This window comes from Stenotrophomonas sp. YJH_SMC_135, from assembly GCF_059372355.1.
Genome location: NZ_JCAFVN010000003.1, coordinates 336,382 through 394,052 on the forward strand (window position 1 = coordinate 336,382; position 57,671 = coordinate 394,052).

General features: G+C 66.9%; 50 protein-coding genes (2 of these 50 only partly in view). 27 read left to right on the plus strand and 23 right to left on the minus strand.

From position 1 onward, the window contains the following. From AC5P98_RS12580 to ligA, 4 genes are all read right to left on the minus strand, one after another. Positions 1-41: the 5' end (the start) of a DUF3011 domain-containing protein gene (locus AC5P98_RS12580; protein WP_032962032.1), read on the minus strand. 691 nt of this gene lie to the left of the window's left edge; only the first 41 of its 732 coding nucleotides appear in the window; it begins with the start codon at positions 39-41; its stop codon lies beyond the left edge, outside the window. Positions 42-179: 138 nt separating this feature from the next. Then, positions 180-1,136: an EF-P lysine aminoacylase EpmA gene (gene epmA, locus AC5P98_RS12585; RefSeq protein WP_014647654.1), complete on the minus strand. Its 957-nt coding sequence runs from the start codon at positions 1,134-1,136 to the stop codon at positions 180-182. After that, positions 1,133-1,618 (minus strand): GNAT family N-acetyltransferase, encoded by a 486-nt coding sequence (locus tag AC5P98_RS12590; protein WP_495230049.1) that lies wholly within the window; start codon positions 1,616-1,618, stop codon positions 1,133-1,135. The genes epmA and AC5P98_RS12590 overlap by 4 nt, the downstream gene beginning before the upstream one ends. 48 nt (positions 1,619-1,666) lie before the next feature. Next, entirely contained in the window at positions 1,667-4,138 is a 2,472-nt protein-coding gene (gene ligA, locus AC5P98_RS12595; RefSeq protein WP_172412079.1) for an NAD-dependent DNA ligase LigA, read from the minus strand. 217 nt (positions 4,139-4,355) lie between these two features. Between ligA and AC5P98_RS12600 the strand changes: the two genes are divergently transcribed. Further along, positions 4,356-5,480, plus strand: coding sequence for a pyridoxal phosphate-dependent aminotransferase (locus AC5P98_RS12600; RefSeq protein ID WP_032962036.1), 1,125 nt, complete (start codon positions 4,356-4,358; stop codon positions 5,478-5,480). A 118-nt stretch (positions 5,481-5,598) separates the two neighbouring features. Here AC5P98_RS12600 and zipA read toward each other — a convergent pair whose 3' ends face one another. From zipA to AC5P98_RS12635, 7 genes are all read right to left on the minus strand, one after another. Then, positions 5,599-6,336 (minus strand): cell division protein ZipA, encoded by a 738-nt coding sequence (gene zipA / locus AC5P98_RS12605; RefSeq protein ID WP_014647658.1) that lies wholly within the window; start codon positions 6,334-6,336, stop codon positions 5,599-5,601. A 46-nt stretch (positions 6,337-6,382) separates the two neighbouring features. Beyond that, positions 6,383-9,886 (minus strand): chromosome segregation protein SMC, encoded by a 3,504-nt coding sequence (gene smc / locus AC5P98_RS12610; RefSeq protein WP_049408591.1) that lies wholly within the window; start codon positions 9,884-9,886, stop codon positions 6,383-6,385. A 259-nt stretch (positions 9,887-10,145) separates the two neighbouring features. Further along, positions 10,146-10,595 (minus strand): 50S ribosomal protein L9, encoded by a 450-nt coding sequence (gene rplI / locus AC5P98_RS12615; protein WP_049408589.1) that lies wholly within the window; start codon positions 10,593-10,595, stop codon positions 10,146-10,148. 105 nt (positions 10,596-10,700) lie between these two features. After that, on the minus strand, positions 10,701-10,931 hold the full coding sequence (gene rpsR, locus AC5P98_RS12620) for a 30S ribosomal protein S18 (protein ID WP_002804494.1): 231 nt from the start codon (positions 10,929-10,931) through the stop codon (positions 10,701-10,703). A gap of 11 nt (positions 10,932-10,942) precedes the next feature. Continuing rightward, on the minus strand, positions 10,943-11,380 hold the full coding sequence (gene rpsF, locus AC5P98_RS12625) for a 30S ribosomal protein S6 (RefSeq protein ID WP_006452997.1): 438 nt from the start codon (positions 11,378-11,380) through the stop codon (positions 10,943-10,945). A gap of 185 nt (positions 11,381-11,565) precedes the next feature. Further along, a complete protein-coding gene (locus AC5P98_RS12630; RefSeq protein ID WP_049408585.1) occupies positions 11,566-12,108 on the minus strand; it encodes a CbrC family protein in 543 nt (180 codons plus the stop codon). Between the two features lie 94 nt (positions 12,109-12,202). Then, on the minus strand, positions 12,203-12,541 hold the full coding sequence (locus tag AC5P98_RS12635) for a HesB/IscA family protein (protein ID WP_046431542.1): 339 nt from the start codon (positions 12,539-12,541) through the stop codon (positions 12,203-12,205). Positions 12,542-12,669: 128 nt separating this feature from the next. Between AC5P98_RS12635 and asnS the strand changes: the two genes are divergently transcribed. From asnS to AC5P98_RS12695, 12 genes are all read left to right on the plus strand, one after another. Then, positions 12,670-14,064, plus strand: a complete 1,395-nt coding sequence (asnS, locus tag AC5P98_RS12640) for an asparagine--tRNA ligase (protein WP_014647663.1) — start codon at positions 12,670-12,672, stop codon at positions 14,062-14,064. Positions 14,065-14,094: 30 nt separating this feature from the next. After that, positions 14,095-14,394 (plus strand): hypothetical protein, encoded by a 300-nt coding sequence (locus AC5P98_RS12645; protein ID WP_049408582.1) that lies wholly within the window; start codon positions 14,095-14,097, stop codon positions 14,392-14,394. Between the two features lie 7 nt (positions 14,395-14,401). Next, a complete protein-coding gene (locus tag AC5P98_RS12650; protein ID WP_006453002.1) occupies positions 14,402-14,716 on the plus strand; it encodes a hypothetical protein in 315 nt (104 codons plus the stop codon). A 7-nt stretch (positions 14,717-14,723) separates the two neighbouring features. Next, positions 14,724-15,362 carry an FMN-binding negative transcriptional regulator gene (locus AC5P98_RS12655; RefSeq protein ID WP_049419404.1) on the plus strand — a complete coding sequence of 213 codons (639 nt, stop codon included), beginning with the start codon at positions 14,724-14,726 and terminating at the stop codon, positions 15,360-15,362. 72 nt (positions 15,363-15,434) lie between these two features. Continuing rightward, entirely contained in the window at positions 15,435-16,097 is a 663-nt protein-coding gene (gene can, locus AC5P98_RS12660) for a carbonate dehydratase (RefSeq protein ID WP_010480460.1), read from the plus strand. A gap of 19 nt (positions 16,098-16,116) precedes the next feature. Further along, a complete protein-coding gene (locus tag AC5P98_RS12665) occupies positions 16,117-16,638 on the plus strand; it encodes a 3-hydroxyanthranilate 3,4-dioxygenase (RefSeq protein WP_049408626.1) in 522 nt (173 codons plus the stop codon). Between the two features lie 203 nt (positions 16,639-16,841). Continuing rightward, positions 16,842-18,116, plus strand: a complete 1,275-nt coding sequence (kynU, locus tag AC5P98_RS12670; protein WP_014647667.1) for a kynureninase — start codon at positions 16,842-16,844, stop codon at positions 18,114-18,116. Between the two features lie 31 nt (positions 18,117-18,147). Further along, positions 18,148-19,515, plus strand: a complete 1,368-nt coding sequence (locus AC5P98_RS12675; protein WP_014647668.1) for an FAD-dependent oxidoreductase — start codon at positions 18,148-18,150, stop codon at positions 19,513-19,515. Continuing rightward, positions 19,515-20,954, plus strand: coding sequence for an exodeoxyribonuclease I (gene sbcB, locus AC5P98_RS12680; protein ID WP_049408577.1), 1,440 nt, complete (start codon positions 19,515-19,517; stop codon positions 20,952-20,954). Before AC5P98_RS12675 ends, sbcB begins: the two co-directional genes overlap by 1 nt. Further along, a complete protein-coding gene (locus tag AC5P98_RS12685; RefSeq protein ID WP_049408575.1) occupies positions 20,951-21,637 on the plus strand; it encodes a DUF2461 domain-containing protein in 687 nt (228 codons plus the stop codon). The genes sbcB and AC5P98_RS12685 overlap by 4 nt, the downstream gene beginning before the upstream one ends. After that, positions 21,637-22,617: an aldo/keto reductase gene (locus AC5P98_RS12690; protein WP_049408572.1), complete on the plus strand. Its 981-nt coding sequence runs from the start codon at positions 21,637-21,639 to the stop codon at positions 22,615-22,617. Before AC5P98_RS12685 ends, AC5P98_RS12690 begins: the two co-directional genes overlap by 1 nt. Positions 22,618-22,659: 42 nt before the next feature. Further along, a complete protein-coding gene (locus AC5P98_RS12695; RefSeq protein WP_014647672.1) occupies positions 22,660-23,211 on the plus strand; it encodes a DUF2939 domain-containing protein in 552 nt (183 codons plus the stop codon). Positions 23,212-23,382: 171 nt separating this feature from the next. Here the strand turns inward: AC5P98_RS12695 and AC5P98_RS12700 are convergent, their stop codons facing one another. The 3 genes from AC5P98_RS12700 to AC5P98_RS12710 all read right to left on the minus strand — a co-directional run bounded on the left by AC5P98_RS12700 (position 23,383) and on the right by AC5P98_RS12710 (position 30,407). Next, positions 23,383-24,327, minus strand: coding sequence for a 5'-nucleotidase (locus AC5P98_RS12700; RefSeq protein WP_005410242.1), 945 nt, complete (start codon positions 24,325-24,327; stop codon positions 23,383-23,385). A 47-nt stretch (positions 24,328-24,374) separates the two neighbouring features. Beyond that, positions 24,375-25,148 (minus strand): NAD kinase, encoded by a 774-nt coding sequence (locus AC5P98_RS12705; protein WP_032962058.1) that lies wholly within the window; start codon positions 25,146-25,148, stop codon positions 24,375-24,377. Between the two features lie 282 nt (positions 25,149-25,430). Next, the gene (locus AC5P98_RS12710) at positions 25,431-30,407 is read right to left on the minus strand and encodes an NAD-glutamate dehydrogenase (RefSeq protein WP_046431556.1); all 4,977 of its coding nucleotides are present in this window, start codon (positions 30,405-30,407) and stop codon (positions 25,431-25,433) included. A gap of 250 nt (positions 30,408-30,657) precedes the next feature. Here AC5P98_RS12710 and AC5P98_RS12715 point away from each other — a divergent pair, with 250 nt between their 5' ends. From AC5P98_RS12715 to AC5P98_RS12725, 3 genes are read left to right on the plus strand one after another with little or no spacing between them, the layout of a single operon-like run. Further along, the gene (locus tag AC5P98_RS12715) at positions 30,658-31,314 is read left to right on the plus strand and encodes a TetR/AcrR family transcriptional regulator (RefSeq protein WP_046431559.1); all 657 of its coding nucleotides are present in this window, start codon (positions 30,658-30,660) and stop codon (positions 31,312-31,314) included. Next, complete coding sequence (locus AC5P98_RS12720; protein ID WP_032962064.1) at positions 31,314-32,582, plus strand: efflux RND transporter periplasmic adaptor subunit; 1,269 nt, start codon at positions 31,314-31,316, stop codon at positions 32,580-32,582. The genes AC5P98_RS12715 and AC5P98_RS12720 overlap by 1 nt, the downstream gene beginning before the upstream one ends. Before the next feature lie 15 nt (positions 32,583-32,597). After that, entirely contained in the window at positions 32,598-35,771 is a 3,174-nt protein-coding gene (locus AC5P98_RS12725; RefSeq protein WP_046431562.1) for a multidrug efflux RND transporter permease subunit, read from the plus strand. A gap of 151 nt (positions 35,772-35,922) precedes the next feature. Here the strand turns inward: AC5P98_RS12725 and AC5P98_RS12730 are convergent, their stop codons facing one another. Beyond that, positions 35,923-36,108: a hypothetical protein gene (locus AC5P98_RS12730; protein ID WP_141098870.1), complete on the minus strand. Its 186-nt coding sequence runs from the start codon at positions 36,106-36,108 to the stop codon at positions 35,923-35,925. A 100-nt stretch (positions 36,109-36,208) separates the two neighbouring features. Continuing rightward, the gene (locus AC5P98_RS12735; protein ID WP_049408570.1) at positions 36,209-37,357 is read right to left on the minus strand and encodes an acyl-CoA dehydrogenase family protein; all 1,149 of its coding nucleotides are present in this window, start codon (positions 37,355-37,357) and stop codon (positions 36,209-36,211) included. Positions 37,358-37,510: 153 nt separating this feature from the next. On the opposite strand from AC5P98_RS12735, the gene AC5P98_RS12740 reads away from it, so the two are divergent. From AC5P98_RS12740 to AC5P98_RS12755, 4 genes are all read left to right on the plus strand, one after another. After that, the gene (locus tag AC5P98_RS12740; protein WP_014037755.1) at positions 37,511-38,440 is read left to right on the plus strand and encodes an ArsR/SmtB family transcription factor; all 930 of its coding nucleotides are present in this window, start codon (positions 37,511-37,513) and stop codon (positions 38,438-38,440) included. Between the two features lie 13 nt (positions 38,441-38,453). Beyond that, positions 38,454-39,545 carry a homocysteine S-methyltransferase family protein gene (locus AC5P98_RS12745; protein WP_049408567.1) on the plus strand — a complete coding sequence of 364 codons (1,092 nt, stop codon included), beginning with the start codon at positions 38,454-38,456 and terminating at the stop codon, positions 39,543-39,545. 57 nt (positions 39,546-39,602) lie between these two features. Further along, entirely contained in the window at positions 39,603-42,287 is a 2,685-nt protein-coding gene (gene metH, locus AC5P98_RS12750) for a methionine synthase (protein ID WP_032962075.1), read from the plus strand. 86 nt (positions 42,288-42,373) lie between these two features. Further along, positions 42,374-43,558 (plus strand): MFS transporter, encoded by a 1,185-nt coding sequence (locus AC5P98_RS12755; protein WP_049408565.1) that lies wholly within the window; start codon positions 42,374-42,376, stop codon positions 43,556-43,558. Positions 43,559-43,570: 12 nt separating this feature from the next. Here the strand turns inward: AC5P98_RS12755 and AC5P98_RS12760 are convergent, their stop codons facing one another. The 6 genes from AC5P98_RS12760 to AC5P98_RS12785 all read right to left on the minus strand — a co-directional run bounded on the left by AC5P98_RS12760 (position 43,571) and on the right by AC5P98_RS12785 (position 49,652). Further along, complete coding sequence (locus tag AC5P98_RS12760) at positions 43,571-45,643, minus strand: acyltransferase family protein (RefSeq protein WP_049408563.1); 2,073 nt, start codon at positions 45,641-45,643, stop codon at positions 43,571-43,573. Positions 45,644-45,691: 48 nt separating this feature from the next. After that, positions 45,692-46,372, minus strand: coding sequence for a DUF2058 domain-containing protein (locus tag AC5P98_RS12765; protein WP_049408561.1), 681 nt, complete (start codon positions 46,370-46,372; stop codon positions 45,692-45,694). A 10-nt stretch (positions 46,373-46,382) separates the two neighbouring features. Then, positions 46,383-46,625, minus strand: coding sequence for a SlyX family protein (locus AC5P98_RS12770; RefSeq protein WP_005410256.1), 243 nt, complete (start codon positions 46,623-46,625; stop codon positions 46,383-46,385). Continuing rightward, on the minus strand, positions 46,618-47,967 hold the full coding sequence (locus tag AC5P98_RS12775; RefSeq protein WP_032962083.1) for a UDP-glucose dehydrogenase family protein: 1,350 nt from the start codon (positions 47,965-47,967) through the stop codon (positions 46,618-46,620). Before AC5P98_RS12775 ends, AC5P98_RS12770 begins: the two co-directional genes overlap by 8 nt. Before the next feature lie 23 nt (positions 47,968-47,990). Next, a complete protein-coding gene (locus AC5P98_RS12780) occupies positions 47,991-48,968 on the minus strand; it encodes an FKBP-type peptidyl-prolyl cis-trans isomerase (protein ID WP_032962085.1) in 978 nt (325 codons plus the stop codon). A 96-nt stretch (positions 48,969-49,064) separates the two neighbouring features. Continuing rightward, complete coding sequence (locus tag AC5P98_RS12785; RefSeq protein ID WP_014647689.1) at positions 49,065-49,652, minus strand: glutathione peroxidase; 588 nt, start codon at positions 49,650-49,652, stop codon at positions 49,065-49,067. Between the two features lie 604 nt (positions 49,653-50,256). Between AC5P98_RS12785 and AC5P98_RS12790 the strand changes: the two genes are divergently transcribed. The 6 genes from AC5P98_RS12790 (at position 50,257) to AC5P98_RS12815 (ending at position 54,597) form a co-directional block, all read left to right on the plus strand. Continuing rightward, positions 50,257-50,616: a GntR family transcriptional regulator gene (locus AC5P98_RS12790; protein WP_005410261.1), complete on the plus strand. Its 360-nt coding sequence runs from the start codon at positions 50,257-50,259 to the stop codon at positions 50,614-50,616. Then, the gene (locus tag AC5P98_RS12795) at positions 50,616-51,491 is read left to right on the plus strand and encodes an ABC transporter ATP-binding protein (RefSeq protein ID WP_014647691.1); all 876 of its coding nucleotides are present in this window, start codon (positions 50,616-50,618) and stop codon (positions 51,489-51,491) included. The genes AC5P98_RS12790 and AC5P98_RS12795 overlap by 1 nt, the downstream gene beginning before the upstream one ends. Beyond that, positions 51,488-52,516: an ABC-2 transporter permease gene (locus AC5P98_RS12800; RefSeq protein ID WP_046431579.1), complete on the plus strand. Its 1,029-nt coding sequence runs from the start codon at positions 51,488-51,490 to the stop codon at positions 52,514-52,516. The genes AC5P98_RS12795 and AC5P98_RS12800 overlap by 4 nt, the downstream gene beginning before the upstream one ends. A gap of 25 nt (positions 52,517-52,541) precedes the next feature. Continuing rightward, entirely contained in the window at positions 52,542-53,429 is an 888-nt protein-coding gene (locus AC5P98_RS12805) for a DUF4097 family beta strand repeat-containing protein (protein ID WP_049408555.1), read from the plus strand. A gap of 30 nt (positions 53,430-53,459) precedes the next feature. Further along, positions 53,460-54,065 (plus strand): YggN family protein, encoded by a 606-nt coding sequence (locus tag AC5P98_RS12810; protein ID WP_049408554.1) that lies wholly within the window; start codon positions 53,460-53,462, stop codon positions 54,063-54,065. A gap of 106 nt (positions 54,066-54,171) precedes the next feature. Then, positions 54,172-54,597 carry a hypothetical protein gene (locus AC5P98_RS12815; RefSeq protein WP_014647695.1) on the plus strand — a complete coding sequence of 142 codons (426 nt, stop codon included), beginning with the start codon at positions 54,172-54,174 and terminating at the stop codon, positions 54,595-54,597. 104 nt (positions 54,598-54,701) lie between these two features. On the opposite strand, the gene AC5P98_RS12820 is transcribed toward AC5P98_RS12815, so the two are convergent. Continuing rightward, positions 54,702-56,129, minus strand: a complete 1,428-nt coding sequence (locus tag AC5P98_RS12820; RefSeq protein WP_049408551.1) for a class II fumarate hydratase — start codon at positions 56,127-56,129, stop codon at positions 54,702-54,704. 293 nt (positions 56,130-56,422) lie between these two features. Between AC5P98_RS12820 and purB the strand changes: the two genes are divergently transcribed. Beyond that, on the plus strand, positions 56,423-57,671 hold the 5' portion of the coding sequence (gene purB, locus AC5P98_RS12825) for an adenylosuccinate lyase (protein WP_014647697.1). Its footprint extends 119 nt past the window's final position; only the first 1,249 of its 1,368 coding nucleotides appear in the window; it begins with the start codon at positions 56,423-56,425; its stop codon lies beyond the right edge, outside the window.

Sequence of the window (57,671 nt, forward strand, 5' to 3'; positions counted from 1 at the left end):
GAGTACACCGGTGCAGCGACAACCGCGAACCACTTGACCAAAGCCTTCCCCAGCAGGAATGGATGAACTGGATGCCAGTGTCCGGCATTGGCCGTGATAAGAGCATCATCGTGCTTACCGACGCAAGCGCACCGAACCCGCGTTTCGTTCAGCCTGCGATGTTCAGCAACACGCGGGGATCACGCGTGGGCGAAGTCGTAGGCCAGCACATCGGCGATGCGTGGCGTGCGGTTCATCGCCATCAACAGGCGATCGACACCCACCGCCACGCCAGCACAGGCAGGCATCGACGGCAACGCCGACAGCAGTGCCTCGTCCACGGCTGGCTGCACCTGTCCACGTTCGTGGCGGCGCTGCTGGTCACGCTGGAACCGGGCGCGCTGCTCGTGGGCGTCGTTCAGTTCGTGATAGCCGTTGGCCAGTTCCACTGCACCCAGGTACAGCTCGAAACGCTCGGCCAGCGGCGGCGTGCCCGGACGGATGCGGGCCAGCGCGGCCTGGCTGGCCGGCCAGTCATGCACCACGGTCATCACCGCGTCATCGAACTGCGGCTGGATGTGGTGGGTCATCAACAGGTCCAGCCAGTCATCACGGGTCAACCCGACCGGGTCGATGTGCACGTCGCCAAGCGCAACACGCAGCGCGGCTTCATCGGCCTCGAACGGATCCAGGCCCACGTGCTGCTGGAACAGCTCGCGGTAACTCAACACACGCAGCGTTGCACGGCGTCCGACCAGGGCCAGCGCCTGGCCGACCAACTCGGCGGTTTCCTCCATCAACCGGTGGTGGTCCCAGCCGACCCGATACCACTCCAGCATGGTGAATTCCGGGTTGTGGCGGCCGCCGGCCTCGCCGTTGCGAAACACCCGGCCCAGTTCGTAGCAGTCGCCCACACCGGCCGCCAGCAGGCGCTTGAGCGGATATTCCGGCGAAGTGCGCAGCCAGCGACGACGGCCACCGGCATCGACATGGCCGGTGAAATCGGTATGGAAGCTGTCGATGTTCGGCTCGGTGTTGCCTGCCACCGACAGGATCGGCGTTTCCACCTCCAGCACATCGCGCTCGGCGAAGAAGCGGCGCACCAGTGCATTGAGCGTGGCGCGCTGCTGCAGCGCGCGCAGCAGGGCCTCGCTCACAGGATACCCTCCGGGCGCGGATGGTCGAGCGGCAGGATCAGCAGATCGCGGGTGTCGTCGATGTAGCCGCTGGCCAGGTACAGGCGGCGGGCCAGTTCGTTGTGGTGGTTCACCTCCAGGCGCAGGCGGCTGACACCACGCCCGCGAGCGCGCTGTTCACAGATGGCCAGCGCCTGCTTGCCGCGACCACGACCGCGCGCGCGATGGCTCAGGTACAGCTCGTCCAGCAGCATGAAGTGGCCGCCCTGCTCCAGGCTGAAGCCCATCGCGATCACCGCGTAGCCGACCACCTCGCCGGCCTCGTCCAGCCACAGCAGCACTTCGCCATTGCGCGGATCGGCCAGCAGCGCGTCCACGCCGCGACGCACGCGCGCGTCATCGAAGTCGATCCTGTCTTCGGCGTAGAACTCGCGCATCAACGCGATCAACAGTTCTTCGTCGGCACGGGTGGCCAGGCGGAAATCCAGCGGGGCGGTCTGCATCGGTGTTCCTTTGTCTTTCATGCCGGGCGCCAGGCACCCGGCGGGTCATCATTCGTGTTCGGCGAGGTAGGCCAGCAGGCGGTCTTCGTCCCACACCGGCACGCCCAGCGATTGCGCCTTGTCCAGCTTGGAGCCGGCCTCGGTACCGGCGACCACGAAGCTGGTCTTCTTCGACACACTGCCGGAGACCTTGGCACCCAGCGCTTCCAGGCGTTCCTTGGCGGCATCGCGGGTGAGCTGGGCCAGGGTGCCGGTCAGCACCACGGTCTGCCCATCAAGCGGGCCGGCCACGATCTCGGCCAGCGCCGGCGCCTTGGCCAGGATCTGCTGCATCGCCTTCTCGGCTGCCAGCAGCATCGCGCCATGGCCATCGGCATCGAGCCAGTCGGCCAGACCGCGCGCAGTGTCGTCCGGCAGGCCGGCGTTGACGAACTGGCCATGCTCGGCATCCAGCACCGCCTGGGCACCCGGCAAGGCAGCCACCAGCTTCTCCGCACGCAGGCGGGTGATGCCGGGGATTTCCGATTCGACCAGCAGTTGCGCCAGATCCAGGCCTTCGCGCAGCTTGGCACTGGGCGCGTGCACATCACTGATGCGCACCTGCCCGACCTGCAGCAGGTCGTCGATGGCCTGCTGGTTGCCCTGCTGCTCGAAGAAATGGCCGAGAGAACGCGCCACTTCGCCACCGATGTCCGGCACGCGCTTGAACAACGGCCATGGCAGGTGGCGGATCAGTTCCAGGTCACCGAACCACTGCGCCAGCGCCTTGGCCGTGCTCTCGCCGACGTGCTCGATGCCAAGCGCGAACAGCAGGCGCTCCAGCGTGGCTGCGCGACTGGCGTCGATTGCCGCGATCAGGTTGTCGGCCCATTTGGTGGCGATCTTCTTCGTGTTCCATTCGAAGCTGGCCGGCTGTGCCAGCGCCTGCGCGCGCCACGCCGGATCGTTGCCATCCAGCTTGAGCACCGCATTGAGCACCGCGCCGCTGCCTTCTGCCGGCAGGTGCAGCTTCAGCGCGGCGGCCAGTGCGGAAGGGTCCTCGGCATCCAGCACCAGCTTCAGGTGCAACAGCTGGTCGCGGTTGAGCCGGTACAGATCGGCCACGCTCCTGACGATGCCGGCGTCGACCAGGGTTTCGATGTACTTGTCGCCGAGGCCGTCGATATCCATCGCACGGCGCGAAGCGAAATGGGCAATGGCCTCCTTGCGCTGCGCAGGGCAGGACAGTTCGCCCGAACAGCGCCACGCAGCTGCACCTTCCTCGCGCACGATTTCCGAGCCGCACACCGGGCAGCGCGTCGGCATCTGCCAGGGCGAGGTGCCCTGTGGACGGCGGTCGAGGATGACGCTGACCACTTCCGGAATCACGTCGCCAGCACGCCGCACGATCACGCTGTCACCGACACGCACATCGAGACGCGCGATCTGATCGGCATTGTGCAACGTGGCATTGGACACGATCACGCCGGCCACAGCCACCGGTGCCAGCCGCGCGACCGGCGTGGCGGCACCGGTGCGGCCGATCTGGATCTCGATCGCCTCCACCGTGGTGCTCTGTTCCTGTGCCGGGAACTTGTGCGCGATGGCCCAGCGCGGCGCACGCGAGACAAAACCCATGGCCTGCTGGCCGGCGCGGTCATCCAGCTTGTAGACCACCCCATCGATGTCGAACGGCAGGCCATCGCGACGCTCGCCGATGTCACGGTAGTAGCCGAGCAGGCCGTCGGCGCCTTGCACCACCTTGCACAACCCGCTGACCGGGAAGCCCCAGGCGCCGAGCTGGGCCAGCGTGCCCGAATGGGTGTCCGGCAGCTCGCCGCCCTGCACTTCACCGGTGCCGTAGGCGAAGAAACTCAGCCGGCGCTGCGCACTGATCTTCGGATCGAGCTGGCGCAGTGAACCCGCTGCCGCGTTGCGCGGGTTGGCCAGCACCTTGCCGCCCTGCTGGCGCGCACGTTCGTTGTAGGCCTCGAAGTCGGCGCGGGCCATGTAGACCTCGCCACGCACCTCCAGCACATCCGGCCAGTCCTTGCCGTGCAGGCGCTTGGGAACATCGCCGATTTCACGCAGGTTGGCGGTCACGTCCTCGCCGGTACTGCCATCACCGCGGGTTGCGCCGAGTACGAAATGACCGTCCTCGTAGCGCAGGCTGATCGCCAGGCCATCCATCTTCGGTTCGGCCGAGAACTGCAGGCTGCGGCGGCCCAGGCGCTCATCGATGCGGCGCACGAAGTCGGCCACCTCCTCATCGCTGAAGGCATTGGACAGCGACAGCATCGGCACCGCATGGCGCACTTCGGGGAAGCGGCCGGACGGGCGTGCACCGACCTGTTGGGTCGGGCTGTCGGCACGGGCCAGTTCCGGGTGCTCGCGCTCCAACGCTTCCAGCTCGCGCACCATCCGGTCGTAGTCGACGTCGGGGATCTCCGGCGCGTCCAGCTCGTGGTAGGCGCGGTTGGCCTGGGCGATCTGCCGGCGGAGATCTTCGGCGCGTTCGGCGGGGCTGGGGCTCATCGGGATCCGGTGGTTCTGGGATGGCCGGGGATTCTACCGCGCCCGGCCGTCAGGCCCTGTAACGCCCCGCCTTTGCAGCGTCGAGCGTGCTCGACGGGCACTCCCCGCTCCGGTAGGTGCCAACCTTGGTTGGCACATCTGCATGGCGCGACGCCACAAAAAGCAGCTTGCCGCCCACCCTCGCCGGCGCTAGCGTGCGACGGCCCCCATCGGAATCCTGCCCATGACCCTGCCTGCCTCCCGTAGACGCTTCCTGCAGCTGGCCGGTGCCAGCCTTGCCGTCGCCGGCAGCGGCCTGCCGCTGCGTGGCCAGGCCCAATCCGCGGCCGCCATCGGTGCGGCCCCCGCCGAAGGCGCGGTACTACTGAACTTCAACGAATGCCCCTACGGCCCCTCCCCCGCTGCCCAGCAGGCGGCACGCGACAGCATCGCCAGCTGCGGCCGCTACCGCTTCGCCCTGGCGGCACAGGTACGCGATGCGTTCATCGAGCAGGCCCGTATCCCGGCCGACCATGTGCGCCTCTATCCGGGCTCGAGCGAACCGTTGAACCGCGCCGCCACGTTGTGGACCGGCCCGCAGGCGGGACTGGTGGTGGCCGACCCCACCTTCGAGACCCTGGGCGAGGTCGCTGCCGCACATGGTGCACACGTGCAGAAGGTGCCGCTGCGCAATGACGGCGCACACGACCTGCGTGCGATGGTCGCAGCCGCGCATGCGCGCCCGACCGGGCTGCTGTACGTGTGCAATCCGAACAACCCGACCGGTTCGATCAGCCCACCGGATGAGCTCGCCTGGCTGCTGGCCCACAAGCCTGCTTCCACCCGCGTGCTGGTCGACGAGGCCTACCTGCAATACAGCGAGCAGCCCAGCCTGATCGCGCAGGTGGCGCAGCGCGACGATCTGATCGTGCTGCGTACCTTCTCCAAGCTGTACGGCATGGCCGGCCTGCGCCTGGGCCTGGCGGCCGCACATCCCGAGCGTCTGCGCGAGCTGGCCAGCCCCGGCGACAACCCGCTACCGGTGCCCGCGCTGGCGGCGGCGCTGGCCAGCCTGCAGGATCCGCAGCTGATTCCGCAGCGTCGCCTGCAGAACGCCAAGGTGCGCCAGGCCACCATCGCATGGCTGGGCAAGCGTGGTTTCAGCTGCCTGCCGTCGGAAGCGAACTGCTTCGTGGTCGACGTGCAACGCGACGGCAGCACGTTCGCCAAGGCGATGGCCGACAACGGTGTGGTGATCGGGCGCAGCTGGCCGATCTGGCCGCAGCACGTGCGCGTGACCGTCGGCAGCGAGGACGAGATGGCCGCGTTCCGCCGCGCGTTTGCCAAGGTGGCCGGCGTACCGGCCTGACCCTGTTGGTGGGGGCGAACCTTGGTTCGCCCCATCCACGCATAGCGTGGATCTACTGTTGTGGGTGCCGACCGTTGGTCGGGGTGGGTGCCGACCGTTGGTCGGCACGCCATGGCGCTCACCAGCGCGGGGTCTTGGTCAGCGGCGGCGCCTGGTGCTGGCGGTCGTAGGCGCGCAGCTCGTCACGGATGTGCGCGATGCGCTGGCGACCCAGGGCGTTGCGGCTGTCATCCAGCACCACGCCATCCAGCAGTTCGGCCATGCGCTGCACCGTCGGCAGCATCTTCTCCCAGGCATCCAGCGCGGTCAGCGGCGCCGGCAGGGTCAGGAAGAAGGCGATGGCCGGGGTTTCCATGGCACGGATGTTGGCCATGTCGAAGCTGCCTGGCTTCATGATGCTGGCCATCGAGAAGATCGGCCCGCGCTCGGGATGGCCTTCCACCAGACGGTGGAACACGTTCATGTGGCCGAACACCAGGCCGGTCTTCTCCGCGGCTACCACGATGTCTTCGCCGCGCAGCTGCTCACCGGCACGGGCGGCCACGAACAGCGAAACGATCTTGTCGAAATCCTGGGTGGCTCGCTTGCCGAGATCGCTGGCGCCCGGGTCGGTATCGCCCAGGCCGAGTTCGGCCTGTTCGCCTTCCGTGCCCATGCCCGGTTCGACGCGGCCATCGGCCACGACAACGCCGTCCTCGCCCAATACCGGTTCGCGGCGCTCGCCGCTGGCCGGTTCCGCGCTTTCCACGCGGCGTCCCTGGGGCTTCTTCTTCGGACGGCCAAACAGGAAGATCGCGGCGATCAACAGCAGGCCGGCGGCCAGGATGCCGATGCGCAACAGTGCCGTGTCGGACATTCGATAGGTTCTCCGGCTAGTTCATTCAGGTAACTAGGATGGCACGTCAGGCCGCGCCCGCCAATCGCGCGGCTTCTTCCAGGTCCACGCTGACCAGGCGGCTGACGCCCGGTTCGCGCATGGTCACGCCCGAGAGCTGGTGCGCGGCCTCCATCGTCGCCTTGTTGTGGCTGACGAACAGGAACTGCACCTTCTCGCTCATTTCCTTAACCATGTTGGCCAGCCGGCCGACGTTGGCTTCGTCCAGCGGCGCGTCCACCTCGTCCAGCAGGCAGAATGGCGCGGGGTTCAGCTGGAAGATGGCGAACACCAGCGCCACTGCCGTCATCGCCTTCTCGCCGCCGGACAGCAGCGAGATGCTGGACACGCGCTTGCCCGGCGGGCGCGCCATGATGGTCACACCGGTGTCGAGCAGGTCTTCACCGGTCAGCTCCAGGTAGGCGTGGCCGCCACCGAACAGGCGCGGGTACAGCGCCTGCACGCCAGCATTGACGCGGTCGAAGGTGTCCTTGAAACGGCCGCGGGTCTCGCGGTCGATCTTGCGGATGGCATCCTCGAGGGTTTCCAGCGCCGTAGTCAGGTCGGTGTGCTGCGAATCCAGGTAATCCGAGCGCTGCGAAGCCTCGCCGTACTCGTGGATGGCCGCAAGGTTGACCGGCTCCAGCCGGCGCATGCGTGCGTCGATCTGATGCACGGCCTGCTCCCAGTCGCCCAGGCGCGCATCCTCGGGGAGTGCGTTGAGCACGTCCTGCAGCACGAAGCCGGCCTTTTCCACCGCCGCCTGCAGGGTGTCCGCGCTGAGCACCAGTGCCTGCTGGTCCAGCTTGCGCTGCGAAATACGCTCGCGCTGGGCCAGCGCCTGTTCGTCACGCTGGTGACGGGTCTGCTCGTAATTGCGCAGCTCGGCGTCGATGCCGTCCAGCAACGTCCGCGCCTCGGTCAGCACGCGATCGGCGCGCACGCGCTCTTCCAGCGCGTTCTGGTGTTCGGCCTGCAGCGCTTCGACCGGCGAATCACCTTCGTCCAGCTGCGAGTGCAGCTCGCCCAGTCGCGAATCCAGCTGCCCACGCTGGGTGCCCATGCGCTCCAGCGCCTGGCTCAACGAGGCCAGCTGCGCACGCTGCGATTCCAGGGTCAGGGCCAGCGAATGCGAGCGCTCGCGCACTGCACGGGCAGCATCGCGGGCCAGGTCGCGCGCCTCGGTCAGCTGGCGGCGCTCGCCCTCCAGCCGCTGCCGGGTCGACTCCAGGTCACCCATGCTGCTGACCGCGTTCTCCAACCGCGAGCGCGCTTCGCGCGCCTGCGCGTTGTTGGCTTCAATCGTTTCCTGCAGTTGCTTCAGCTCGCCTTCGATGCGGTCGATGCGCGTGCGTGCAGCCTCTACCTTGCCCTGCTGCCCCTGCAGCTGGCCGGCCAGCTCGGACACCGCGCGGTGGGCCTGGTACAGCGCGCGCTGCGCGTCCTCGCGCTGCTGTTCGGCGGCCTGCAGCTGCTCGCGGAAACCGGCCAGCTGTTCTTCCAACTCGGCCTCGCGGTCCTGCAGCTGCTCGATCTGCTCGCGCAGCTCGTTGATCTCGCGTTCGCGCAGCAGAGCGCCCTGCTGGGCTGCACCGGAGCGCGACACGCGCAGCCAGCCCTGGCCCAGGCGCTCGCCGCTCTGGGTGATGATCGAATCGCCTTCCGGAAGGCTGGCCTGCAGGGCCTTCGCCTCGGACAGGTCCTTGGCACCATGCAGGTGCGCCAGCAGGCGACGGATCGCCGCCGGGCCACGCACGCGTGCGGCCAGCGACGTCGGTGCAGCCTTGACCTCGGCATCCGCGCTGGCGACCAGCGCAATGTGGCCGTCGCCGAGTTCGCCGAGGGCGTTGACCAGGCTGCCCGGGTCATCGACCAGCACGCCTTCGATCAGCTGGCCGAGCGCACTTTCCACCGCGTTTTCCCAACCGGCATCGACGTCCAGGCGTTCGCCGACACGTGCCGCCGAATCCAGCCCGCGCGCCTTCAGCCACGCGACGGCCGCGCCCTGCTCCTGGCCCAGCGCGGCCTGCTGCAGGGTTTCCAGCGAGGCCAGGCGACCGCGCAGGCCGTTGGCCTGCTTGCGCAGTTCGGCCAGTTCGTTCTGGCCATTGCGCTGCTGTTCCTGCACGGCCGCCACGCCCTGCTTGCGCAGCTCGACGTCTTCGCTCAGTTCATCCAGCGCGGCCTTCTGCGTGTCGTGCTGCAGGTGCAGCTGCTCGAAGGCTTCTTCCAGCGCGTCCACGTCCAGCCCGGCGCGCTCGGCGGCCAGGGCCTCGCGACGCCGGTCGGCGTCGAGGATCTGCTTGTCCAGGTAGTCCACACGCGTGCGCTCGACATCACCGGCGCGCGACGCCTCCGAACTCTGCGAGGTGTGCTGCTCCCAGCGCTGCTGCCAACTGGCCAGCCGGTCTTCGGCCTCGCGCAGGCTTTCCTGCTTGATCTCGTTCTCTTCCTGCAGCGCCTCCAGCTGCGGGGTGGCGGCCTCCACTGCCTCGCGCAGCACCCTCAGTTTGGCCTCGTCGCCGCTGATGTGCTGGCCCAGTTCGGCCAGGGCCTGCTGGGTTTCATCGCGCGCCTTGTGCAGGCGCTGCGACAGCTCGCGCTGGTGCTGGATCTGCTGTTCCAGGCGCGCCAGCGTGCTGCCGACCTGGTAGACCGCGGCCTGCGCGGTGTTGAGCGCGTCGGCGGCCTCTTCGCGCCGCGCGCGCGAGGTCTCGATGCGGGCCTCGGCATCACGCTGGTCGGCGATCAGCTGCTGCAGCTTGGTCTCTTCCTGCGACAGGCCTTCGCGCAGCTTCGACAGGCGACCGTCGAGACCACGGAATTCCAGCGCCTTCCACTCGGCATCCTTGACCCGGCGCTCTTCCTGCAGGGCCTGGTACTGCTCGGCCTGCCTGGCCTGGCGCTTGAGGTGTTCGAGCTGCTTGCTGATCTCGTCGCGCAGGTCGCCCAGCCGGTCCAGGTTCTCGCGGGTGTGGCGGATGCGGGTCTCGGTCTCCTTGCGGCGCTCCTTGTACTTGGAGATGCCGGCTGCCTCTTCCAGGTACACGCGCAGGTCTTCCGGGCGCGCCTCGATGATCTGGCTGATCATGCCCTGCTCGATGATCGAGTAGCTGCGCGGGCCCAGGCCGGTGCCGAGGAACAGGTCGGTGATGTCGCGACGGCGGCACTTGGTGCCGTTCAGGTAATAGTTGCTGGTGCCGTCGCGGCTGACCGTGCGCTTGACCGAGATTTCGTTGAACGAGGCGTATTCGCCGGAGATCGTGTGGTCGGAGTTGTCGAAGATCAGCTCGACGGTAGCCTGCGAGACCGGCTTGCGGGCATTGGACCCAGAGAAGATCACGTCGGTCAGCGAGTCGCCACGCAGGCGGCTGGCCGAACTCTCGCCCATGACCCAGCGCACGGCATCGATGATGTTCGACTTGCCGCAGCCATTGGGGCCCACCACGCCGGTCATGTTGGTCGGCAGGTGCAGGGTGGTCGGATCGACGAACGACTTGAAGCCGGACAGCTTGATCGTGGAAAGACGCATAGGGGTTCCGGACTGGGGCCGGCAAGCGGCCTGCGTTTACCCTCCAAGTCATTGATCCTGCTGGGATCGATGCCCGTGGAACGGGTGTGACGCCCTGAGTATACCGATGTGGCCGTGTTCTACGAATGGGCGTGGAACATTGTCCGGCCCCACCCCGTCGGCCGGACGTGGCCGCACGCCACGAAACGGAGCCATAAAACAAAACGGGCACCCTTGCGGGCGCCCGTTCTGCGGTGATGCCAGGCCTTGCGGCGTGGGATCAGGCTTCGGCGACGACGACGACCTTGACGGTGGTCTCGACGTCGGCGTGCAGGTGGATCAGCACGTCATACTCGCCGATGTTGCGGAAGGCGCCTTCGCCCAGGATGACTTCGCTCTTGCTGACCGGCAGGCCGGCAGCGGTGAAGGCATCGGCGATTTCGCGGGCGCCGACCGAGCCGTACAGCTTGCCTTCGGTCGAAGCGTTGGCCGGGATGGTCACGCTCGCGCCTTCCAGCTTGGCCTTGCGGGCGTCAGCGTCGGCGTGGATGGCCTGGGCCTTGGCTTCGTATTCGGCGCGCTTGGCTTCGAACTCGGCCTTGTTGCTCTCGGTGGCCGGCACGGCCTTGCCCTGCGGCACGAGGAAGTTACGGCCGTAGCCCGGCTTCACGTCGACCAGGTCGCCCAGGTTGCCGAGGTTGGTGACTTTCTGCAGGAGGATCAGCTGCATGGTATTGCTCCAGATGAGTTATTCGTTAGCGAGGCGATGCCCCGCAACAAAGGCTGTCCGAATAGCTGGCACAGCGGGGGCGGCACCGGGCCGCCCCGCCGGGCATCAGACGTCGTGGTTGTCGGTGTACGGGATCAGGGCCAGGAAGCGAGCGCGCTTGACGGCGGTCGCCAGCTGGCGCTGGTACTTCGACTTGGTACCGGTGACGCGGCTCGGCACGATCTTGCCGTTCTCGGTCAGGTACTGGCGCAGGGTGTTGAGATCCTTGTAGTCGATCTCCTTCACACCTTCAGCCGTGAACTTGCAGAACTTGCGGCGACGGAAGAACTTGGACATGGGAAGGCTCCTTAGGCGGCGGAAGCGGCGTCGTCGCCGGCTTCGTTGTCAGCGGTGGTGGTGGACTCGCCTTCTTCGTCGTCACGACGACGGCGCTCACCGCGCTCCGGCTTGTCACCCTTCTCGTCCTTGCTCTTCATGATCAGCGACTGCTCGGTGTCAGCCTCGTCACGCTTGATGACCAGGTTGCGCAGCACGGCGTCGTTGAAGCGGAAGCTTTCGGTCAGTTCGTTCAGAACGGCCTGGTCGGCTTCGATGTTCATCAGCACGTAGTGGGCCTTCACCAGGTTCTGGATCGGGTACGCCAGCTGGCGGCGGCCCCAGTCTTCCAGACGGTGGATGGTGCCGTTGCCGTTCTCGACCAGCGACTTGTAGCGCTCGATCATGGCCGGGACCTGCTCGCTCTGGTCCGGGTGGACCATGAACACGATTTCGTAATGACGACTCATGTTTTTTCTACCTTTCGGATGTGGCCTTGCGGCCGGACAGCCCCCCGCCGTTGAGACCGCGGTGGGGCAAGGATTCCCGCCGGGAAGGCAGGAAGCCGCGCATTATGCGGCAAGCGGCGCCACCGGGCAACCGGGCGCAAACCGGGCAACCTGAACGGGAGCGCCGGCCCATGTCCGGCACGTGCTCATTCCAGATCGACGTGAAGACGATGCTGGCCGCATTCCAGGCATTGGAACAGGCAGCCGACCATCATCCCGTCCCGGCTCAGATGCTCCAGCACCCAGTCGGCGTCGCGCGGATTGACCGCCGCCACGTCCGGCCGGACCTGGTCGAGGATCGGCAGCAGATCGTCGCTGCCGGCGTAGCCGAGGAAGGCGCAGGGCCGTTCGCAATGGCTCAACCAGACCGATTGCTGCCAGGAGGAGTAGCCCGGGGTGCGCTCGCAGATCTCCAGCAGCAGCTCACGGGCGATGGTCGGCGGCGGATCAGCCGGATCCGGGGATACCCCCTCGATATCGCTCCAGCCGGTGAACTCGCCCTCGTAACTGGCCGCAGCCCTGCCATTGGCGATACACCAGGGGCACAGGTAATCCGGGCGCAGGCGGGTATAGAACGGTCCGCGATAGCGCAGTGCGCGCGCCTGGCCGCAGCAGTCGCAGATCCCCTCGACCTCTTCGAAGGAGAGGTCGTAGGCGTTGGGGTGATAGGTGAAAAGCGGTCGTTCCATCCGTGGGGTCCCTGCCGAGCCCAGCGTGCCGACCAAGGTCGGCGCCCACCAGAGCACGCCTGGTCAGCGCCGGGCCATGCCCGGTGGCCGGCCCTCAGGCCTTGTCGGCGTCGGTGGTGAAGCTCTCGCCGCAGCCACACTCGGCGGTGGCGTTCGGGTTGCTGAACGTGAAGGTCTCGCTCAGGCCATGCTTGCCGAAGTCGATCACGGTGCCGTCCACCAGCGCCAGGCTCTTGGCGTCGACGTAGATCTTCACGCCCTCCTGCTCGAACACCGTGTCGCCCTCGCGCTCTTCGCGGGCCAGGTCGGTCACGTGGCCCCAGCCGGAGCAGCCGGTCTTGGTCACGCCGAAACGCAGGCCCAGCGCGCCGGGGGTCTGGGCGACGAAGCGCTGCACGCGCTCGAAGGCAATGGGGGTCAGGCTGACGGCCATGGGGCTACTCCAGAGGTACGGGGACATTATAAGGAGCCGTTGCCACGAAAAATGCCTCGCAAGCAGAACGCTGCAACCGGTAAACTCCCGTGTTCACAGATCGAGTCGATCAGCAGAGGATTCAAGTCATGACGGTGGTCAGCGTTGAACATGCGCTTGCCGGGAAGATCCCGGAAGGCGGCGAAGTCACGGTACGCGGATGGGTGCGCACGGTGCGCGGTTCAGCGAATCTGGCCTTCGTGAATGTGAGCGACGGCTCCTGCTTCGCCCCGATCCAGGTCGTGGCCGGCGACAGCCTGGCCAACTTCGATGAGATCAAGCGCCTGACCAGCGGCTGCTCGGTCATCGCCACCGGCACGCTGGTGAAGTCGCAGGGCAAGGGCCAGTCGTTCGAGATCCAGGCCAGCACGCTGGACGTGGTCGGCTGGGTCGAAGACCCGCTCACCTACCCGATCCAGCCCAAGCCGATGTCGCCGGAGTTCCTGCGCGAAGTGGCGCACCTGCGTCCGCGCACCAACCTGTTCGGCGCGGTCACCCGCATCCGCAACTGCCTGGCCCAGGCCGTGCACCGCTTCTTCCACGAGAACGGCTTCAACTGGATCAGCACCCCGATCATCACCACCTCCGACGCCGAAGGCGCCGGGCAGATGTTCCGTGTGTCCACCCTGGACATGGTGAACCTGCCGCGTGACGAGAAGGGCGCGATCGATTTCAGCCGCGACTTCTTCGGCAAGGAAACCTTCCTGACCGTGTCCGGCCAGCTGAACGTCGAGGCTTACTGCCTGGCGCTGAGCAAGGTCTACACCTTCGGCCCGACCTTCCGCGCCGAGAACAGCCACACCACCCGCCACCTGGCGGAGTTCTGGATGATCGAGCCGGAAATCGCCTTCGCCGACCTGGCCGAAGACGCGCGCCTGGCCGAGGAGTTCCTGAAGTACCTGTTCCGCGCAGTGCTGAACGAACGCAGCGACGACCTGGCCTTCATTGCCGAGCGCGTGGACAAGAACGCGATCACCAAGCTGGAAGACTTCATCAACGCACCGTTCGAGCGCATCGACTACACCGACGCGGTCAGCCTGCTGCAGAAGTCCGGCAGGAAGTTCGACTTCCCGGTTGAATGGGGCCTGGACCTGCAGACCGAGCACGAGCGCTGGCTGACCGAGGAACACGTCGGCCGCCCGGTGGTGGTGACCAACTATCCGGAGCACATCAAGGCCTTCTACATGCGCCTGAACGACGACGGCAGGACCGTTGCCGCGATGGACGTGCTGGCCCCGGGCATCGGCGAGATCATCGGCGGCAGCCAGCGCGAAGAGCGCCTGGACGTGCTGGACGCGCGCATGGCCCAGTTCGGCCTGGATCGCGAGCACTACAGCTGGTACCGCGATTTCCGCCGCTATGGTTCGGTGCCGCACGCCGGCTTCGGCCTGGGCTTCGAACGCCTGGTGGTGTACGTCTGCGGGCTGTCCAACATCCGCGATGCGATCCCCTACCCGCGCGCGCCGGGCAGCGCGGACTTCTAAGCCCCACACGACCACGGAGGTACCGCGCCCATGACCCTGTTCTTCGCCCTGTGTTTCGTCGGCGTTGCAGTGGCCGGGTTCAGTGCCTTCGTGATCTTCTGGCCGCTGACCCTGGTGCACGTGCGCGACCGCCATCCGGCGCTCGCCGCGCGCTTCGGCAGCGGCGCCTTCCTCAAGCCCGATGCCCTGGCCTGGCTGCTGCGACGCGACTATCGGCAGCAACCGGACCGCTCGCTGTCCGGGCTGGCGACACCGGCCTGGGTATCGCTGCTGACCCTGCTGTCCGGACTGGGCATGGCCGCCCTGCTCTGGCTGGCCTCGCTCTGGTAATACGCTCATGAATGACATCACCGCCTCGCGCGACAGCTGGTGGCTGGCCAGCCTCGGCAACACCCTCATCTGGGCGCGCCTGCGCGTTCGCCCGGCCGGCACTGCCGAAGTGCTCGACAGCGATGGCAACACGCTGAGCTACGACAGCGAAGACACCGCCCGTTCGCAGTTGTTCGACGCCGAGTTCGTCGAGTACGACGGCCTGGACGAGGAGGACGCACTGGTGCGCGGCTTCAGCCTGCACGAAGTGCAGCCGCCGCAGGCCGACAGCGACGAGGGCCTGCGTGGCCGCATGATCCAGTCACTCGGCGGGCGCGCCTGACCCCTGCATGTTCACCCCGCGCGCCTTCGCCGAGACCGACCTGCTCTGGCTGGACCGCCTGCTGGCGCGCGACCCGTTCGTTACCGTGCTCACCCCCGGCAGCGATGGCCTGCCGGAGCTGACCCGGATGCCGGTGCTGTACCGGCGTGACGGCGACCAGATCGAACTGCGCGGCCACTGGGCCCGCGCCAACCCGCAGTCGCGCCACAGCGGCGCGGCCAAGGTGCTGGTCGATGGACCGCACGGTTACGTCTCGGCCAGCTGGTATCCGGACAAGGAGCCCGCCGCGCGGGTACCGACCTGGAACTACGCTGCTGCCGAGCTGCGTGGCCAGCTGCAGACCTTCGACGATGCCGGTGCGCTGGCGGAGCTGGTCGGCGCGATCAGCGACCGCTTCGAAGCCAGCGTCGGCAAGGCCTGGCAGTTCGATGCCACGCGTGCCGAACATGGCCCGGAGCTGCGCGCCATCGTCGGCTTCCGTTTCCAGGTCGAACATGTGCAGATGAAGCTCAAGCTGAGCCAGAACCATCCCGACGCGAACCAGCGCGCCGTGATCGCGGCACTGGAACAGCTGGACACCCCCTCTTCCACCGAGTTGGCGCAGTGGATGCGCTGGCACCGCGAACAGGCCGCCCGCAGCGACTGAACGCCGCAGATTCCCGCGACGACGCAGCCGGACGGCTGCGGCGCGCCCCCACCCGACGCCAGGGACCCGAACATGAAAGACATCCACAAGCTGCTGCAGAACAACCGCGACTGGGCCGACCGGATCGAGAAGGAAGACCCCGAGTTCTTCCACCAGCTGGCCAAGCAGCAGCACCCGGAATACCTGTGGATCGGCTGCTCCGATTCGCGCGTGCCGGCCAACCAGATCATCGGCATGGCCCCGGGCGAAGTGTTCGTGCACCGCAACGTCGCCAACGTGGTCGCGCACACCGACCTGAACTGCCTGAGCGTGGTGCAGTACGCGGTGGACCAGCTGAAGGTGAAGCACATCCTGATCGTTGGCCACTACGGCTGCGGCGGTGTGCATGCGTGCCTGCACAACACCCGCGTCGGCCTGGCCGACAACTGGCTGCGCCACGTCGGTGACGTGATGCAGAAGCACACCGGCATCCTCGATGCGATCGAGACCGATGAGCTCAAGCACGCGCGCCTGTGCGAACTGAACGTGATCGAGCAGGTGGCCAACCTGTGCCGCTCGACCATCGTGCAGGATGCGTGGGCCCGCGGCCAGAAGCTGATGGTGCATGGCTGGGTCTACAGCCTGAAGGACGGACGCGTGCGCGAGATGGGCATCGACGTCGGTTCGCAGGAAGAGCTGCAGCCTGCATATGAAAAGGCCCTGTCCTACATCCCGCGCAAGGGCAAGCGCGACTGATCCCTTACGGATGACCATCATGCTCGCTTCGCCGATCAACCTGCACGCCTGGATCGAAGAGAACCGCCACCTGCTGAAGCCGCCGGTGGGCAACAAGATGATCGACAACGGCGATTTCATCGTGATGGTGGTCGGCGGGCCGAATTCGCGCACCGACTATCACTACGACGAAGGCCCCGAGTGGTTCTACCAGCTCGAAGGCGAGATGGTGCTGAAGGTGCAGGAAGACGGCGCGGTGCGCGACATCCCGATCCGCGTCGGCGAGATCTTCCTGCTGCCGGCAAAGGTTCCGCACTCGCCGCGGCGCCCGCCCGGTGGCATCGGCCTGGTGGTCGAGCGCAAGCGCCTGCCGCACGAGATGGACGGCGTGATCTGGCACTGCGAGCGCTGCAACCACAAGCTGCACGAAGAGTTCTTCCCGCTGCAGAACATCGAGACCGACCTGCCCAAGGTGTTTGCGCGCTACCACGCCAGCCTGGAGCTGCGCACCTGCAGCCAGTGCGGGCACGTGGATCCGCTGCCGGCGCCGGCGGTGGGCTGAGTTCCGAACGGTAGTCGCCCACCTTGGTGGGCGCTTGCTCGCTCCCGCCCTGGTAGATGCCCACCTTGGTGGGCGCTTTCTTGTACGTGCGCCAACCAAGGTTGGCGACTACCGGATCACACGGCGCTGGTGCCGGGCCGGCTGCTACCGGGCCATGCCCCAGGCGCTACACTGGCGGTCCCGTTGCAGCCTGTTGCCCGACCATGTCCGACCTGCTCAGCCGCACCCACGCCATCGCCCTGGACGCCGCCGATCCGCTGCGCCCGCTGCGCAGTGAATTCCTGATTCCGCGCCATGAGGGCGGCGAGCAGACCTACTTCGTGGGCAACTCGCTGGGCCTGCAGCCGCGCGGCGCGCAGGCAGCGGTGCAGGAAGTGATGAAGCAGTGGGGCGAACTGGCGGTGGAAGGCCACTTCACCGGCCCGACGCAATGGCTGTCCTACCACCGCCTGGTGAGCGCGCAGCTGGCCCGCGTGGTTGGCGCGCTGCCCAGCGAAGTGGTGGCGATGAACACGCTGAGCGTAAACCTGCATCTGATGATGGTCAGCTTCTACCGGCCGACCACGCAGCGCCCGGTGATCCTGATGGAAGCCGGCGCGTTCCCGACCGATCGCCACGCGGTGGAAGCCCAGATCCGCTTCCATGGCTTCGACCCGGCCGAGTGCCTGGTGGAAGTGCAGCCGGACGAAGCCAACGGCACGATTTCACTGAACGCCATCGAGCGCGCCATGACCGAACACGGCCCGCGCCTGGCACTGGTGCTGTGGCCTGGCGTGCAGTACCGCACCGGCCAGGCCTTCGACCTCGATGCGATCACCCGCGCCGCCCGCCTGCAGGGCGCACGCATCGGCTTCGACCTGGCGCACTCGGTCGGCAACCTGCCGCTGCGCCTGCATGACGTGGCCCCCGATTTCGCCGTGTGGTGCCATTACAAGTACCTCAACAGCGGCCCGGGCGCAGTGGCTGGCGCCTTCGTGCACGAGCGCCACCACCGCGACACCACCCTGCCACGCTTTGCTGGCTGGTGGGGCCATGAGGAAGCCACCCGCTTCCAGATGGCGCCGCAGTTCACTCCGGCCATCGGCGCCGAGGGTTGGCAGCTGAGCAATCCACCGATTCTCGGCCTGGCACCGCTGCGTGCCTCGCTGGACCTGTTCGAGCGCGCCGGCATGGAGGCGCTGCGCAGCAAATCGCTGGCGCTCACCGGCATGCTCGAAGCACTGGTGCGCGCGCGCCTGCCGCAGGTGCTGGACATCATCACCCCGGCCGATCCGCAGCGCCGCGGCTGCCAGTTGTCGCTGCGCGTGATCGGTGGCCGCGAGCGTGGCCGCGCACTGTTCGAGCACCTGCGCGGCATCGGTGTGCTCGGCGACTGGCGCGAACCCGACGTGATCCGCATCTCGCCCACCCCGCTCTACAACCGCTACCTGGACGTGCACCACTTCGTCGAGGAAGTGGAAGCCTGGGCCGGCCTTTGAGCCGGTCCCTCCCCTGCTGCTGGACAGTTCGTTGATCGCACATGCTTCCCGCTCGTTGAGCATTATCGGTGCCGGCCTGGCCGGGTCCCTGCTGGCCATCCTGCTGTCGCGGCAAGGCTGGCGCATCACCCTGTACGAACGCCGCGGTGATCCGCGCGTGGCTGATTACGAGAGTGGCCGCTCGATCAACCTGGCATTGGCCGAGCGTGGGCGCAATGCGCTGCGCCAAGCGGGTGTGGAGGACGAAGTGATGGCACGCGCGGTGATGATGCGCGGCCGCATGGTGCACCCCCGCGACGGCGAACCGCAGCTGCAGCGCTATGGCCGTGATGACAGCGAAGTGATCTGGTCGATCCACCGCAGCGATCTGAACACCACGTTGCTGGAACTGGCCGAGCAGGCCGGCGCCACCGTGCACTTCCATCGGCGCCTGCACACCGTTGATTTCGACGCCGGTTACGCGCGTTTCATCGATGACCGCGACGACAGCCCGCACGACATCCGCTTCGACACCCTGATCGGTGCCGACGGCGCCGGTTCGGCCCTGCGCGCGGCGATGAACCGCCGTGCCCCGCTGGGCGAGGACATCGCCTTCCTCGACCACTCCTACAAGGAGCTGGAGATCCCACCGGCCGCCGATGGCAGCTTCCGCATCGAGCGCAATGCGCTGCACATCTGGCCACGCGGCCATTACATGTGCATCGCCCTGCCCAACCACGAAGGCACCTTCACCGTCACCCTGTTCCTGCCCAACCAGGGCGATCCCAGCTTCGCCACGGTCAACACCGGCGCGCAGGCCGAGGCGCTGTTCGCGCGGGAGTTCGCCGACACCCTGCCGCTGATCCCGAACCTGCGCGCGGACTGGGAACAGCACCCGCCGGGGCTGCTCGGCACGCTCACCCTGGAGCGCTGGCACCAGCACGGTCGCGCCGTACTGATCGGCGATGCCGCGCATGCGATGGTGCCGTTCCACGGCCAGGGCATGAACTGCGCGTTCGAGGACTGCGTTGCGCTGGCCCGGCACCTGATGGAAGCGGATGACCTGGAAGGCGCGTTCGCCGCGTTCGAAGCCGAGCGCAAGCCGAATGCACGTGCCATCCAGCAGATGGCGCTGGAGAACTACCTGGAGATGCGCGACCGTGTCGCCGATCCTGCGTTCCTGCTGCAGCGCGAACTGGAGCAGGAACTGCAGCGGCGCTGGCCGACCCGCTTCGTGCCGCACTACACGATGGTCACCTTCCTGCACACACCGTACGCCGAGGCGCTGCGCCGCACCGAACTGCAACGCGACATGCTGGTGGCCGCCACCACCGGTCACGATTCACTGGACAACATCGACTGGGCCGCGCTGGAAGCGCAGATCCACGCGCAGCTGCCGGTCCTGGAGGGCGCGCACTGATGGCCGACAGCTTCCTGTTCTACGACCTGGAAACCTTCGGCCAGGACCCGCGGCGCACGCGCATCTCGCAGTACGCCGCGATCCGTACCGATGCCGACCTCAACGAGATCGATACGCCAGTCAGCTTCTTCGTGCGCCCGGCCGATGACCTGCTGCCCTCGCCGATGGCCACCCTGGTTACCGGCATCACCCCGCAGCAGGCCCTGGCCGAGGGCATCAGCGAGGCCGAGGCCTTCGACCGCATCAACGAACAGCTGTCGCGCCCCGGCACCTGCGCGCTGGGCTACAACACGCTGCGCTTCGACGATGAATTCGTCCGCTACGGGCTGTTCCGCAATTTCCACGACCCGTACGAGCGCGAGTGGCGCAACGGCAATTCGCGCTGGGACCTGCTGGACATGCTGCGCCTGATGCGCGCGATGCGCCCGGACGGCATCCAGTGGCCGCTGCGCGAGGACGGCGCCACCTCGTTCAAGCTCGAGCACCTGGCCGAGGCCAACAACGTGCGCGAGGGCGATGCGCACGAAGCGCTGTCCGACGTACGTGCCACCATCGGCATGGCACGCCTGTTCAAGCAGTCGCAGCCGCGCCTGTGGGAGTACGCGCTGAAGCTGCGTGACAAGCGCTTCGTCGGCGGCCTGCTGGACGTGGCCGCGATGAAGCCGGTACTGCACATTTCCATGCGCTACCCGGCCAGTCGCCTGTGCGCGGCGCCAGTACTGCCGCTGGCCGTGCACCCCACCATCAACAACCGGGTGATCGTGTTCGACCTGGACGGTGACATCGACGACCTGCTGGCACTGCCGGCCGAGGTGATCGCACAGCGCCTTTACCTGCGCGCCAGCGAGCTGCCCGAAGGCGTGGCGCGGGTGCCGCTGAAGGAAGTGCATCTGAACAAGGTGCCAGCGCTGATCGCCTGGAACCACCTGCGCGCCGATGACCACGCGCGCCTCGGCCTGGACGTGGCCGCGATCGAGGCCAAGGTGGAACGGCTGCGCGCGTTCGCCCCGCAGCTGGCCGAGAAGGCGCGCCAGGTCTACAACCAGCCCCGCGTCGCCACCGTGGCCGACGTCGATGCCTCGCTGTACGACGGTTTCCTCGGCAACGGCGACAAACCGCTGCTTGCGCTGGCACGCACCACCGCGCCCGAGCAGCTGGCCGCGCTGGAAGGCCGTTTCCGCGACCCGCGCCTGCCGGAGCTGCTGTTCCGCTACCGCGCGCGCAACCACCCCGACAGCCTCGCGCCGGCGGAACGCCAGCGCTGGCAGGATTACCGCCGCCAGCGCCTGCTCGGCGACGGCGGGCTGGGCGAACTCAACCTGCCCCAGTACCAGCAGCAGCTCGATGCACTGGCCGCCGAAGCGCCCGACGACGCGCGGCGCCAGGCCCTGCTGCAATCGCTGCGCGACTGGGGCCAGCACCTGCAGGAGACGCTGTGAGCACCTACTTCTCGGACGCCAGTTTCAGGTTCCTGCGCAGCCTGGCGCGGCACAACGACAAGGCCTGGTTCAACGACCACCGCCAGCAGTATGAAGACCACGTACGGCAGCCGTTCCTGCGCCTGCTGGGCGACCTGCAACCGGCCCTGGCCGAGGTCAGCGAACACTTCCGTGCCGATACGCGCGGCGTCGGCGGCTCGCTGTTCCGCATCCACCGCGACGCGCGCTTCTCCAACGACAAGTCACCGTACAAGACCTGGCAGGGCGCGCGCCTGTTCCATGAGCGCCGCCGTGAAGTAGCCGCGCCTTCGTTCTACGTGCACCTGCAGCCGGGCGAGAGCTTCGTCGGTGCCGGCCTGTGGCATCCGGAACCGGAAACCCAGCGCCGCGTGCGCCACTTCATCCTCGACAACCCGGGCAGCTGGAAGGCCGCCGCGCACGCACCGGCCCTACGCAAGCGCTTCGATTTCGAGGAGAGCGAAAAGCTGGTGCGTCCGCCGCGTGGCTTCCCCGCCGACTTCGAGTTCATCGACGACCTCAAGCACCGCAACTGGGTGATGTGGCGCTCGCTGGACGACGCCACCATGACCGGTCCGCGCCTGCTGTCCACGCTGGGCAAGGATCTGGCCGCGCTCGGCCCGTTCGTCGACTACCTGTGCGCGGCGCTGGACCTGGAATTCTGATGCCATTGGCACAGCAACGCCGAACGCTGGGCCGCACCGGCCTGGCGGTTTCGCCGGTGGGCCTGGGCTGTTCCGGCTTCTGGGGGCATCGCCGATTCCCGGAACAATCGGCCGCGAACGTGGTCGAGCATGCACTGGCACAGGGCGTGAACCTGTTGGACACCGGCCACAACTACTCCGGTTTCCACGCCGAGCCGCGGCTGGGCCGCATCCTGCGCCCGTTGCTGAAACAATACCCGCGCGACGCGCTGGTGATTTCCAGCAAGGGCGGCACGCTGACCGGCCAGGCCGGCGTCAGCGGCGCCGAGCAACGCAATTTCTCGCCGGCAGCCATCACCGCCAGCTGCGAGGCTTCGCTGCGCAATCTCGGCCTGGATCACCTGGATATCTACCAGTTGCATGGCGCCAGCGAGCACGACATCAACGACGACCTGCTGGCCGCGCTGCAGCGCCTGCGCGAACGCGGGTTGATCCGGCACACCGGCATCAACACCCACTCGGCCTCGACCCTGCGCTGGATGATCGCCCATCCCGACGCCTTCGATGTGGTGCTGCTGGACTACAACGCCCTGCAGCAGGACCGCGAACCGCTGATCGACCAGTTGCAGGCGGTGGGCATCGGCGTGCTGGCCGGGACCGTGCTGGCGCAGGGCCACCTGCTGCCCGCGCGCCCGCGCCTGCCACGGCTGGCCGATGGCTGGTACCTGGCGCGCGCCTGGCTGAAGCCCAGCAGCCGCCAGCTGATGCGCAGTGCCCGCCAGATGCGCCGGGCAGTGGCCGCGATCCGCAGCCAACGCCCGGCCCAGACCGCCTTCGCCTATGCGCTGGGCCATCCCGGCGTGGCCAGCGGCATCCTTGGCACCACCCGTACCCGCAGCCTCGACGAGGTGCTGGCGACGCGGCTGGAAGCGCTGACCCCGGCCGAACGGCAACAGCTGGTCGATGCCTTCGGTGACGGCCGTGGCTCGCCCAGTCATTGAGTCTTCACCCGGCACTGCCGCCATTGCGGCAGTCTGGTCGGCATGAAGAAACTCACCGCACTCATTGTGCTGCTGGTCCTGGCCGTCGCGGCCTGGTGGTTCGGCGGCCCCTACATGACCGTCAATGGCCTGTCCAAGGCCATCGAGCAGCGCGACACCGCCCGCCTGGAGCGTTACGTCGACTTCCCGCGCGTGCGCAGCAGCCTGCGTGCGCAGCTCAACGACTACCTGGTGCGCCAGGCCGGCCCCGACGTGGCATCCAGCCCGTTCGGCGCCCTGCTCTATGGGCTGGGCGACCAGCTTGGCGGTGCCGCAGTGGAGACCATGGTGACCCCGACCGGGATCGGCGCGATGCTGCAGGGCCACGTGCTGTGGAAGCGTGGCCGCAATGAACTGCAGGGCGGCGATGCCTTCGGTGCGACCGAACCGGCGCGGCCGCTGAAGCATGCCGAGCATCATTTCGAGGCACTGGACCGATTCGTGATCGACGTCGATCGCGGCCCCGGCCAGCCACCGTTGAAGGTGGTGCTGGAGCCGCAGGGCCTGCGCTGGAAGGTGGTGGACCTGCAGCTGGGAATGTCGGGCAGCCCTTGATCGGACCCGTGGCCTGACGGCAGCGCCAACCAAGGTTGGCAACTACCGGGGCATGTGGCTCTGGTAGATGCCCACCTTGGTGGGCATGTGGCTGTGGTAGATGCCCACCTTGGTGGGCATGGGTCCTAGGCAGTGCAAACCAACGGTTGGCACCTACCGGTCGAGTCCGCCCTACCCCTCGTTGGCGACGCCGTGCGGCACGTGGCCGGCGGCCACATGCTCGCGGGCGCTGTCGATGTTGTGCTGCGAATCGTCGAAGAAGATGTCGGCACCGAAGGCCTGCAGGAACGGGCCCTTGTGACGGCCGCCCAGGAACAGTGCCTCGTCCAGGCGCACGCCCCACTCGCGCAGGGTGCGGATCACCCGCTCATGCGCCGGTGCCGAACGCGCGGTAACGAGCGCGGTACGGATCGGCGCGCTCTCGCCGGCCGGGAACACTTCCTGCAGCGTATGCAGGGCCGACAGGAAGCCACGGAAGGGACCGCCACTGAGCGGCTCGCGGGCGCGCTCGCGCTCGTGGCGGCCAAACGCTTCCACGCCCTGCTCGCGCGAGATGCGCTCGCTCTCGTCACCGAAGATCACCGCGTCACCATCGAAGGCGATGCGCAGCTGGCCGGCCGGGCGACCAGTATCGATCTGGTCGGCGGCTGCCGCAGCGGTCTCGCCCGGCGGCTTGGGCAGGATGGTTGCCGCCGCGATGCCATGACGCAGCGCGCTGCGCACCGATTCGGGGTTGGCCGACAGGAACAGGTCGGTACCGAACGGCTTCACGTACGGCCAGGTCGGCTCGCCGGCGGTGAAGGTCGCGCGGATGATGCCCAGCCCATAGTGCTGGATCGAATTGAAGATGCGCAGGCCGGTATCGGCCGAGTTGCGCGACAGCAGGATCACCTCGACCCGCGGGTTCTCCGGGCTGGCGCCCTGGTTCAGCGCCAGCAGCTTGCGCACCACCGGGAAGGCCACGCCGGGGCCGAGGATATCGTCCTCGTGCTGGCGCTGGAATTCGGCGTAGGCCGCCACGCCATCACTTTCGAACAGCGCATGGCTTTCCTCGAGGTCGAACAGCGCGCGCGAGGTCACCGCGACGGTCAGCAAACGGGGGGAGTTGTCGCCCATCGGTGGGGGTCCTTCAAGCGGTCGGCGGGGCCGGCCGCCCATTGTCCTCAAAAAACGAACTGTTCGCTCAGGATCCTGTCTTCCAGGTTGTGCTCCGGGTCGAACAGCAGGGTCACGCGGCGGTCCTTCGACTCGCGGATGGTCACCTCGACCACGTCGCGGGTCTCGTGCGAATCCGCCGTGACGCTGACCGGGCGCTTGTACGGATCGAGCACGCGGAAGCGCACCTCGGTATCGGCCTTGAGGATCGCCCCGCGCCAGCGACGCGGCCGGTACGGGGCCAACGGCGTCAGCGCGATGGTGTGCGAGCCCAGCGGCAATACCGGGCCATGCGCGGAATAGTTGTAGGCGGTGCTGCCCGCCGGGGTGGCCACCAGCACGCCGTCACCGATCAGCTCGGCCACGCGTTCCTGGCCGTTGAGGTCGATGCCGATATGCGCGGCCTGCCGGGTCTGGCGCAGCAGCGAGACATCGTTGTAGGCCAGCGAACCGGTACTGGTGCCCGACTCGGTCAGCGCCACCATTTCCAGCGGGCGCAGGTTGGCCGGTTCGGCACGCGCAATGCGGGCCTGCACGTCGTCGTCGCCACGGTACTGGTTCATCAGGAAGCCGACGGTGCCCAGCTTCATGCCGAACACCGGCTTGCCCAGGTGCCCATGCCGGTGCAGGGTCTGCAGCATGAAGCCGTCGCCCCCCAGCGGACACAGCACGTCGGCCTGCTCCGGCGCGTGATCGCCATAACGCGAGACCATCGCGGCGCGGGCCATCTGTGCAGGTTCGGTGGCGCTGGCCAGGAAAGCGATGCGGGGGGTGTCGCTCATCGGTGGATCCGGGTGGGTGTGCCAGCAAGAGCATACCCGGTAGTGCCGGCCGCTGGCCGGCAGCTGCACCCGATTGTGGTCCATGCGGTTGCCGGCCAGCGGCCGGCACTACCCGGCAATGCAGAACGGCCCCGCTTTCGCGGGGCCGTTCCTCCAACTGCTGCAGATCAGGAGCCCCCCCTGAGTCAGGGGGGCGCGCCAACGGCGCGGGGGTCTGGGAGCATGGTTGGCATGGGGCCCACGGTTTGCAGAACAAACCGTGGGGCGTCAGCGCGAATGCGCTTACGCACCATGCGCAGCGAGCTGGCCCAGGCGCTGCACCGCGACCGAGACGGTCGGGTAGTCCAGGGTCTTCTGCTCGGCCAGTTCGGCCAGCATCGCCAGGGTGAAGCGCAGGCTGCTGTCGTCGCGACCCATCCAGGCCGCCACCTTTGCTTCGGCACTGCTGCCCTTGGTACCCAGCACCTGGCCCGCCAGGTTGCGGTGGTTGGCGGCCAGCTCGTCACGCAGCACGCCACGTGCCACCGCGTGCCAACGGCCATTGACCTCCAGCGCATCGACCTGCTCGAACAGCCACGGCAGCTGCAGGGCATCGCCCAGGCGGAAGTGGACCTTGGACACGTCCACCGGCTTCAGCTTGCGGGTACGGGCCAGTTCGATGATGTCGAACGCCGGCTCCAGGAAGTGCAGTTCGGCCAGCTGCTGCGCCAGCGCGGACGGCAGGCCCTTTTCCTTCCACTCGGCCACCAGGGCTTCGTAGGTCGGACGCTGCGAATCCGGCAGCACACCCGAGGCAACGCGGATATCGTTGAACGGGCCCTGGTAGCGGTTGACCGCTTCGGTGATGCCGGGCATCGCGCCGGGGCGCGACAGCAGCCAGCGCACGAACGAGCGCTGCAGCTTCCAGATCACTTCCAGGGCGTCGATCTGCACCGACTCCGGCACCTTGCCGTCGAGGGCATCGATCTGCGCCCACAGCGCGCGTGCATCCAGCGTTTCACGGCTGATGGTGTAGGCCTTGGCGACCTCGGCGATGGAACGGCCGGTGTCTTCCTGCATGCGCATCAGGAAGGTGGCGCCCATGCGGTTGATGGTCTGGTTGGTCACGGCCGTGGCGATGATTTCGCGCTTCAGGCGGTGACGCTCCATTGCGTCGGCATACTTCTTCTGCAGCGGGGTCGGGAAGTAGCGCTGCAGTTCCTTGGACAGGTACGGATCTTCCGGGATGTCCGAATCCAGCAGCTGGGCGAACGCCACCAGCTTGGAGTAGGACAGCAGCACCGACAGCTCCGGACGGGTCAGGCCCTGGCCGCGCGCCTTGCGCTGCGAGAGCTCGGCATCGGACGGCAGGAACTCGATCTGGCGATCAAGCAGGCCCTGCTGTTCCAGGGTACGGATGAAGTGCTGCTTGGAACCCAGGCGCTTGACCGCCATCCGCTCCATCAGGCTCAGCGCCTGGTTCTGGCGGTAGTTGTCGTTGAGCACCAGCTCGGCGACTTCATCGGTCATCGAGGCCAGCAGCTTGTTGCGCTGCTCGACGGTCAGCTTCTTGGCCCGCACCACATCGTTGAGCAGGATCTTGATGTTGACTTCATGGTCGGAGGTGTCGACACCGGCCGAGTTGTCGATGAAGTCGGTGTTGAGCAGCACGCCGGCCTGCGCGGCTTCGATGCGGCCCAGCTGGGTCATGCCCAGGTTGCCGCCTTCGCCCACGACCTTGCAGCGCAGCTCGCCACCGTTCACGCGCAGCGCGTTGTTGGCACGGTCGCCGACATCGCTGTGCTGCTCGCTGGCGGCCTTGACGTAGGTACCGATGCCGCCGTTCCACAGCAGGTCGACCGGTGCCTTCAGGATCGCGCTCATCAGTTCGTTGGGCGACAGCGCCTTGACGTTCTCGTCCAGGCCCAGCGCTTCACGCACCTGCGGGGTGATCTCGATCGACTTCAGGCTGCGCGGGTACACGCCGCCGCCCTTGCTGATCAGCTTGGCATCGTAGTCCGCCCAGCTCGAACGCGGCACCGTGAACAGGCGCTCACGTTCGACGAACGTGGTGGCCGCATCCGGGTTCGGGTCCAGGAAGATGTGGCGGTGATCGAACGCAGCCACCAGGCGGATGTGGCGCGACAGCAGCATGCCGTTGCCGAACACGTCGCCGGACATGTCGCCGACGCCGACCGCAGTGAAGTCCTGGCTCTGGCTGTCACGGCCCAGCGCACGGAAGTGGCGCTTGACCGACTCCCACGCACCGCGTGCGGTGATGCCCATGCCCTTGTGGTCATAACCGACCGAACCACCGGAGGCGAACGCATCGCCCATCCAGAAGCCGTGCGCGATGGCCAGGCCGTTGGCGATGTCGGAGAAGGTCGCAGTGCCCTTGTCGGCGGCCACCACCAGGTACGGATCGTCCATGTCGTGGCGCACGACATCCACCGGCGGCACGATCTTGTTGTTGACGATGTTGTCGGTGATGTCCAGCAGGCCCTGGATGAACAGCTTGTAGCAGGCCACGCCGTTGGCGAAGATCGCATCACGGTCGCCGTTCACCGGCGGGGTCTTGGCGAAGAAGCCGCCCTTCGCGCCGACCGGCACGATGACGGTGTTCTTGACCATCTGTGCCTTGACCAGGCCCAGCACTTCGGTACGGAAGTCTTCGCGACGGTCCGACCAGCGCAGGCCCCCACGGGCGACCGCGCCGAAGCGCAGGTGGGTACCTTCCACGCGCGGGCCGTAGACGAAGATCTCGCGGTACGGGCGCGGCTTCGGCAGGTCCGGCACCAGCGCCGAATCGAACTTGAAGCTGATGACATGGCCGTGCTGGCCGTTGGCATCGGTCTGGTAGTAGCTGGTACGCAGGGTCGCGTCGATCACGCCCATGAACGAGCGCAGGATGCGGTCCTCGTCCAGGCTGGACACGCGGTCCATCAGCTTCAGCAGCGCATCGCGCGCGGCCTGCATCTGCGCGTCGCGGTCACCCTTGCGGGCGTCGACCACGGTCTTGAGCACCTTCAGGGTGGCATCGTCACCGGCAGCCAGCACGTCGAAGTGGGCCTTCAGCTGGGCCTGGCCGGCGGCGATGTCGTCCTTGCTTTCGTGGCCGGTGGCCGGATCGAAGCGGGCTTCGAACAGCTCGACCAGCAGGCGGGCCAGCAGCGGGTAGCGCGCGAAGGTGCCTTCCACGTAGGCCTGGGAGAACGGCACGCCGGTCTGCAGCAGGTACTTGCAGTAGCCGCGCAGCATGGCGACCTGGCGCCAGTGCAGGCCGGCAGCCAGCACCAGGCGGTTGAAGCCGTCGTTCTCGGCATCGCCGTGCCAGACGCGGGCGAAGGTCTCGCCGAAGGCTTCATCGACACTGGCGGCATCGATCGCGCCGGCGGTCGACTCGACCTCGAAGTCCTGCACGTACACCGGGGCGTTGTCGACCGACAGGCGGTACGGACGCTCGGCGATCACGCGCAGGCCCATGTTTTCCATCATCGGCAGCGCGTCCGACAGCGGAATGTCGTCCAGCTGGCGATACAGCTTCAGGCGCAGGCCATCACCGCTTTCGCGCGGCACGGCCTGCAGGCTCAGGCGCAGGTCGTCCGGGCCGGTCAGGGCGTCGAGCTGGCTGACATCGTTGGCGGCAACCGCGGTGCTGTTGTCTTCGATGTAGCCGGCCGGCAGCGCCTTGCCGATACGGGCGGCGATGCGCAGGCCTTCGGTCTCGCCGTGGCGGGCCACCAGCGCTTCGCGCAGGTCGTCCTGCCAGTTGCGCAGCACCTGGGCCAGCTTCTGCTCCAGTTCGGCGGTATCGACGTCGAGCATCTCACCCGGCTTCGGGCGCACGATCAGGTGCACCTGGGCCAGCGGCGATTCGCCCAGCACCACCGAGCTGTCGACGTACTCGCCGTGCAGCGCGTCCTTCAGCATCGCTTCGATGCGCAGGCGCACGTCCGTGTTGAAGCGCTCACGCGGCAGGTAGACCAGCGCGGAGATGAAACGGCTGTATTTGTCGCGGCGCAGGAACAGGCGGCTGCGCACGCGCTCCTGCAGGCCCAGCACGCCCATCGCGGTGCGGAACAGTTCGTCCTCGCTGGACTGGAACAGTTCTTCGCGCGGCAGGGTTTCCAGGATGTGGCGCAGGGCCTTGCCACTGTGGCTGGCCGGGGCCAGGCCCGACTGCTTCATCACGTGCTCGTGGCGCTGGCGCACCAGCGGGATTTCCCACGGGCGGCGGTTGTAGGCGCTGGAGGTGAACAGGCCGAGGAAGCGCTGCTCGCCGATGATCTTGCCCTTGGCGTCGAATTCCAGCACGCCGATGTAATCCATGTAGCCAGCGCGATGCACGCGCGAACGGGCATTGGTCTTGGTCAGGATCAGCGCATCCTTCAGACCGGACGTGGTGTTCAGGCCCTGCGCGGCCAGGGTCTTGACCGGACGGGCGGCGGACTTGTCCTTGCCGCGCATCAGGCCCAGGCCGGTGTCGTTCAGCGGCGCCAGCACCTCTTCCTTGCCCTGCTTCTCGACGCGGTATTCGCGGTAGCCGAAGAAGGTGAAGTGGTTGTCGGCGGCCCAGCGCAGGAACTCCTGTGCTTCCTTGCGCGATGCGTCGTCGACCGGCAGCTGGCGGCTGCCGAGGTCGTCGGCCAGCGCCAGCGCCTTGTCCTTCATCGGCTGCCAGTCGCGCACGATCGCACGCACTTCGTCCAGCGCCTTGTTGATGGCCTGTTCGATGGCAGCCATGGCGTCGGCCGGCTGGCGGTCGATCTCCAGCAGCATCACCGACTCGGCATCGCCCTCGCCGACCTTGACCAGCTTGCCGGCCTTGTCGCGGGTGAAGCGCAGCACCGGGTGGCCCAGCACGTGGACACCCACGCCCTGCTCGGCCAGCGACATGGTGACGGTATCGACCAGGAACGGCATGTCGTCGTTGACGATCTGCAGCACGGTGTGCGGCGATTCCCAACCGTTGGCCTTCGCAGTCGGATTGAACACGCGGACGTTGGCCTTGCCGGCCTTGCGGGCACGGGCGAATTCCAGCGTCTCAGCCGCGAGCGCGGCCCACTCTTCAGCGCTGTGGTGCGGGAACTCGTCCGATTCCATGCGCTTGTAGAAGTCAGTGGCGAAGGCCACCGCTTCGGCCTGTGCGGCCGCGGGGTAGCGCTTGCGCAAGGCCGTGTACACCGGCTCCAGGGAGAAACCAGCGGTCACTGCGACCTCCGACTCTGCTGGTTTCGTCTTGTTTTTCACGGTCTTGGCTGCGGTTTTTTGCGGTTTCATGGCAGAGCGATGCGCTTGCTCAGTTGGGAAAATGAAATTGTAGCCCTACCGCACGAAAAGGCCTTGCTGCAGGACGGAATAAGCAGATTCGGGTTTGCTGCGGTTTAGACGCCTATTCAGTTCGCTCCGGTATGGAGCTGGCGCCTGCTTCAGCACTGCCGACAGGATCGGCAAAGCGTGTTACCGGAAGACACACGCGGCGACGCCGATTCGATTCCACAATCCTGAACTGGACGGTATAGTCCACCGCGTGAACCCGGCCTACCTCCCCGTTGCCCTCGACGCGCGCGATGAGCGCGTGTTCGATGCCGTGCGCAGACTGCTGGCCGAGCAGGGCATGCAGATGAGCATGGACGCGGTGGCCCAGCATGCCGGCTGCTCCAAGCAGACCCTGTACTCGCGCTACGGCAGCAAGCAGGAACTGCTGCGCCGGGTGATGCAGCGCCACGTCGGCCACGCCACCGGGGCCATGCTGCGTGCACTCCGCGGTGACGACCTGCGTGCCAGCCTTCTCCAGTTCGCCACCGACTTCCTGGAGCATTTCAACCAACCGCACGTAGGACAGGCCTGCCGGCTGATTGCAGCCGAGGCAGCCCAGTTTCCCGAAGAGGCGCGTACGCTGTACCGGCACGGTGCCGGCGCGCTGACGCTTCATCTTGCTGAATGGATTGAAACCGTTTGCATGCAAGGCCAGCTCCGGCATGACGACCCGCACTTCATGGCCGAACTGCTGCTGAGCATGATCGCCGGTCAGGATTTCGACAAACAGCGCTTCCATACCCCCCATCGTGATGACGCGCTCCTGCGTCGGCGCTGGGCAGAGTTCTCCGTCGACAGCTTCCTGCGCGCGTTCGCGCCACAGCCGTCGCCGGCCCCGTCTACAAACCAACCCCGGAGTTCCTCCTGATGACCGCCCCACTCCGCACCCTTGCCTTGACGTGCGCCGTTGCTGTCGCGCTGGCTGCCTGCAAGAAGCCGGAACAGCAGACGCCCCCGCCGCCGGAGGTGGGCGTGATCGACGCCAAGCCGCAGACCCTGCCGCTGCAGCGCGAGCTGGTCGGCCGCCTGTCGCCGTTCCGCAGCGCCGACGTCCGCGCACGCGTACCCGGCGTGCTGCTCAAGCGCGTTTACCAGGAAGGTTCGCAGGTCAAGCAGGGCCAGACCCTGTTCCTGATCGACCCGGCGCCGTTGCGTGCCTCGCTCAACGCCTCCGAGGCCCAGCTGGCTTCGGCCCGCGCCACCTACGCCAATGCCAAGGTCGCCGCCGATCGCGCGCGCTCGCTGGCGCCGCAGCAGTTCGTCTCCAAGTCCGACCTGGACAACGCCGAATCGGCCGAGCGCACCGCCCTGGCCGCCGTCAAGCAGGCCGAAGCGGCAGTGACCTCTTCGCGGATCAACCTGGGCTACGCCGAAGTGACCGCGCCGATCAGTGGCGTGGCCAACAAGCAGCAGGTCACCGAGGGCGCGCTGGTCGGCCAGGGCGATGTGACCCTGCTGACCACCGTTGACCAGCTCGACCCGCTGTATGTGAACTTCTCGCTGAGCGTGGATGAGCTGACCCAGCTTCGCGCGCAGCAGGCCAAGGGCTCGCTGGCGCTGTCCGGCGACGGCAAGGCCACGGTCAACGTCAAGCTGGCCGACGGCAGCACCTATGGTGAGCCGGGCACGCTGGACTTCTCCTCGACCACGGTCGACCCGGCCACCGGTGCGGTGTCGCTGCGTGCGCTGCTGCCGAACCCCCAGCAGATCCTGCTGCCGGGCGCCTTCGTCAGCTTCCAGGCCAACCTGGGCGAGCGCAACAATGCCTACCTGGTGCCGCAGCAGGCGCTGCTGCGTGACACCACCGGCGGCTACGTGATGGTGGTCGGTGCCGACGGAAAGGTGGTGCGCAAGAACGTGAAGACCGATGGCGCGCAGAACGGCAACTGGCTGGTCAGCGACGGTCTGGCCGCCGGTGACAAGGTGATCGTGGCCGGCGTGCAGAAGGTCAAGGAAGGTGCACCGGCGGTGGCCAAGCCGTGGACCCCGGGGCAGGACGCCAACGGCAAGCCTGCCGCAGGCGGCGCCGCTCCGGCGGGCGCAGCACCGGCGGCAGGCAAGGCACCGGCCGACGCGGCCAAGCCGGAACAGGCCGATGCGGCCAAGCCGGCCGCCACCGATTCGAACAAGCAGTAACGGGAACCTTCCGTCATGCCTAAATTTTTCATCGAACATCCAGTCTTCGCCTGGGTGGTTGCGATCCTGATCTCGCTCAGCGGCGTGATCGCGATCCTCAACCTGGGCGTGGAGTCCTATCCCAACATCGCCCCGCCGCAGGTCACCGTCTCGGCGACCTACCCGGGCGCCAGCGCGGACACCACCGAGAAATCGGTCACCCAGGTGATCGAGCAGCAGCTGACCGGTATCGATCACCTGCTGTACTTCAGCTCCTCGTCGGCCTCCAACGGCCGCGCGCAGATCACCCTGACCTTCGAGACCGGTACCGATCCGGACATCGCCCAGGTGCAGGTGCAGAACAAGGTGTCGCTGGCCACGCCACGACTGCCTTCGGAAGTGACCCAGCAGGGCGTGGTGGTGGCCAAGGCCAATGCCGGCTTCCTGATGGTGGTGGCGCTGCAGTCCGATACCCCGACCATCAACCGTGACGCCCTGAACGACATCGTCGGCTCGCGCGTGCTCGACCAGGTCTCGCGTATCCCCGGCGTCGGCAGCACCCAGCAGTTCGGTTCCGAGTACGCCATGAACATCTGGCTGAACCCGGAGAAGATGCAGGGCTATGGCCTGTCGGCCAGCCAGGTACTGGCCGCGGTACGTGCGCAGAACGTGCAGTTCGCCGCCGGTGCGCTGGGTTCGGACCCGTCGCCGGAAGGCCAGCACTTCACCGCCACGGTCTCGGCCGAAGGCCGCTTCAGCTCGCCGCAGGAATTCGAGAACATCATCCTGCGCGCCAACGCCGATGGCTCGCGCGTGCTGCTCAAGGACATCGCCCGCGTCGCCTTCGGTGCCAACAACTACGGCTTCGACACCCAGTACAACGGCAAGCCGACCGGCGCCTTCGCCATCCAGCTGCTGCCGGGCGCCAACGCCCTGAACGTGGCCGAAGCGGTGCGCGCCAAGATGGACGAGCTGCAGCCCAGTTTCCCGTCCGGGGTGACCTGGTTCTCGCCGTACGACAGCACCACCTTCGTCAAGATCTCGATCCAGGAAGTGGTCAAGACCCTGTTTGAAGCGGTCCTGCTGGTGTTCCTGGTGATGCTGATCTTCCTGCAGAACTTCCGCGCCACCCTGATCCCGACCCTGGTCATCCCCGTCGCCCTGCTCGGTACCTTCCTGGGCATGTGGATGATCGGCTTCACGATCAACCAGCTGACCCTGTTCGCGATGGTGCTGGCGATCGGCATCGTGGTCGACGATGCGATCGTGGTGATCGAGAACGTCGAACGCATCATGAGCGAGGAAGGCCTGGCGCCGAAGCCGGCCACGCAGAAGGCGATGACCCAGATCACCGGCGCGGTGGTGGCGATCACCGTCGTGCTGGCGGCGGTGTTCATCCCGTCCGCCCTGCAGGGCGGCGCCGCCGGTGAGATCTACAAGCAGTTCGCCCTGACCATCGCCATCTCGATGGCGTTCTCGGCGTTCCTGGCACTGGGCTTCACCCCGGCGCTGTGCGCGACCTTCCTCAAGCCGACGCACAACGACAACCCGAACATCGTCTACCGCACCTTCAACAAGTACTACGACAAGATCAGCCACACCTACGTGGGCCACATCACCTCGGCGGTGCGCCATGCGCCGCGCTGGATGATCCTGTTCGTGGTGCTGACCGCGCTGTGCGGCTTCCTGTTCACCCGCATGCCGGGCAGCTTCCTGCCGGAAGAAGACCAGGGCTATGCGCTGGCGATCGTGCAGCTGCCGCCGGGCTCGACCAAGGGCCAGACCAACGAAGTGTTCGCGCAGATGCGTGGCATCCTGGAAAAGCAGGATGGCTATGAAGGCATGCTGCAGGTGGCCGGCTTCAGCTTCGTCGGTTCCGGCGAGAATGTGGGCATGGGCTTCATCCGCCTGAAGCCGTGGGAGGAACGCAAGTTCACCGCGCCCGAGTTCATCCAGAACATGAACGGCGCGTTCTACGGCATCAAGGAAGCGCAGATCTTCGTGGTCAACCTGCCCACCGTGCAGGGCCTCGGCCAGTTCGGCGGCTTCGACATGTGGCTGCAGGACCGCAGTGGTGCCGGCTACGAACAGCTGACCCAGGCGCGCAACATCTTGCTGGGCAAGGCCGCGCAGAAGCCCGAAGCCCTGGTCGGCGTGCGTCCGAACGGGCTGGAGAACGCCCCGCAGCTGCAGCTGCACGTGGACCGCGTGCAGGCGCAGTCGATGGGCATGTCGGTGTCGGACGTGTACAGCACCATCCAGCTGATGCTGGCCCCGGTCTATGTCAACGACTTCTTCTACGAAGGCCGCATCAAGCGCGTGACCATGCAGGCCGATGGCCCGTACCGCACCGGCCAGGAGTCGCTGAAGAGCTTCTACAGCCCCTCCACCCTGACCCAGAACGCCGATGGCACCAACGCGATGATCCCGCTCAACACGGTGGTCAAGTCCGAATGGGTGTCGGCACCGCCGTCGCTGAGCCGCTACAACGGCTACTCGGCGATCAACATCGTCGGCTCGCAGGCCCCGGGCACCAGCTCGGGCGAAGCGATGCAGACCATGGAGAGCATCGTCAACGACGACCTGCCCGCCGGCTTCGGCTACGACTGGTCCGGCATGTCCTACCAGGAAATCCTGGCCGGCAATGCCGCCACGCTGCTGCTGGTGCTGTCCATCGTGGTGGTGTTCCTGTGCCTGGCCGCCCTGTATGAAAGCTGGTCGATCCCGGTGGCGGTGCTGCTGGTGGTGCCGCTGGGCGTGCTGGGCGCACTGGGCCTGTCGATGCTGCGCGGCCTGCCCAACGATCTGTTCTTCAAGATCGGCCTGATCACCGTGATCGGCCTGGCCGCGAAGAACGCGATCCTGATCGTGGAGTTCGCGGTGGAGCAGCGCGCAGCCGGCAAGAACCTGCGCGATGCCACCATCGAAGCGGCCCGCCTGCGCTTCCGCCCGATCCTGATGACCTCGTTCGCGTTCATCATGGGCGTGATCCCGATGGCGATCTCCACCGGCGCCGGCGCCAATTCCCGCCACGCCATCGGTACCGGCGTGATCGGCGGCATGCTGTTCGCCACCCTGCTCGGCCTGCTGATGATCCCGGTGTTCTTCGTGGTCGTGCGCCGCATGCTGGGCGACAAGCTGGATGAACCGTCCAAGGAGTTCATGGAACGCCAGCGCGACGCGGATGCTGCACACCGCCCGGATCGTTGATCCGGCAGTGCGCTGAAACGAAAAGGCCCCGGAGCGATCCGGGGCCTTTTTCTTGCCGCTTTTGAATTCATGCCAACCAAGGTTGGCATCTACCAGGGCAACGGCATGCCCGGTAGCCGCCAACCTTGGTGGGCGCCGTTCGAGTCACGTCTCAGCGCAACAGCGCGACCACCACGCACACTGCCACGATTACCAGTGCAGCCCACTGCATCGGCACGAAGAAGAAATGATGGGGCGCCACTTCGCCCTTCTGCCGGGGTGCGATCGGCGTGATCAGTGTCAGGATTCCCCAACCACGATAGATCATCTGTGCAGACCGTATGGAAACGGCCTGCATTGGAACAGATCCGGCATCGTTCGGCCAAGAGCACAGCGCATCCACGCGTGGCGCGGATCGACCGGCCGCGCCGCCATTGCAGCGGCGCGGCCGTTGCGTCTCAGCGCAGTCCGGTTTCGTTGCGGGCGATCACCAGGCGCTGGATTTCCGAGGTGCCTTCATAGATCTCGGTGATCTTGGCATCACGGAAGTAACGCTCCAGCGGCATCTCCTTCGAGTACCCCATGCCGCCGTGGATCTGCACCGCCTGGTGGGTGATCCACATCGCCGCTTCCGAGGCGGTGAGCTTGGCGATGGCGGCTTCGTTGCTGAAGCGCTTGCCCTGGCCCTTCACCCAAGCCGCGCGCAACGTCAGCAGCAGCGCTGCATCCAGCTTGCACTTCATGTCGGCAATCTTGGCCTGGGTCATCTGGAAGGTGCCGATGGCGGCACCGAAGGCCTTGCGCTCCTTCACGTACTCCAGGGTCGCTTCATAGGCGGCACGGGCGATGCCGATGGCCTGCGAGGCGATACCGATGCGGCCGGCATCGAGCACGCTCATGGCGATCTTGAAGCCCTCGCCTTCCTGGCCCAGCACGTCCTCGGCCTGCGCCACGTAATCATTGAACTCGATCTCGCAGGTGGCCGAGGCGCGGATGCCCAGCTTGGGCTCGGTCTTGCCACGACCGAAACCGGCCTTGTCGGTATCGATGAGGAAGGCGGTGATGCCGCGCGCGCCCTTGTCCGGCTCGCTCATCGCGAACAGCACGATGTACTTGGCCACCGGGCCGGAGGTGATCCAGCTCTTCTTGCCGTTGATGACGAAGGTGCCGTCGGCCTGCTTCACCGCGCGGCAGCGCATGGCGGTGGCATCGGAGCCGGACTGCGGCTCGGTCAGCGCGAACGCGCCAATGGCCTCGCCCTCGGCGATGGCACGCACGTAGGTCTGCTTCTGCTGCTCGGTACCGTGGGTGAGGATGCCGTTGCAGAACAGCGAGTTGTTGACCGACATGATGGTCGAATGGGCTGCGTCGGCGGCGGCGACCTCCACCATCGCCAGCACGTACGCAACCGGGTCCATGCCCGCGCCACCGTATTCGGTCGGCACTTCGATGCCCATCAGGCCGTTCTCGCCCAGCAGGCGGATGTTGTCGAGCGGGAACTCGCCGGTACGGTCATGGTGCTCCGCGCTCGGGGCGATCTTCTCCTGCGCGATGCGCCGCGCAACGTCCTGCAGCATCAACTGCTCTTCGGTAAAGCTGAAATCCACAACACCCTCCCGGGTACATGAAGTTATGGGCCGCATACGGCGCGCCCAGGTGCTCCGATTGTACCGGGGGCCGGCTGTTTCCGTACGCTGGCGACTTGACCGCGGCAGGCCTTCTCGGCGAATATATCTCTATATCGCGATAGGTAGATATTTATGGATCTGGAAGACTGGTCGACCCGCCTGAAGGTGTTCGCCGATGCCACCCGCGTGCGCCTGCTGGCGCTGCTGGAGCAGGAGGAGCTGACCGTGGCCGAACTGTCGGCAATCACCCGGCTGGCGCAGCCGCGCGTGTCCACCCACCTGGCGCGCCTGAAGGAAGCCGGCCTGGTCCGCGACCGCCGTGCCGGCGTGTCGGCCTACTACCGTTTCGACGAAGCCCAGCTGGACCCGGCGCAGCGTGCATTGTGGCATGCCTTGAGCAACGGAAGCGACGACCCGTTGCTGCGCCAGGATGCCGAGCGCGTGGCTGCAGTGCTGGCCCACCGCGCCTCTGACCAGAACTGGGCCGACAGCGTGGCCGGCGACATGGAGCGCCACTACTCTCCGGGCCGTACCTGGGAGGCGCTGGCGCGCACCGCCTTGCCGTTGCTGGAGACCGGCGACGTGCTGGACATCGCCTCCGGTGACGGCGTGCTGGCCGAACTGGTCGCCCCCCACGCCAAGCGCTACATCTGCATCGATACCAGCGCGCGCGTGGTCGCCGCTGCCAGCGAGCGCCTGCGCCGGCTGCCCAATGTGGAAGTCCGCGAGGGTGACATGCATGCCCTGCCGTTCAAGGACGGCAGCTTCGACCTGGTGGTGCTGATGCACGCGCTGACCTATGCCAGCAAGCCGGCGCAGGCCGTAACCGAAGCCGCACGCGTGCTGCGCCCGGGCGGCCGCCTGCTGTTGTGCAGCCTGGCCCGTCACGAGCACAAGGCAGCGGTGGAGGCCTATGGCCACGTCAACCTCGGCTTCAGCGACAAGGAGCTGCGCAAGTTCGTCGACAAGGCCGGCCTGCAGGTGTCCAGCCTGGAAACGGTCACCCGCGAGAAGCGTCCGCCGCACTTCGAAGTGATTTCGCTGATCGCCAACAAGCCCTGAGCCCGAGACCACCATGCCCGCCCTGCCCTGGTTGCATCCTGACCGTGCCAACGCCCTGCTCGACGCCCTGCGCGAGCGGATCCTGATCATCGACGGCGCGATGGGCACGATGATCCAGCGCCATGGTCTGCAGGAAGACGACTACCGCGGCGAGCGATTCGCCGGTGGCTATGACCATGCGCACGGTCCCGGCTGCGACCACGGCACGCCTGAAGGCCATGACCTGAAGGGCAACAACGACCTGCTGCTGTTGACCCGGCCGCAGGTCATCGCCGACATCCATACCGCATACCTGGACGCCGGGGCGGATCTGGTCGAGACCAACACCTTCAACGCCACTTCGGTCAGCCAGGCCGACTACCACCTCGAACACCTGGTGTACGAGCTGAACAAGGCCGGCGCCGCCGTTGCACGCGCCTGCTGCGATGCGGTGGCTGCGGCCACGCCAAGCAAGCCGCGCTTCGTGATCGGGGTGATCGGTCCCACCAGCCGCACCGCTTCGATCAGTCCCGACGTCAACGATCCGGGCTTCCGCAACACCAGCTTCGACGAGTTGCGCGACACCTATCGCGAAGCCATCGAGGGCCTGATCGATGGCGGCGCCGACACCCTCATGGTCGAGACCATCTTCGACACGCTCAATGCCAAGGCCGCGCTGTATGCGCTGGAGGAGGCCTTCGACGCGCGTGGTGCACGCCTGCCGGTGATGATCTCCGGCACCATTACCGACGCCTCCGGGCGCACCCTGTCCGGGCAGACCGCCGAGGCCTTCCATGCGTCACTGGCGCATGCGCGCCCGCTGTCGATCGGCTTGAACTGCGCGCTGGGCGCCGAGGCGATGCGCCCGCACGTGGAGACCCTCTCGCAGGTCGCCGACTGTTACGTCAGCGCGCACCCCAACGCGGGCCTGCCCAACGCCTTCGGCGAGTACGACGAAACGCCTGAAGAGATGGCCACCACCCTGCGCGGCTTCGCCGAGGATGGCCTGTTGAACCTGGTCGGCGGCTGCTGCGGCTCCACCCCCGACCACATCCGTGCGATCGCCCGGGCCGTGGCCGGGCTGCCGCCGCGCGCCCTGCCCGGTGTCCAGGAGCAGGCCGCATGAATGTCGCCGCCACCGTTCCACACTTCCCGCCCTCCTGCTGTTGAGCCGACGCCCGCCATGACGCCTGTCCGCCCTACCCGCCTGTCCGGCCTGGAACCCCTGGTCATCACTCCGGACCTGCTGTTCATCAACGTCGGCGAACGCACCAACGTCACCGGCAGTGCGCAGTTCCGCAAGCTCATCAAGGAAGGCCGCTACGAAGAAGCGGTGGACGTGGCCCGCCAGCAGGTCGCCAGCGGCGCGCAGATCCTCGACGTCAACATGGACGAGGGCCTGATCGATTCGGAAGCGGCGATGACCCGCTACCTCAACCTGATCATGTCCGAGCCGGACATCGCCCGCATCCCGGTCATGGTCGACTCCTCCAAGTGGAGCGTGATCGAGGCCGGGCTGAAGTGCCTGCAGGGCAAGAGCGTGGTCAATTCGATCTCGCTGAAGGAAGGCGAGGCGCTGTTCCGCGAACACGCGCGCAAGGTCCTGCGCTATGGCGCCGCCGCGGTGGTCATGGCCTTCGATGAAAGCGGGCAGGCCGATACCTGCGCGCGCAAGGTCGAGATCTGCACCCGCGCCTACCGCATCCTGGTCGACGAGATCGGCTTCCCGCCGCAGGACATCATCTTCGACCCGAACATCTTCGCTGTCGCCACCGGCATCGAAGAGCACGACAACTATGCGGTGGACTTCATCGAAGCCACCCGCATCATCAAGCAGACCCTGCCGTACTGCCACGTCTCCGGCGGCGTCTCCAACGTCTCGTTCTCGTTCCGCGGCAACGAAACGGTGCGCCAGGCCATCCACTCGGTGTTCCTCTACCACGCCATCGCCGCCGGCATGGACATGGGCATCGTCAACGCCGGCGCCATGCCGATCTACGACGAGCTGGAGCCTGAGCTGCGCGAGCGCGTCGAGGACGTGATCCTCAACCGCCGCAGCGATGCCACCGAGCGCCTGCTGGAGATCGCCGAGCGCTACAAGGGCAGCAAGGGCGCGGCGAAGACCGAGGACCTGGCCTGGCGCGGGAAGCCGGTGGCGCAGCGCCTGGCACATGCGCTGGTGCACGGCCTGGATGCCTTTGTCGAGGAAGACACCGAGCTGGCCCGGCAGGCCTCCAGCCGCCCGCTGGACGTGATCGAGGGCCCGCTGATGGACGGCATGAACATCGTGGGCGACCTGTTCGGTGCCGGCAAGATGTTCCTGCCGCAGGTGGTGAAATCCGCACGCGTGATGAAGAAGGCGGTGGCCTACCTGCTGCCGTACATCGAGGCGGAGAAGGCACGCAGCGGTGATACCGCCAAGAGCAATGGCAAGATCATCATGGCCACGGTGAAGGGCGATGTGCATGACATCGGCAAGAACATCGTCGGCGTGGTCCTGGCCTGCAACAACTTCGAGGTGGTCGACCTGGGCGTGATGGTGCCGGCGCAGAAGATCCTCGATGCCGCCCGCGAGCACAACGCCGACCTGGTCGGCCTGTCCGGACTGATCACCCCGTCGCTGGAGGAGATGAGCCACGTCGCCCGCGAGATGGAGCGCCAGGGCTTCGACCTGCCGCTGCTGATCGGCGGCGCCACCACCTCGCGCGCGCACACCGCGCTGAAGATCGACCCGCACTACAAAGCGCCTACGGTGTGGGTGAAGGACGCCTCGCGCGCGGTGGGCGTGGCCCAGTCGCTGATCTCACGCGACCTGCGCGAAGCCTTCGTCGCCGCCAACGAAGCCGACTATGCCGAGATCCGCGCCCGCCACCGCAACCGTGGCGACGCCAAGCGCCTGGTGACGCTGGAACATGCGCGCGCGCAGAAATTCCAGGGCGGCTGGGACAGCTACACGCCACCGGCACCGGAACAACCCGGCCTGCACGTATTCGACGACTACCCGCTGGACGAGCTGGTCGACTACATCGACTGGACGCCGTTCTTCCAGGCCTGGGAGCTAGCCGGCAAGTTCCCGGCCATCCTCACCGACGAGATCGTCGGCACCCAGGCCAGCGAGCTGTACCGCGATGCGCGCGCGATGCTCGAGCGCATCGTCGGCGAGAAGTGGCTGACGGCCAAGGCCGTGTTCGGCCTGTGGCCGGCCAACAGCATCGGCGACGACGTCCGCGTGCAGCACCCGCAGGGCGAAACCACCCTGCACTTCCTGCGCCAGCAGGTGGACAAGCCGGCCGAGCGCCCGGACTTCTGCCTGGCCGATTTCATCGCGCCCCTCGACAGTGGCAAGCAGGACTGGATCGGCGCGTTCGCAGTCACTGCCGGTATCGGCATCGACGCGCACGTCGCGCGCTTCGAGGCCGAGCATGACGACTACAACGCGATCCTGCTGAAGGCACTGGCCGACCGCCTCGCCGAGGCGCTGGCCGAGCGCCTGCACCAGCGCGTGCGTACCGAGTTCTGGGGCCATGAGCGCGCCGAGGCGCTGGACAACGACGCCCTGATCGACGAGCAGTATCGCGGCATCCGGCCGGCGCCTGGCTATCCGGCCTGCCCGGAACACAGCGAGAAACGGCGCCTGTTCGACCTGCTGCAGGCCGAAGCAAACGCCGGCATGGAATTGACCGAGAGCTTCGCGATGCTGCCCACGGCCGCTGTCTCGGGCTACTACTTCAGCCATCCGCAGAGCCAGTACTTCGTGGTCGGCCGGCTCAGCCGCGAACAGGTCAGCGATTACGCCCGCCGCAAGGGCGTGGACCGCGCCCAGGCCGAACGCTGGCTGGCCTCCAACCTCGACTACGACCCCGAATGACACAAAAAGGGGACGGAGGGGATTAAGTCGCTTATGCACAAACGACTTAATTCCCTCCGTCCCCTTTTTTGCCTCATCATTCCGCGATGACCGTTCCCGTTGCCCGCCTCTCCAGCTTCTACCTGTTCTACTACGCGGCGCTGGGCGCGTTCACTCCGTACTGGAGCCTGTTCCTGAGCGCGCGCGGCATGAGCGTGACGGCCATCAGCGTGATGATGGGCCTGTGGTACGCCACCCGCGTGATCGCGCCCAGCACCTGGACCTCGCTGGCGGCCGCATCGCCACGACCGATCCGCCTGCTGCGCGCGGGCTGCGTGCTGACCCTGCTCAGCTTCGCGGTATTCCTGCTGCCGCTGCCACAGCCGTGGATGTACCCGGCGATGGTGGTGTTCTGCTTCTTCTACAACGCGGTGATGCCGCAGTTCGAGTCGATCACCCTCACCCATCTGGGCAACGACAGCCATCGCTACGGGTTGATCCGGGTCTGGGGCTCGCTCGGCTTCATCGCCGTCGTGACCCTGTTCGGCTGGCTGATCGAAGATGACGGCACGGCCAGCCACGCCGGGCTGCTGCCGTGGATGATGCTGCCACTGTTCGCGCTGCTGGTCGCCTCGGCCTTCAGCAACCACTACGCGCGCGGCGTCGGCAAGACCGGCGGCGACGCCAGCGGCTTCTGGCAGATCGTGCGCCGACCGCCGGTGCTGGCGTTCTTCCTGGCCGCCTTCATGGAGCAACTGTCTTTCGGCCCGTACTACACGTTCTTTTCGGTCTACATGGACCATCACGGCTACCGCACCTCCACCCTGGGCCTGTTGTGGACCATCGGTGTGGTCTTCGAAGTGGGCGTGTTCTTCACCATCGGCCGCTTCTTCCGCCGCTATGACGCCAGCTGGATGCTGTTGATCGCGCTGGTCAGTTCCTGCCTGCGCTGGGCCGTGACCGCACTGTTCCCGGAAAACCTGCCGGTGATGCTGCTGGCGCAGAGCGCGCACGCGCTGGGCTTTGCGGCGTTCTTCGCAGCAGCGATGCAGATGTTGGCGACCTACTTCCCCGGTCGCCTCAATGGGCATGGCCAGGGGCTGCTGTACGGATTCTCGTCCGGTGTCGGCGGTGTGCTCGGCGCACTCATTGCCGGCCAACTGTGGAAGATCGACGATGGTCGCACCGCGTTCCTGGCCGGCAGCGGCTTCGCCCTGATTGGCGCCCTGCTCTGTTTCTTCGCACTGAGCCTGCCGCTCATACGTGCGCGACGGAACAGCCGCGTGCGCTGACCCCTGCCCGGCTCAGCGCTGCAACAGCACCTGTTGCAGCGAGGGCAGCAGCACCCGGTTGCCATGCGCACTGAGATGATCGCCATCGAAGAACAGCGGCCGCCCATCGCGCTGGGCTGGACATAACGCGTCGTCGCACAGCACCGGCATCGGGTCCCACAGCACGCCACCTGGCAGTCCATCGACCACCTGCTGCAGGCTGCCCAGCATGGGTGCCCGCAACGTTTCCATCGCGATGCGCGTGCTGTCCAGGCCGTTGCGGCAGACCTCGTTGCGGGCATTGAAGCGGTCCGAGCAGCGATAAGGAGGCGCTGGCAGCACTGGCTTGGGCGCCTCCAGCACGATGCGCACGCCACGCTCGGCCAGGGGTCTCCACTGCGCGACCGCCTCGGCCACTTCGGCGTCGCGTCCTGCCGCGGCCTCTGCCGTCAGTTCGCCCGCCAGCTGCGCCTGCGCATCGAACAGCACGAACTGATCGGAAAGGCGTGGCACGCGCAACGACACCAGCACCACGGCATCCCCCGGCTGCGCACGCCGCGCGATATCGGCGAACACCGCGGCGTCGAAATCAGCGCAACCGGCACCGGCACCGCGCCACTTCTGCAGGCTCACCTGCGGGCATCCGCCGCGGCCATAGAGGGAGACCGCCGAGCCGGTTTCCAGGGCCAGTCGCTGCAGCAGTTCGATGTAGGCCATCGCATGCGAATCACCAGCAACGAACACCCGCTTCGGCGCGCCAATCGGTAGCGGGCGGTCGCAGTCTCCACGCGCAAAGGTGCGCGCACTACCGCCTTCGAAACGATGCTTGGCGACCACCAGTGCGCACTCGGGATAGTCACCGGCCACGCTCTTGCCATTGGGGTACCAATCGGCCGGATGCCGGCTGACCGTACTCAACGACAGCCGCGGCGCCTGCAGGTAGAGCACTGTCTGGATGCCGGCGGCGCACAGCAGTACGACCGCGCCGGCCAGCACCCAACGCCCGGGACGCAGGCGCTGCGCCAACGTGCCGCGGAACGGCTGTTCCACCCAGCGCCACGACAGCCATGACAGCAGCAGCACCAACGCCATCGCGGCGGTCATCTGCAAGGGTGTCTGCAAGCCCACGGTCCAGCGCATCAGCACGAACACCGGCCAGTGCCACAGGTACAGCGAGTACGACAGCTGGCCGATACGGCGCATCGGGGCGCTGGCCAACAGGCGCGCCACCCATGCCTGCGGATGATGATGCAGCGCCCACAGCAGGCCCGCGGTGGCGAAGGCCGGCAGCACGCCGTCAGGCCACGGTGACCGCCCGGCACGCGCGGACCACAACGCCCACCCCAGCAGGCCCAGCGCCACCATGGCCAGCAGGGAGAACACCGGCGCGGCGCGCTTCAGTGCCTGGCCGGTTGCCGGGTCCAGCGATTCGCGCACATGCAGCAGCTGGAACAGCAGCACGCCCACCCCCAGTTGCCAGAGGCGGGTGCTGGTGGCATAGAACGCCCACGATGGCGGCGCCTCGCGCAGACCCAGCACCGCCGCATGCAGCAGCGACGCCATGCTGACCAGGCCGAACAGGCCCAGGCTGATCCAGCGCCCGCGTGCACCGCGCGCCCAAGCCAGGAACAGCAGCGGGAACAGCAGGTAGAACTGCTCTTCCACGCCCAGCGACCAGGTATGGGTGTAGGGATTGAATTCGGCCCTGGGCGCGAAATAGTCGTTGCCGATCGCTGCCAGCACCCAGTTGCTGAAGCCGAAGAACGCCATCAGTCCGGTCCTGTCACTGGCTTCGCTGAGCCAGGACTCGGGAATGAACAGCACGCTTGCCACGGCAGTCAGCAACAGGCAAGCCAACAGCGCCGGCGCGATGCGACGGATGCGGCGCGCATAGAAGCGCAGCATCGACTGCCCCAGCGACAGCGGCGGCAGCCGGTGTACCGACGCGCTGACCACGAAACCGGAGATGACGAAGAACACATCCACGCCGGTGAACCCGCCTGGCAACCAGGCCGGGTCCAGGTGGAACACGATGACGGCCAGCACGGCGATCGCGCGCAGGCCGTCAATGTGCGGCACGTAGCCACGGCTTGGATCAGCGGTCATCCCTTCCCCCACGGCCGCGACGGCAGCGCGCCCGCGGCGGTCACGCGTTTACCAGACCAGGTCGTCCGGCACCTGGTACTGCGGGTCCGCGTACGGATCTTCCTCGGCCGGCGCATTCGGATCGACCTTCAGCGCCACCGATGCGGCGAACACCGCCTCGCACTGCGCCAGCACCTCGGCGGTCACCAGCAGGTAGCGGCCATTGAGCTGGACCACACCCAGCTCACCGGCGTTGAGCGCGGTCAGCTGTTCGGCGGTTACATAGATGCGCTTGATCTTGCCGCCGTAGGGGAAGTGGCGGGCAATGTCCGCCGCTTCGGCATTCAGGCCCTTGTCCTTCAGCAGTTCTTCCAGCTTGGCCTTGGCCTCGCGGCGCACACGCGCCTCTTCCTGCTTCAGGCGCTCGGTTTCGATGCGCTCTTCCTTTTCCTTCTGCGCGCGGATGGCGTAGGCCTTGGCCAGGTCCATCTCTTCTGCGCTGCGCGGCTTGCGCGGGCCCTGCTGGCCCGGGCCACGCGACTGGCCGGGCTTGCCCGGGCCGCCATGGCCAGGACCACGACGCTGGCCGGGCTTGTGCTCGCCCTTGCCAGCGCCCTGCGGCTTTCCATTGCCGTTGCCACCCTTGCCCTGCGGGCGGCCGTCACGGCGGGGGCCATCATTCTTGCGCTCTGGCTTGGGCGCAGGCTTGAAGCCCAGGCCCATCAGCTGGTCGCGGAGGGTATCGCTCATAGGATTCGGATCAGTAGTGCGGCGGCGGCGGTTCGCTCGCCGGATCGGAAGAATTCAGCGCGTTGCGGACCTTGCCCAGATCTTCCAGCAGCACACGCAGCACGTCGGCGTTGCGCATGCCCTGCATGCGGGCATCGGCCAGCGCATCGCTCAGTTCGGCCAGCGCCTGTTCCTGGAAGGACACGCGCATTTCCAGTTCGACCAGGCGCGCTTCCAGCGCCTGCTCGCGTTCGGTTGGCAGCAGATCAGACATGCAGCGAGCGCCCCCGGCCAATGCCGTAATACGCCAGGCCCGCTGCTTCCACGTCCGCCGGCTCGTACAGGTTGCGGCCGTCGAACACCACCGCGTCCTTCAACTGCTCGCGCAGCGTCTGGAAATCGGGGCTGCGGAACTGCTTCCACTCGGTCACCACGACCAGTGCATCGGCGCCCTGCAGCGCCTCGTTGGCATTGCTGCAGAACACCAGGTCATCGCGTTCACCGAAGATGCGCTGCGCCTCATGCATCGCTTCCGGATCGTAGGCACGCACCGTCGCACCGCCTTCCCACAGTTGCGCCAGCAGGCGTCGGCTGGAGGCTTCGCGCATGTCGTCGGTGTTTGGCTTGAATGCCAGGCCCCACACGGCAAAGGTCTTGCCACGCACGCCTTCGTCCTCGCCCTTGTCGTAATGGCGCTGGACCAGGGCGAACAGATGGCCCTTCTGCGCATCGTTGACCGCTTCCACGGCGTTCAGCAGTTTAGGCTCCAGGCCGGCCTGCTGCGCGGTGCGGGCCAGCGCCTGCACATCCTTGGGGAAGCACGAGCCACCATAGCCGGCGCCCGGGTAGATGAAATGCCAGCCGATGCGCGGATCCGAGCCGATGCCCTGGCGGACCTGCTCCACATCGGCGCCGACACGTTCGGCGATGTTGGCGATTTCGTTCATGAACGAGATCTTGGTCGCCAGCATCGCGTTGGCGGCGTACTTGGTCAGCTCGGCCGAGCGCACGTCCATTTCCACCACGCGGTCGTGGTTGCGGTTGAACGGTGCATACAGGCGCCGCATCACCGCCACCGACTCGGCGCTGGTCGCACCGATGATGATGCGATCCGGACGCATGCAGTCGGCAACGGCGTCGCCTTCCTTCAGGAATTCCGGGTTGGACACCACGTCGAAGGCGATGTCGGCGCCACGTGCCGCCAGCTCTGCTGCAATGGCGGCACGGACCTTGTCGGCGGTGCCCACCGGCACCGTCGACTTGTTGACCACCACGGTCGGCACGCTCATGTGCTGGCCGATGGTGCGGGCCACGGCCAGCACGTACTGCAGATCAGCGCTGCCATCCTCGTCCGGCGGCGTGCCGACAGCGATGAACACGACCTGGCCGTGGCCGATCGCGGCTGCGGCATCGGTGGTGAACGTCAGCCGCGACGCGGCGTGATTGGCCTTCACCATCGGTTCCAGGCCCGGCTCATAGATCGGGATGATGCCCTGGTTGAGGCCATCGACCTTGGCCTGGTCGATATCGACGCAGACCACCTGGTGGCCGACATCGGCCAGGCAGGTACCGGTCACCAGCCCTACGTAACCGGTACCGAAAATCGCAACGCGCATGTCCGTGCTGGCTCCGTGGTCGCTTACGGCAGGACGCCCAGCAGCTCGACGTCGAACGTCAGAGTCGCGTTCGGGCCGATCGGGCCACCCGGGGTGCCGTTCTCACCGTAGGCGAGCTCGCCCGGGATCCAGAAGCGGTACTTCGAACCGACCGGCATCAGCGCGACGCCTTCGGTCCAGCCCTTGATCACCTGGTCCAGGCCGAACTCGGCCGGCTGACGACCATAGGAGCTGTCGAACACGGTGCCGTTGAGCAGCTTGCCTTCGTAGTTCACGCGCACCTTGCTGCTCGGCAGCGGACGCTCGCCGCTGCCCGGGCGGATGACCTGGTACTGCAGGCCCGACGGGGTGGTTACCACGCCCGGCTGGGTCTTGTTCTTGGCCAGGAACGCATTGCCTTCCTCGCGGTTGGTCTGCGCGGCAGCGGCGGCCTTGGCCTGCATTTCGGCCTGCTTGCTGCCCATGAACGCCTGGATGGTGGCGGTCGCGTCAGCTTCCGTCATCTTCGGCTGACCCTTGCTCAGGCCGGTGCTGATCGCGTCAAACAGCGAGGCGACGTCGATGTCGTCCTTCAGCTGTGCCAGCGACGGGCCGACCGAGTAGGAACCGATCATCTGCGACACCTTGACGCGGTCGACCTTCGGCGGCTGCGAACCCGGCGCCATGCCCGGCACCTGCTGCCCACTGCGGGCCATCACGACCTGGCGCAGCGCGGCATCGGTGGCCTTGGCCTGTTCCTGGGTAATCTGCGGCTGCAGGCCTTCGAACGAACGTTCCACGGCGGTGCGCAGCGCGGCCACATCGATCTCATCGGCGATCGGGGTGAACGACTTGGCGACGTCCAGGCCGATGGCGTAGCCCAGCTTCTGCTTGGGGGAATTCAAGGTTGCGGTCTCCTTGGCGGCTGCGGGGGCAGCCGGTTGTTGCGACAGAGCGACACCCGAAGTGCCCATCGCCAGAATCAGAACCGACGCCGCGGCGCCGCGCATTCCCATCTTCATTCGCTGCATTCCTGGAAGTGTCTGGGCGCCGACGTCGGCGCGAAAAGAAGCATTGTCGCACGCATGCCGTCGATGTCGAGGCATCCGTGCCGGATATCAATGCGTAGGAGCGACGGCCAGCGCCTTGTCGATGGCGGCGGTCAGCTGTGGATCGTCCGGCGTCACCTTGCTGGCGAACTGGGCGATGACCTTGCCATCGCGGCCGACCAGATATTTGTGGAAGTTCCAGCCCGGCGCCACGCCGGTGGCTGCGGTCAACCGCTGGTACAACGGCGTGGCCTCCGCACCGACGACGTGCACCTTCTCGAACATCGGGAACTTGACGCCATAGGTAAGCGTGCAGAAATCCTGGATCTGCTTCTCGTCACCCGGTTCCTGGCCCTTGAAATCGTTGGACGGGAAACCCAGCACGGCAAAGCCGCGGCCGGCATAACGCTTCTGCAGCGCCTCCAGGCCTTCGTACTGGGGGGTATAGCCGCACTTGCTTGCGGTATTGACCACCAGCAGCACCTGCCCGTGGTAGCGCTGCTGCAGGTTGACCTGCTGCTTGCTGGCCAGCGGGCGATAGTCCAGGTCCAGCAGATCGGCCGCCAGCACGTGGGCGGAACCGGCCAGGCCGGCCACCAGCAGGGTCAACAGGGACAGGCCGCGCAGTCGGCGCGGAACAACGGTCGGCAGGGGCATCGAAAGCAGTCCGCGGTAGCCATTCACAGGGCCGGCCGATAGCGGCCGGGAATCGGCCGAACTATAGCACCGGGCTCCGTTGCCCCTTGTTGCGGCGGGTGCCGGCGGCTTTGCGTGGCGTGGCCTTTCCCGGGAGGACCCACCCTCAACGGCGCAGGGATGACATAGCATGGACAACGCTGAATGGAAGGCAGGGCGTGATCGCCCCGCGCGACAATTCCATTTCCCTTTTCAATCAAGGGGATAAGGGGATATTTCAGCGGCTTGACCACCCCTGCCATCAGTTGGGCACGGCAAGGGGTTGCACGTAGGCGTGCCGGTGTTATAGTTGCATACAACACCAGTCACCTGAGACAGGGGGAGCCATGAACGCCCGGATCCGTCGCAACCTCACCGCACCCGCGGCCGCTGCCGTTTCGACCCTGATCGTGCTGGCCTGGCTGGCCATGCCAACCGCCCCCGCCTCCGCCGACAGTGCGCAGGATGCATCCGTTTCGCCGGCCGGGAACGCCGATTCCTCCCCCCCTCCCCCGCGTCGGCTGCACAGCTCCCTGTCCATGCCGTATTTCTCGTTCGCACAGCCGCTGACCCCACGGAGCTGAATATGAGCGACATCCAGTGGAGCGACGGCGCTCCCATCTACCGTCAGTTGAAGGAGCGCGTGATCGCCATGATGCTCGACGGAATCCTCAAGCCGGGCGATGCCCTGCCTTCGGTGCGCCAGGTGGCCGCCGACTACCAGCTCAACCCCATCACCGTTTCGCGCGCTTACCAGGAACTGGCCGATGAAGGCCTGGTCGAGAAGCGCCGCGGCCTGGGCATGTTCATGACCGAGCAGGCGGCCACGCAGCTGCGCAGCAGCGAGCGCGAGCGCTTTCTCAATGAAGAATGGCCGGCGGTGCTGGAGCGCATCCAGCGCCTGGGCCTGAGCCTCGACGAATTGCTGCCCCAGGGGAAAGTCTGATGAATAGCACTGCAAGTGAACCGGTCATCACCGCCCGAGGCCTGCGCAAGGCCTACAAGACCACCGTGGCCCTCGACAATGCCAGCTTCAGCATTCCGAGCGGGCGCATCGTCGGCCTGATCGGGCCCAACGGCGCCGGCAAGACCACCGCGCTGAAGGCCATCCTTGGCCTGACCTCGGTGGAAGGTGAGTTGAGCGTGCTCGGCCGCGACCCGCGGCAGCACCGCGACGCGCTGATGAACGACATCTGCTTCATTGCCGACGTCGCCGTGCTGCCGCGCTGGCTGAAGGTCCGCGAAGCGATCGATTTCGTCGCCGGTGTCCATCCGCGCTTCGACCGTGCCCGCTGCGAGCGTTTCCTGGCCAACACCAAGCTGCAGCCGAAGCAGCGCGTGCGCGAACTGTCCAAGGGCATGATCGTGCAGCTGCACCTGGCGCTGGTGATGGCCATCGATGCGCGCATCCTGGTGCTGGACGAGCCCACCCTGGGCCTGGACATCCTGTACCGCAAGGAGTTCTACCAGCGCCTGCTGGAAGATTATTTCGACGAACAGAAGACCATCATCGTCACCACCCACCAGGTGGAGGAGATCGAGCACATCCTCAGCGACGTCATGTTCATCCGTGATGGTCGCATCGTGCTCGATGCAGAAATGGACGATGTCGGCCAGCGCTACACCGAGCTTCTGGTCAACGCCGACCAGCTGGAGACCGCGCGTGCGCTGAAGCCGATCGACGAGCGCAGCCTGACGTTCGGCAAGACCGTAATGCTGTTCGACGGTGTGCCGCGCACCCAGCTCTCCACCCTTGGCGAGACCCGCAGCCCGGGCCTGGCCGATCTGTTCGTCGCCATCATGAAGGGGACCTACGCATGACTGCCGTCAACCACCCCGTCAGCCCGATGGGCACCCTGCGCTGGCTGCTCAAGCGCGAGTACTGGGAGAACCGTGGCGGTTTCCTGTATGCGCCGCTGATCGCCGGCCTGATCTCGCTGGTGATGAGCACCGTCGGCATCGCCTTCGGCCTGTTTGCACTGAACCGTGCAGCACGCAACGGCGCACTGCATGTCGACGGCGAGAGCGTGAACATCAACGGCCTGGACCTGGCCCTGCTGACCCGCGACATCAGCGCCAAGGACCTGGCCGACCTCGGCAACGGCCTCGACCTGACGCTGGTGCTCAGCTCGGCCTGGCCGTTCCTGGTGCTGGCCTTCGTGGTGTTCTTCTACTGCCTGGGCGCCCTGTACGACGACCGTCGCGACCGCAGCATCCTGTTCTGGAAGTCGCTGCCGCTGTCGGACACCCAGACCGTGCTGTCCAAGGTGATCAGCGCACTGGTCGTGGCCCCGCTGATCGCGGTGATCGCCGGCATCATCACCATGTTCGGCTTCATGCTGGTGATCAGCATCGTCGCGCTGATGCACGGTGGCAGCCCGATGACCCTGATCTGGGGCCCGGCCAGCCCGTTGACCCTGGCCGCCGGTCACCTGGCCTGGATTCCGGTCTACGCCCTGTGGGCCCTGCCCACCGCCGGCTGGCTGCTGCTGTGCTCGGCCTGGGCCCGTACCAAACCGTTCCTGTGGGCGGTGATGCTGCCGCTGTTCGCCGGCGTCATTGTCAGCACTACCAAGGTGATGCCGTTGATCGGCCTGACCACCGGCTGGTTCTGGCAGAACATCGTTGGCCGACTGCTGCTGGGCGGCGTGCCGGGCACCGACCTGGTGTATCGCCTCAGCGCCGAGGAAGGCACGCGTCGCGATCTCGAATCGGTGGTCAGCCTGATGTCCCCGGCCTCGCAGCTGAAGTCGCTGGCGATGCCGGAACTATGGATCGGTGCCGCCGTCGGTGTCGTGTTCATCGTCCTCGCCATCCGCCTGCGCAAGCGCGCCGGCGAGATCTGATTCCATCCACCCGGAGGCACCACCCATGCGTTCCCTGCTCGCCTGTTCTGCGTTGTTGCTGTTGCCTCTGTCGGCGCTGGCCGCCGATGCTCCGAACTGCAAGTTCACCGCCGCCCGCACGCTGAAGCTGGATGTGTCCGGCGCCAAGGCGGTGGTGCTGGAGGTGAACCAGCATGACCTGAAGGTCGTCGCCAGCAAGGGCGGTGGCCAGCTCGATGGCCGCGCCTGCGCCTCCAGCCAGGAATGGCTGGACCAGCTGGTACTGGAGCAGCGCAGGGAAGGCGACAAGCTGGTCGTCAGCCTGCGCCGCGACGGCCGCCACAGCGGCATCAGCCTGGGCAACAGCTATGCGTGGCTGGACATCCGTGGCAGCGTGCCCGACAACCTGCCCCTGCAGCTCAAGGTCGGCTCCGGCGATGCCAGCATGGACAACGCCCAGTCGCTGAGCGTGGACGTCGGCTCGGGCGACGCGATCGTTCGCGGCACCCGCGGCAGCATCCACGCAGCGGTGGGTTCGGGTGACCTGGACATCGACGGTGGCGGCTCGCTGAACCTGCTGTCGCTCGGCTCCGGCGACGTCAAGGCGCGCAACATCGGCGGCGATGCGGTCACCGGCACCGTCGGCTCCGGTGACCTGAAGATCAGCGATGTCCGCGGCAACGCCCGGCTGGACACGGTCGGTTCCGGCGACATCGGGTTCAAGCGCGTGCAAGGCAACGTCGAGGTCGGCGTGGTCGGCTCGGGCGATGTCGATCTGTCCGACATCGGCGGCAACGTGCACGTGCGCAGCCATGGTTCGGGCGACATCCAGGTCGACGGCGTGCGCGGCAGCCTGACCGTCGACCACAGCGGCAGCGGCGATGTCGGCCACCGCAACGTCGGCGGCACGGTCACCCTGCCCCGCAACAAGTAACCGCCACCGGACCAATTCGAGGGAGTTGCCATGAACCTGCTGCGCCTGCTGCCTGCCACCCTGCTGTGCCTGCCGCTGATCGCCTGCGGCGGCACTTCTTCCACGCCCGACAAGACCGTCGGCAAAAGCGTCGCCGAAGCCACCAGCGGCGTCGGCCAGACCGTCAAGGAGGCCATGGTTGATGCCCGCAAGGACATCACCCAGGGCAACATCAACATCTCCGCCGACAAGCAGCCGCGTGCGGAGATCACGCCGGATGGCCACCTGCTGATCGACGGCAAGGACGTGCCGGCCAACGAGGCCCAGCGCCAGCGGTTGCTGGAGTACCGCGGCCACGTCGTCGCCATTGCGATGGACGGCATGGATGTCGGCCTGGCCGGCGCCAAGCTCGGCGCCAGCGCTGCCGGAGAGGCACTGAAGGGCATCTTCAGCGGCGACAGCGAAGGCATCGAGAAGCGGATCAACGCCGAGGCCGAGAAGATCGAAGCCCAGGCCAAGCGCATCTGCAACCGCTTGCCGGCGATGCTGGCCAGCCAGCAGGCACTGGCGCGCGAGCTGCCGGCGTTCAAGCCCTACGCAACGATGGACCAGAGTGACGTCGACGACTGCGGCAAGGACACCGTGGTCAAGCGCTAGGCCTGTGACAGATCAGCGCACCCGGCCGGCAGCGGCGTCCCGCTGCCGGCCGTCGTGCGCCGGCCGGCTTACAATGGCGGCCCCGGAGGCCCCCGAACCGAATGCCATGAAGAAGTTGTTCCTGCTGCTGGCCGCCCTGCTCTGCCTGGGCCTGGTCGGCTGTGACAAGGATTACCGCAACCACCGCGCCGAGCGCGGCAAGCCAAAGATCTCCGTCAGCGAAGGCATGGTCACTGTGCGTCGCCCGCCGGCGCCGAACATCATCATCCTCGGCGATGGTTCGATGAAGGTGGACGAGATCCAGATTCCGCTGGACGAGGCACAGAAGCAGATGCTGCAGACCATGTTCGGCAAGCTGCAGGTGCTGCGCCAGAACACCCTGGTCGCCGCCCCGGCCGATCCCAACATGCAGCCGGTGAAGATCCAGCCGCCAGAAGGCATGGAAGTGATCCCGGCCGACCTGGTCCAGCGCATCCCCGAGTTCAAGGACTACACCGACACCTTCGGCAACATCGTCGCCGACCGTCGCTGAAAAAACGCCGCCCCTGGGCGGCGTTTCCTCTTGTAGAACCGAGCCCATGCTCGGCCCAGGTCCAGGAAGCAACCGAGCATGGGCTCGGCCCTACGACCGGCAGATCAACCGCCGCCGCCACCGCCCCCCGCGTGGATGCCACCGGCAGTCAGTGCGGCCGGGTCCAGCAGGCGGCGCAGCTCTGCTTCATCCAGGCCACTGTCCTCCAGCGCGACATCCAGCACCGGACGCTGCTCCTTGTAGGCACGCTTGGCAATCGCCGCCGCCTTCTCGTAGCCGATGATCGGGTTCAGCGCGGTGACCAGGATCGGGTTGCGCGCCAATGCTTCGGCAACGCGATCCTCACGCACCTTCAGCCCGGCAATCGCGCTGTCGGCCAGCAGGCGCGACACATTGGCCAGCAGGCCAATGCCATCCAGCAGGTTCACCGCGATCAGCGGCAGGGTGACATTGAGCTGGAAGTTGCCGGTCTGCCCGGCCACGGTGATCGCGGTGTGGTGGCCGATCACCTGCGCGCAGGCCATCACCGTCGCTTCCGGAATCACCGGGTTGACCTTGCCCGGCATGATCGAGCTGCCCGGCTGCAGCGCCGGCAGTTCGATCTCGCCCAGCCCGGCCAGCGGACCGGCGTTCATCCAGCGAAGATCGTTGGCGATCTTGATCAGCGCCACCGCCAGTGCATTGAGCTGGCCCGACAGTTCCACCGCGTCATCCTGCGCGGCCAGGCCCTCGAACTTGTTCTCGGCGCTGTCGAACTTGAACCCGGTCTGCTGCTTCAACGCCTTGGCCACCTGCGCGCCGAAGCGCGGGTCGGCATTGATGCCGGTACCGATGGCGGTGCCGCCCAGCGGCAGCCGGCGCACACGCTTGAGGCTGTCTTCGATGCGTTCCTGTGCCGAGGCCAGCTGTGCCGACCATGCGCCGAACTCCTGCTCGAAGGTCAGCGGCATCGCATCCATCAGGTGCGTGCGGCCGGTCTTGACCACCTTGCGCAGGCTGCGGCCCTTCTTGTCGAGGGTCTTGCGCAGGTGCACCAGCGCCGGCAGCAGTTGCTCATGTGCCGCCAGTACCGCCGATACGCGCAACGCGGTCGGGATCACGTCATTGGAGCTCTGCCCCTGGTTGACGTGGTCATTGGGGTGCACCGCGGTCTTGCCCGCCTTGCCGGCACGGTTGGCCAGGGTGGCGATGACCTCGTTGGCATTCATGTTCGAGGACGTGCCAGAACCGGTCTGGTAGACGTCGATCGGGAACTGCGCGTCCCAGGTGCCGGCGGCCACTTCGGCGGCAGCGGTCTGGATGGCCTTGGCCACGCTCTTGGGCAGATGGCCCAGCTCGGCGTTGACGCCGGCGGCAGCGCCCTTGACCAGGCCCAGGGCACGGATGAAACCGCGCGGCATGCGCTGGCCCGACACCGGGAAATTCTGCACGGCACGCTGGGTCTGCGCGCCCCACAGGGCGTCGGCAGGCACCTGCAGCTCGCCCATGCTGTCGTGTTCGATTCTGAAACCCTTGCTTGCAGCTCTGCTCATTGCATCAACTCCGCACTACTTCAGTTGGGGAAAGGGAAGCGGCGGCTGGCAGGGTGTCGCTTCCCGGGCTGGCGGCTGCGCCAACGATACTCCCTTGCCCGCAGCGTGGGATGACGAGGACGGGCCAGATCGTTCCGTCCGCAGGGCCGTTGTGCGTGCGCAAGGGTAGTGCCGGCCGCTGGCCGGCAAGCCATGGCGGCGTGGGCCGAGCGTGGTTGCCGGCCAGCGGCCGGCACTACCTGACCGGCACGTCGTAGAATATCGGCCCCGCCGCTCGTCCCAGCCCTGCCGACATGTCCGATTCCGCCCTGCTCGCCCTGTCCCCGCTCGATGGCCGCTATGCCGGCAAGGTCGACGCCCTGCGCCCGATCTTCTCCGAGTACGGCCTGATCAAGGCCCGCATCACGGTCGAGGTGGAATGGCTGCTGGCCCTGGCCGCCGAGCCGGGCATCGTCGAACTGGCCCCGTTCTCCGACGCTGCCATCGCCCGCCTGCGCGCGCTGGCCGCCAGCTTCAGCCCGGCCCAGGCCGCGCGCGTGAAGGAGATCGAGCGCACCACCAACCATGACGTCAAGGCGGTGGAGTACTTCATCAAGGAACAGCTGAAGGACGACGCCGAGCTGGCCCCGGCGCTGGAATTCGTGCATTTCGCCTGCACCAGCGAAGACATCAACAACCTCAGCTACGGCCTGATGCTGGAACAGGCGCGCCGCGAGGTGCTGTTGCCGACCCTGGACGGCATCGCCAGCACCCTGCGCACGCTGGCCCACGCCGAGGCTGGCCAGCCGATGCTGTCGCGCACCCACGGCCAGACCGCCTCGCCGACCACCCTGGGCAAGGAACTGGCCAACGTGGTCGCGCGCCTGGAGCGCCAGCGCCGGCAGATTGCCGCGGTCGAACTGACCGGCAAGATCAACGGCGCGGTGGGCAACTACAACGCCCACATCGCCAGCTACCCGGACGTGGACTGGCCAGCCTTCGCCGAGCGCTTCGTGACCGGCCTGGGCCTGGTGTTCAACCCGTACACCACGCAGATCGAGCCGCACGACAACATCGCCGAGATCGGTGATGCCGCACGCCGCGCCAACATCATCCTGATCGACCTGGCCCGTGACATCTGGGGCTACGTTTCGCTGGGCTACTTCAAGCAGCGCCTGAAGGAAGGCGAAGTTGGTTCGTCGACGATGCCGCACAAGGTCAACCCGATCGATTTCGAGAATGCGGAAGGCAACTTCGGCATCGCCAACGCGCTGTTCGAGCACTTCAGCGCGAAGCTGCCGATCAGCCGCTGGCAGCGTGACCTGACCGATTCCACCGTGCTGCGTGCGCTGGGCACCGCGTTCGGCCACAGCCAGGTGGCACTGGATTCGCTGGCCAAGGGCCTGGGCAAGCTGGAAGTGAACCCGCAGCGCCTGGACGCCGATCTGGACGCAGCCTGGGAAGTGCTGGCCGAGGCCGTGCAGACGGTGATGCGCCGCCACGGCCTGCCGAACCCGTACGAGCAGCTGAAGGCGCTGACCCGCGGCCAGGGCATCACCGCCG

Bases quoted from the DNA above. Each gene is read 5' to 3' on its own strand.
- AC5P98_RS12795 (WP_014647691.1), top strand. From the start codon at position 50,616: ATGAATAGCACTGCAAGTGAACCGGTCATCACCGCCCGAGGCCTGCGC.
- AC5P98_RS12650 (WP_006453002.1), top strand. From the start codon at position 14,402: ATGAATGACATCACCGCCTCGCGCGACAGCTGGTGGCTGGCCAGCCTC.
- kynU (WP_014647667.1), top strand. From the start codon at position 16,842: ATGTCCGACCTGCTCAGCCGCACCCACGCCATCGCCCTGGACGCCGCC.
- rplI (WP_049408589.1), bottom strand. From the start codon at position 10,595: ATGCAGCTGATCCTCCTGCAGAAAGTCACCAACCTCGGCAACCTGGGC.
- AC5P98_RS12665 (WP_049408626.1), top strand. From the start codon at position 16,117: ATGCTCGCTTCGCCGATCAACCTGCACGCCTGGATCGAAGAGAACCGC.
- smc (WP_049408591.1), bottom strand. From the start codon at position 9,886: ATGCGTCTTTCCACGATCAAGCTGTCCGGCTTCAAGTCGTTCGTCGAT.
- AC5P98_RS12820 (WP_049408551.1), bottom strand. From the start codon at position 56,129: ATGAGCAGAGCTGCAAGCAAGGGTTTCAGAATCGAACACGACAGCATG.
- AC5P98_RS12800 (WP_046431579.1), top strand. From the start codon at position 51,488: ATGACTGCCGTCAACCACCCCGTCAGCCCGATGGGCACCCTGCGCTGG.
- AC5P98_RS12710 (WP_046431556.1), bottom strand. From the start codon at position 30,407: ATGAAACCGCAAAAAACCGCAGCCAAGACCGTGAAAAACAAGACGAAA.
- AC5P98_RS12705 (WP_032962058.1), bottom strand. From the start codon at position 25,148: ATGAGCGACACCCCCCGCATCGCTTTCCTGGCCAGCGCCACCGAACCT.
- AC5P98_RS12700 (WP_005410242.1), bottom strand. From the start codon at position 24,327: ATGGGCGACAACTCCCCCCGTTTGCTGACCGTCGCGGTGACCTCGCGC.
- AC5P98_RS12635 (WP_046431542.1), bottom strand. From the start codon at position 12,541: ATGGCCGTCAGCCTGACCCCCATTGCCTTCGAGCGCGTGCAGCGCTTC.
- AC5P98_RS12770 (WP_005410256.1), bottom strand. From the start codon at position 46,625: ATGTCTGATCTGCTGCCAACCGAACGCGAGCAGGCGCTGGAAGCGCGC.
- AC5P98_RS12720 (WP_032962064.1), top strand. From the start codon at position 31,314: ATGACCGCCCCACTCCGCACCCTTGCCTTGACGTGCGCCGTTGCTGTC.
- sbcB (WP_049408577.1), top strand. From the start codon at position 19,515: ATGGCCGACAGCTTCCTGTTCTACGACCTGGAAACCTTCGGCCAGGAC.
- AC5P98_RS12780 (WP_032962085.1), bottom strand. From the start codon at position 48,968: ATGAAGATGGGAATGCGCGGCGCCGCGGCGTCGGTTCTGATTCTGGCG.
- AC5P98_RS12790 (WP_005410261.1), top strand. From the start codon at position 50,257: ATGAGCGACATCCAGTGGAGCGACGGCGCTCCCATCTACCGTCAGTTG.
- AC5P98_RS12600 (WP_032962036.1), top strand. From the start codon at position 4,356: ATGACCCTGCCTGCCTCCCGTAGACGCTTCCTGCAGCTGGCCGGTGCC.
- rpsF (WP_006452997.1), bottom strand. From the start codon at position 11,380: ATGAGTCGTCATTACGAAATCGTGTTCATGGTCCACCCGGACCAGAGC.
- AC5P98_RS12730 (WP_141098870.1), bottom strand. From the start codon at position 36,108: ATGCAGGCCGTTTCCATACGGTCTGCACAGATGATCTATCGTGGTTGG.
- AC5P98_RS12765 (WP_049408561.1), bottom strand. From the start codon at position 46,372: ATGAGCGATACCCTCCGCGACCAGCTGATGGGCCTGGGCTTCAAGCCT.
- metH (WP_032962075.1), top strand. From the start codon at position 39,603: ATGACGCCTGTCCGCCCTACCCGCCTGTCCGGCCTGGAACCCCTGGTC.
- AC5P98_RS12755 (WP_049408565.1), top strand. From the start codon at position 42,374: ATGACCGTTCCCGTTGCCCGCCTCTCCAGCTTCTACCTGTTCTACTAC.
- AC5P98_RS12760 (WP_049408563.1), bottom strand. From the start codon at position 45,643: ATGACCGCTGATCCAAGCCGTGGCTACGTGCCGCACATTGACGGCCTG.
- zipA (WP_014647658.1), bottom strand. From the start codon at position 6,336: ATGTCCGACACGGCACTGTTGCGCATCGGCATCCTGGCCGCCGGCCTG.
- AC5P98_RS12805 (WP_049408555.1), top strand. From the start codon at position 52,542: ATGCGTTCCCTGCTCGCCTGTTCTGCGTTGTTGCTGTTGCCTCTGTCG.
- AC5P98_RS12785 (WP_014647689.1), bottom strand. From the start codon at position 49,652: ATGCCCCTGCCGACCGTTGTTCCGCGCCGACTGCGCGGCCTGTCCCTG.
- AC5P98_RS12655 (WP_049419404.1), top strand. From the start codon at position 14,724: ATGTTCACCCCGCGCGCCTTCGCCGAGACCGACCTGCTCTGGCTGGAC.
- AC5P98_RS12775 (WP_032962083.1), bottom strand. From the start codon at position 47,967: ATGCGCGTTGCGATTTTCGGTACCGGTTACGTAGGGCTGGTGACCGGT.
- AC5P98_RS12630 (WP_049408585.1), bottom strand. From the start codon at position 12,108: ATGGAACGACCGCTTTTCACCTATCACCCCAACGCCTACGACCTCTCC.
- AC5P98_RS12745 (WP_049408567.1), top strand. From the start codon at position 38,454: ATGCCCGCCCTGCCCTGGTTGCATCCTGACCGTGCCAACGCCCTGCTC.
- AC5P98_RS12645 (WP_049408582.1), top strand. From the start codon at position 14,095: ATGACCCTGTTCTTCGCCCTGTGTTTCGTCGGCGTTGCAGTGGCCGGG.
- AC5P98_RS12695 (WP_014647672.1), top strand. From the start codon at position 22,660: ATGAAGAAACTCACCGCACTCATTGTGCTGCTGGTCCTGGCCGTCGCG.
- can (WP_010480460.1), top strand. From the start codon at position 15,435: ATGAAAGACATCCACAAGCTGCTGCAGAACAACCGCGACTGGGCCGAC.
- AC5P98_RS12690 (WP_049408572.1), top strand. From the start codon at position 21,637: ATGCCATTGGCACAGCAACGCCGAACGCTGGGCCGCACCGGCCTGGCG.
- rpsR (WP_002804494.1), bottom strand. From the start codon at position 10,931: ATGTCCAAGTTCTTCCGTCGCCGCAAGTTCTGCAAGTTCACGGCTGAA.
- asnS (WP_014647663.1), top strand. From the start codon at position 12,670: ATGACGGTGGTCAGCGTTGAACATGCGCTTGCCGGGAAGATCCCGGAA.
- AC5P98_RS12590 (WP_495230049.1), bottom strand. From the start codon at position 1,618: ATGCAGACCGCCCCGCTGGATTTCCGCCTGGCCACCCGTGCCGACGAA.
- AC5P98_RS12815 (WP_014647695.1), top strand. From the start codon at position 54,172: ATGAAGAAGTTGTTCCTGCTGCTGGCCGCCCTGCTCTGCCTGGGCCTG.
- AC5P98_RS12725 (WP_046431562.1), top strand. From the start codon at position 32,598: ATGCCTAAATTTTTCATCGAACATCCAGTCTTCGCCTGGGTGGTTGCG.
- AC5P98_RS12810 (WP_049408554.1), top strand. From the start codon at position 53,460: ATGAACCTGCTGCGCCTGCTGCCTGCCACCCTGCTGTGCCTGCCGCTG.
- AC5P98_RS12740 (WP_014037755.1), top strand. From the start codon at position 37,511: ATGGATCTGGAAGACTGGTCGACCCGCCTGAAGGTGTTCGCCGATGCC.